We start from the raw sequence: 55,914 nt of genomic DNA, 5'->3' as shown, positions 1-55,914 counted from the left end.
CGATGTATGGGTGAGGTGTCCGGCGCGGTCGAGGTGATCAGGTCGCAGCTTGCGGTCCTCCAGGATGCCGCCGGGGGTTTGTCTCATCGTGAGCTGGTCGGGCTGCTCTCGGAGCTGACCGCCCTGGCCTGGGCTTTGCCGGTGGTGGAGTATCGGCTGCTGAACCGGCTGGTCAACGAAACCGAGCCGCACCGGCTGGGCGAATCCTCGTGGACGAAAGTGCTGAGCACCGCATTGCGGGTCTCGGGCAAAGACGCCCGACGCCGGCTGCGCGAAGCCAAACACCTGGGCCCGCGGCGCGGGCTGACCGGTGAGGTGCTGGCTCCGGTGTGGGAGGCCACCGCCGCCGCAGAACTGTTGATGATGATCGACCAGGACGGCCCCGAACCCAGCGAGTCCGAACAAGCCCACCACCGCGGGATCACCCTGGGCAAACAGCAACGCGACGGGACCAGGTCGATCCGCGGGCGCCTCGACGCCGAGACCGGCGCCTACTGGGAAGCGATCCTGGCCACCCAAGCCGCCCCCGGCATGTGCCACCCCGACCACGAGGGCGGTGATCAGCGTGGGTGCAGCGATACCCGCACCCAGGCCCAGCGCAACCACGACGCGTTCAAAGCCGTCGGCCGCGCCGCCCTGACCTCAGGCCAGCTCGGCACCCGTCACGGCCTACCGGTCACAGTGATCGCGACCACCACACTGGCCGAACTCCACACCGGGGCCGGGCTGGCAGTCATCGCCGGCGGCACCTAACTACCCATCCCGGACCTGATCCGGATGGCCGCCCGCGGCGCACACCACTATTTGGCGGTGTTCGATGACCACACCAACGAAGTCCTGCACCTCGGCCGGGCCAAACGCTGCGCCACACCGCCACAATGGATCGCACTACTGGCCCGTGACCGCGGCTGCACCCGACCCGGCTGCACCGCCGCCCCCCGGCTACCACAGCCACGTCCACCACGCCGCCGCAGACTGGAAGAACAACGGCCAAACCAACATCAACGACCTCACCCTGGCCTGCGGACCCGACAACCGCCTCATCGAAAACACCGGCTGGACCACCACCAGAAAACCCCCAAGGCCACACCGAATGGCACCCACCACCACACCGGACAAAGCAGAATCAACAACTACCACCACCCCCACCGATACCTACTGCCCGAACACGACCAAGGACCATGACGACACCTCTACGCTTCTGGGTATGAACAGGATGGTCTCGGCACTGGCCGCTGCGGGCGCGTTGGCGTCAGCATGCATCCTGGCCGCACCGGCCGGGGCGGCACCGGTGAGCTACGGAAGCAACGGCGTGTTCGGCGTCAGCACCCAACCGCGCGAGGGCTGGGCGACGACCTTCATCCCGCCCGGACGCTACCGCGTCGACCAATCGCCGAGCATGCATCCCTATCAGAGCGCACCGGGTTACTGGCTGCGATGCAGCAACTTCCCCTGTGCAGCAACATTTCCGGGAAACATCGTCGCCACCGGCGGCGCACTGCGCGAGGGCCCGACGTTCGTCGACATCCTGCCCGACGACGTGGCGATCAACTTGTACAACGTCACGCTGACCGCCACCCCCTGACGGTTACTGTGCCAGCGCAGGATCAAAGGTGGCCCGCACAGTCACCGATGCCGCGGCGGCCGCCACCATGACCTGCGCAGCGCTCTCGTGCCCCTTGGGGAAGACGATCTCGGCGCTGTCGGGGTTTTCGCGGTGCGCCATGAGCCAGTCGTAGAGCAGCCAGTCGAGCGCGCACGCGACGTCGAACTGATCGGCATCGGGGTGCTGCGCTGCGGCGATCACTGTCTGCATGGCCTGGCGGTGCTCCTCACGGGCAGCGTCCTTGTTCACCCCCGAACTGTCGAACAACAGCATCTCCAAGGTCAGCGGCAGCCGACTGCCTGCGTCGGTACGCACCACCCAGCGACCCCCTTTCCATGGCCTGGCGGGATCAACCGGCACCATCTCGCCGAAGCCGCCGACGACCCCCAGGGTGGGCTGGTCCAGTTCGCCGTCCAGCGGCGCCGGTCCGAGCAGACCCAAAGGCTGGCGGGCCAGTATCGACATCAACGCGGCAGTGCCGATGATCTTGCCGGACCGCGCGTCCGGTGTCAGGCCGATCTCCTCGATGGCGTTCGCATAGTCCAGGCACAGCCGATCCAGGCTGCGGTAGAGCGCCGCAAGATCCTCGCGGTCCCGGGCGTTCGGTCGCCGACCACCACCCAGCAGCTCACCGAACCGTCCGGCCGCATCGATGAGGGCGTCGTCGAGCGCGGACAGGTGTGTCACGGCCAATCGGTGGGGCTCGTCATCACCGTCCACAAGCGCCCGCAGCGTGGTGGGCACGCCGGCCGGGGTCACCCAGAAGAACCCGATCTGGTCATCGGTCTGCACGATGCGCGGTCTCACGAACGCCGCCACAGTATGACCCGGTTGTTGCCCGAGTCCGCCACCGCCAACACGTCACCGTGCAGGCTCAACCCGTACGGCCAGCAGAGGGTGTCGCGTCCCACCGAAGCCCATCGGTTCTCGCCGTTGGATCCGAAATCGGGCTGGGCCAGCACGTGATCGGCGGGCCGCCCGCCGATCTGCTCGGCCGGAAGTCCGTCCCACATCAGGATGCGATTGTTGGCGGTGTCGGCAATGGCCAGCCGACCGCAGTCGAGTGCCACACCGTAGGGGAAGCGGAACCGGTCGCCGGTGTGGGGCCCGTACGGCCACTCGTCGGCCGAGGTGAAGTCGTGCTGTCCCAGAACGATGTTGGCAGGGCAATCGGTGTCGGGCGACGGTGACCAGCCGAGAATCCGGTGATCCCCCGCGTCGGCCACCAACAGCAACTCAGAGGTCCCGGCGATCGCGTGCGGCCAACGGAAGCTCGCCGGACCCGCAGCGCCGCCGCGATTCTCCTCCCGGGCGCTCCCGTCGGGTTGACCGAGCACAATGTCCGCCGGCTGTCCAGGTCGGGGAATACCGTTGGTCCAGCCGAGAACTCGCCGGTTGCCGGTATCAGCAACCCAGAACCTGCCACCGAGGAGCGCGAATCCGAACGGCCAGTAGAAGGTCGACGCCGAGCACGGTCCACCCGCGTTCGGTTCGACCGACCCGGGATCGGGTTGGCCGAGGACCACATCGGGTGCGACATCGGAACGTTGCGGCACCTCGTTCCAGATCAGGATCCGGTGATGCCAGGCGTCGGCCACGACCAGCCGGCCGTCGATCACCCCGACGCCGGTGGGCAGGTTCATGCCGCGCTCAGGACCGCGGCCACCGGCAGCGCGACCCTCCGTGCAGGCGTCGGGTTGTCCGAGCACGACATCGGCGGGCTGCTCGTCGCAGCCCGCCACCCCGTGCCAGATCAGCACTCGATGATTGCCCGAGTCGGCGACAACAACGTGGCGGTCATCGACGAACACGCCGCGCGGGGAGTACATCCACGCCATGCTGGGATTGGCGGGCGGAAGGGCGAGTCCTCCCGGCGCCGGCGCGCCCAGCCAGACATGTGGCGCCCACCCGCCGCTGTGAGAGTCCCCCAACACAGCAACCGCGGCGGCTCCGGCCGGCCTGCCGTCGACGGTGTGCCGCACCGTGTAGCGGCTCATTCGCTGACTCGGACCCAGATGTCCCCGTCGTCGACACGCAACGGCAGTTGTTCGAGCTGCGCACCGGGTGCCGACAAGCACTCCCCCGACACTGCGTCGTAACAGAATCCGTGCCAAGGGCAGGTCAAGGTACCGGCGGCGGCGTCGATGACAGCGTTGTCCAACGGGAGGGCCTCGTGTGCGCACTCGTTGCGATAGGCGGCGAATCTCTGATCGAGGTTGACCACGATCACGTCGGCCTGCGTCCCGGTGACCCCGACCAAGTGGTGGCCGGTCAATTCGCCGGGTGACACCGCCTCCGCCGGGCCGACGCGCACCCAGCCCTCGGCCTCGACGTCCACACCGCCTCGCCCCGTGAGCACCGCCTCCACGGAGATCACCGTCGGGCTCGGTTCGCCGGGAAGCACCTCGACAGCAGAGATCGAGGGAACACCTTGCAGTAGCGCCTTTTCGACCAACTCGCGCAGGGTGACCGAGGACATCGAGCAACCGTTGCAGGCGCCCTCGAGGCGAACCAGGGCGACACCATCCTCGATGCGTACCAGGTTCACGTCACCACCGTGACTGTGAAGCTGTGGACGGACGGCTTCCAACGCGCGCCCCGCCAGGGTCATCGAGTCGGGCCGGATAATGCCGTGCAGCGTGAGCAGCATCCGCACCACCGGATCGTCGACGAGGTCGAACAACAGTGGACGCGCCCCGTCATCGGCGCGCATCCGTTGCACGATGGTCACCAGACCGGCCCTGTGGATGTCCTCGAGCGCCGCCTTGAGCTCTTCGGCCGCTGCTTTCGCGGTCGGCTCAAGATCGCCCAGCGCGGCGACGGCGGCGTCGACACGGGTGGCCAGCGCCTCCAATTCCGATGCCGCTGCGTCGCGTAGATCGGTCACGGCTCCTCCTCGCGTGCCAACGTCGTTTCCCGCGCCACTTCGTCGAGGACGCCGCGCACAGTGCGGACCGAGTCGGCGTCGCCGAGTTCCTCGAACAGAAACCGCGCCTCGTACAGCTTGGCCTTGGCCTGGTCGAACATCCCCAGATGTGCGAGGACGTTGCCCTGGTTGGCGAGCACCCGCGCGCGGCCGAGCGGATCACCGTCCCGGTCGCGGGCGCCCAGCACTGCTTCGTAGATCTCCGCCGCCTCGAGCATGTTCTCCTGGTGGTGCTTGGACGGGCTGTACACCAACGAGTTCGCCAGGTTCAGCTGCACGCTGGCCCAGCGCCGCGGGTGGTCCTCGCGGGTGTACACCGTGAGGGCCTGGCGCAGTGACTGCGCGGCGATGCCTAGCCGTAGTTGACTGGACGCCTCCACCATCGGCATCGTCAGATAGGCGGTGGCGAGGTCGGCATGACCGGACGCCCAGAGCAGCGGCGCGTCCTCACGGCGGATCAGTTGTAGTGCCGAGTGGTAGTGCGGGATCGAAGCGGCCAGCAGCTCGGGATGTCCGGCGGCCCGTTCGTGCAGGACGCCTGCCGCACACAGGTGCAGTTCTGCGCGGGGCACCCGCAACGCGTCGGCGTCCTCGAGGAGTTTGAGGGCACGTTCAAGGCGGGCCAGCGCGGACGGATCACCGATGTCCACGCAGACACCGGCCGCAGCTCCGACAAGCACACCGGCCAACACGCGGGACAGCGGTGCCGCCGCGTCGACGGCCATGTCGAGGAGTTGCAGTGCACGCGGGGCATCGTCACCGGCGAGGGCCGCCGACGCTGCAACCGCGAGCACGGCGGCCGCTAGTTCGCCGTCGCTGTCACCGGCAGCCGGGGCGTCGTCGGTGCGTCCCAGTGCATAGCGCACGACGTCGACGAGCACGCCCCATTCACCAAGGGCTGCACGAAGCCCCGGCAGGTCCTCGACGGCATCCGGGTCGAGCACAAATCGATTGAAACGACTGATGGGATCCTGGCCGGCAAGGCGATCGAGCGCAGCCAGCGCACCGTCACGATCACCGGCCTGGGCACACTGCAGAGCAGCCAGCCGCGGCGGCCAGTGCGCGGGCAGGGTTCCGGCCAGCAACGCCTGGCGTACCGGTTCGGTGTCGGGTCCGGCGGGAATGAGCAGATATCCCAGGGGAAGGCCGAAGACGCCCAGCGGCTGCGGCCGCACGACGAGGCCGTCGGCGACAGTGCTGTTGTTCGCGTCGACCACGGTGTCGGTCACGGCCCTCCCATAAGTCTCATCCCGGTAGCGGTCCTCTCAAGTCGCGCTCGGCGGCGCGTTTGATCAGGCCGGCCGCCAACTCCGCACGCCTGCGCGTGCGATGGGTGTTGATCCGTTTGCGTACGACACCGTCATCGAAGACCACGATGATGTCGACGGCCCAGTGCCCGCGCTCGTGTACGACGACGGTCTCGACCGCGCGGCCGTCGGCGGCGGAACTGCGGGCGCGAACCGTGGTAGGTGGCCGCCCCTCCGGAAACGATGACTGGCATTCACACACGAGGATCACCTGGGCTCCCCGCCGTCCGGCGCCCGGGTTCGTGGGAGGGGGATGCGCAGTGCTGCTTGTTCATCGTCCCAGAATGCCCGAAAGACACCCGGAAGTAAGGGCTCCCTAAGTAGCTCGTGGATCAATACAGATCGGTCGCCGGCCGGGTTCCGCTGTTTGAGCAGCAGGCCACCGCTGCGTGGGCCGCGAAGTGGGATCAGCCAGAACACGTCGTCCCGCACCACCGCCGCCACCGCGTCTGAGGGGAACCGGGCGCCCGCGACCTCGGCGCTGAGCCGCAGATAGCCGTCGGCGGTGAACTCCACCGTGACCTCGCTACGGCTCGCGGGACGCAGCGGCCGCAGGTAGTCCCGCTCGATGATGCTGATGACCTGCTCCATCGCCGCGGTCGCGGGCGCGGACAGGTCAGCGCCCAGCTCGACGCCGGATGCTTCGATCAGGAACACCGTGATGTCGGTCGGACAATCCTCGGCCAGTGCCCATCGTGCGAACGCGATTGCGTGGTCCCAACGGAACGAATGGGTGTGCAGCCCCTGCAGTGGTGGCAGCTGGGCGAGTTCCTCACCGGGCACTCGGAACACCGTGCCGGGGGCTGACCCGGTGGCGGCGGCGTCGACGATGACCACGCGGCCCGCGCCGCGCATCTGGAATGCCACGTCCATGCCGGCGGTGCCACCGTCGACGAGCTTGGCGCCGTCGGGCACACCACGCTCCCAGAGATGACGGACCAGCACCGGCCCCACCCCGTCGTCACCCCGGAGCAGGTTGCCGCAACCGATCACCAGCAGGCTGCAACCCGGCGGCTCGAGGGGTGCCGCCGGGTTGCATGCTGCGGGGTCAGCGCCAGTCGACGGCAGCTCACACCATCCCGTTGATGACGAACTTGCTCAGTTCCCGGCCGGTTTTTCCGTCGTAGGCGTGCACCGTGCACACCAGACACGAATCAAAACTGCGGGCAACATGGCCGAGCTCGACAGGATCGTCGGCGTCGACAATCGGCGACCCGACCAGTGCCTGCTCGATCGGGCCCAGCACCTCCGAGCCGTCCCGGGGACCGATGTTCCACGCCGTGGGCGTGACCACCTGATAGTTCTTGATCTTGGAGTCCTCGATCACGATCCAGTCCGACAGCGAACCCCGCGCGGCCTCGGTGGAGCCGAACCCCTTGCCCTCCGCGTACTCGGTGGGCTTGGTGTAGAAGCTCTCTTTCAGCTCCAGGTCATCCAGCCACTGGCGGGCCCACTTGTAGTACTTGGGCGCCTCGTGCATCCGGGCGAGCTGACGCACCATCACCGACGGACCGATGGTGTTGTGGATGTCGCCGAACAGCGGATCGTTGTCCTGGTGCGCAGCGGGATTGGGGCCTGCGGCGGCCATTCGCCGAGCCAGCGGTCCCGCCTCCAGCGGAATGTTGCCGAGATCACCGACCGCGTAACGCGGTGACTTCGCCCAGCTGTACTTGCCCTGCTTTCGCCCCAGCTCCGGGTCGATCGGAATCGTCTCACCGTCGAAGGGGTGCAGAGGGCGGTCACCCTCATAGAACGAGTGGGTGACGTCCTCGCGGACATTGGCCTGGTCGAACTCGAAGTACCGACCGTCGGCGTATACCCCGGAGCGCCCGATCAACGCCGCGTTGCGGCCGTCGATCGTCGGGTTCTCATACCGCGACGGGTCGAAGTAGGTGCCGGTGGCCAGATAGTTGCCCACCCCCTGCCCGTACTTGTCCAGGCCGACATCGAGGCAGTAGCGGATGAAAAAGCCGCAGTCGCTGTTGTACTGGGCCTCGTTCTCGTCGACCCAGGCAAGCACATCGTTCCAGGTCTTGTTCTCCAGCCAGCGGTCCACCGAACAGCCAAGCCACTTGCCCTCGAGCCAGTTGTCGTTCCAATGCTCCAGTATCGAGATGGCCCGGGTGACGTCCGACAGCGTCGGTGCGCACATCACCCCACCGGGCACCATGAAACTAGAGTGCGGCCACTGCCCGCCGAAGATGGCGTACACCTCGACGGGTTTCCCCGAAAGCACCACACCGGGTTGGTAACTCGTGCCCACATAGGGCGCGAAGCGCCGCACGGCCTCGTCGTAGAGAGTCGATTTGGCGTAGTTCTTGTTGGTCAGGTCGATCGCGAACAGCGCATAGAAGTAGCGCGGAATCGACTGCAGCGTCTCGCAGGCCTGGCAGATGTTGCGGATCAGGGTCGCGTTGTGCGGCATGTGGGTGCGCCAGGCGGTGTCCAAGGCGTATGCCGACTTGTAGAGGTGGCTGCCGCCACAGATGCCGCAGATGCGCGGGCACACCACCAGTCCCGCCTGAGGGTCCTTTCCGCGCAGGATGATCTCGAAGCCGCGGAACATCGCCGCCTCGGTCCATGCAGAGGTGACCACTCCGTCGTCGATGGTGACCCGGACATCGAGGTCACCCTCGACCCGACCGAGGGGGCTGACGAACAAGTCCAGCTGTGAGGTCATACGAAACGCCTTCCTGTTGGCCTGGTGGCCCTAGACCACGAACATGTCTTCTTTTGACCATTGCGGCGCCGCGATGCGAGCGGCTGCCGCCAGTCCCATGTAGGTGAGATGGTCGGTCCCCTCGGGTACTTCCTTGGGGATCATGCCGCTGACCTTCTGGGTTTTGAACAACGTCCCGGGAGCCAGGTCAAAATGCGGGAACTCCGGCTCGGTGCAACCCAGACACGGCATGCCGGCACGGGTTTTGCTGCTCTGTCGGTTCCACAGGATGCGGTTGCACGGCGAGTGGGTCATCGGCCCCCGGCAGCCGAATTCATAGAAGAGGCAACCTGTTCGGGTTCCCTCTCCGAACGACATCGTGGACTGCTTGTATTCGAAGAACTGCACCCGAGTGCAGCCGGTCTGGGTGAAGGTCTTGAAGAAGGTCTCCGGGCGGTGCAGGTCGTCGAGGGTGATGTCCCCGGCCCGGCCGGTCGCCAGCGCCACGATGATCTGGGTGATCCAATCGGGATGAGCCGGACATCCGGGGATGTTGATCACCGGCAGTCCCATCTTGGACCGGAAGTCGGGACCGAGGAAGCCGCCCTTCTCGCGCTTGTGGAACTGCAGTCCCGTCGATCCCGACGGGTTGGGCTCCATCGCGGGGATGCCGCCCCAGCATGCGCAGTCGCCGATCGCGACGACGATCTGAGCGGCGGCGGCCATGTCGGTGACCCAGTCCTTCATCGGCCGGTCGGCGAACATGTCGGCACGACCGTCGTAAGCCTCCATCACGGTGCCCTCGAACACGAAGATGTCCAGCGGACGTTCACCCTTGGCGCAGTCCCAGAACACCTTCTGGGCGTTGTTGCCCAGTTCGAGCCCCAGCGACGGATGCCAGATGAGATCGAGCCCGAAGTCGACGATCAAATCGACGACGTTGGGCTCGTCGGCGTTGAGGAAGGACATCGTGTTGCCACTGCACGCGCCACCCTGGAACCAGAGCACCGATGCCATGTGAACTCCTCTCGATGACCGGACGGGCCGCGTCCGCTCAGGTTGGTCGTGAATAAAGTTGTGTCAGAGGATATTTCACACCCTGCGGCCGAAACTCCGCGCGACTTCGACCAGGTACACCACACCGCGGCCGACGTCGGGATCCTTTGCCGCACTGCGCAGGGTCTTCCACATTCCCCGAAGTCCGTGGGGTGGGGCGGGCACCGAGGAACGAGCGGACACCAGGGCCTCACCGAGCGCCGCCAACACATCGGCCCCGCGCTCGTCGGCCAGCGACGAGTTCATCAGGGTGGTGATCGCCGGAGTGGCCTTGACCAGGCCGCCGGTGAGCAGAGCCAGGCTGCTTGCCAGTTCATTGAGGTCGACGCCCTTGAGCGCAGCCACTCCGGGGAACTGGGTCTCGGCGCCCTTGAGCTCACCGATCGCCGAGGTCAGGTTGTCGGCGATGTCGTCTCCCCGACGCAGCAATCCGTCAAGTCCGCCGACCAGCACCGCCAGTAGATCAGCGTGATCGAGCAGCGTGTTCAGCGCCTCGGCGACACGCGGATCGTCAAGACGGTCGCGAACCGTATCTGCCGGGGACATCGCTTCGGCAACCTGACCGTTGGCGATCATGCGGACCTCCTGCCGGGCTAGCCCGAAGTGCCAGAAACCTGGCTGATGGTCCCAACGTACCCAGCGGCGCCGACCCTGCCTATCAGATTCGCGCAACCGCTATCAGGATTGCGCACAGGTGGCTACGCTGAAGCGAAACCGTCGACCAGGAGGCTTGTCTTGCTTCCGCCAATTCCGTTACCCGACACCCAAGTTAGCCTTTCCTATCCTGCCCACCCTGCCCGGACGTTGCCGGCGGTCCGATGTCCCGGCTGACCCGTCTCGGCTTCATCGACATCCGCCGCACCAGCGACCCGGTTCGGCGCAAGGTGCGCTCCCGTGGCGTTCCCCCGGCGCTGGCCGACCACGAGATCTTCTACACCGAGGACGTCACCAAGGCGGCCAGGCTGATAGGCCGCACGCTGTCACCACTGCATCTGAGCATCGATTCACCCGAAACCGACCGCTTCGCGGCGACCATGCACGGGGTGCGCCTGCGTAACGTCAGCATGCTGTACCTGGATCTGCACGTCGCCGCCACCATCGACATCCCCGAAACGGGCCACTACTACGCCGTACACATGCCGATGAACGGCGTTGCCACGGTGCGACATCCAGCGCAGACATTCCAGGCCAACACAATGCGGTCACTTGTCTCCAGCCCCGGTGTGCCGCTGCGCATCGAATTCGGGGTGGACGCTCCGCAGCTGTTGATCCGGATCGAGCAGCAGGCCATGACCGCGCATGTGACCAGGCTGATCGGTCACAACCTGTTGCGACCGCTGACATTCGATCCGGAGTTCGACCTTGCCACCGAGGCGGCGATGCGCTGGCATGCCGCGGTGCAACTGATGCACACGGAGGTCTACCACGCGGGCTCCCTGATTCAGGACGGCCGTGCCATCGGCCCGGTCGAGGAGCTGGTCATGAGCAGCCTGCTGTACCTGCAGCCGTCCAACTACCACGCCGACATCACCCGGCCGGTGACCCAGGATCCACGGCGTACGGTCATCCAGCACGCGATGGATTACATCGACGCCCATCTGGCGGAACGGATCACGATGAACTCACTCGCACAAGCCGTCCACATGAGTGTGCGCTCGATCCAGCAGGGATTCCGGTCCGAACTCGGGATGTCGCCGATGGCCTTCGTCCGGGAACGGCGGCTCGAACGAGTCCACGAAGAACTCTCCGACGCCATTCCGTCAGACGGTGTCACCGTGACCGCCGTCGCGGAGCGATGGGGCTTTCACCACCTCGGCAGCTTTGCGGTCGAGTACCGCAAACGTTGGGGCGAGGCGCCCTCAGAGACGTTGAGACACTGAGACGACGTTCAGACAACCGAGACCGGCGGTCAGCAGATTCGTGGGAGCTGCTCGCCCAGTTCGCGTTCCACCACCCGGGTGGTCCCGAACGGGGTGCGTGCCACCGCCATACCGGGATGGGCGGCCACCGCCCGGCCGATCACCGCGGCGTCCGCCCCTTCGGGAAGCGATCTCATCGCCGCGAGCACCGCCTCGGAGTGATCGGGATCAACGAAGGCCACCATCTTGCCTTCGTTGGCGACCTGCAGCGGATCGAGCCCGAGGAACGAGCACGCCGAGGCGACCGTCTCCGGGACCGGGATGGCGGCCTCGTCGAGTTCGATGCCGACCGCTGCTGCGCGCGCGATCTCAACGACCGCAGCCAGCAGCCCGCCGCGGGTCGGGTCACGGAGCGTATGCACGGCGCCAGGGTCGCCGTCGGCGGCCGAAGCGGCGAGCATCGCCGCGACCAGGCGGTGTAACGGCGCGCTGTCGGTGGTCACCACGGTGCCGAAGTCGATGCCTTCGCGCACGCTCATGATGGCTACGCCGTGCTCGCCGATGGGACCCGACACGATGATGACGTCCCCGGGCCGAGCGCGGTCCGGTCCGATCGTGACACCCGCCGGCACCACGCCTACGCCGGCGGTATTGATGAAAAGCTGATCCGCGCCGCCCTTTCCGACCACCTTGGTGTCACCGGTGACGATCGATGTCCCTGCATCGACAGCCGCCCTGCCCATGGTCGCGGCGATGATCCCGAGCACGTCGAGCTCCAGACCCTCTTCCAGGATGAACCCTGCCGTCAGCGCAAGTGGCTGCGCACCACTGCACGCCAGGTCGTTGATCGTGCCGTTGACGGCGAGATGGCCGATGTTGCCACCGGGGAAGAACAGCGGCTGCACCACGTAGGAGTCGGTGGTCAGCGCGATGCGTGAGGCGCCGACGTCCAGCAGCGCCGAATCGCGCGAGGTTTCGGATGCGGTACCGAACGCGGGCAGGAACAGGTTGTTGATCAGTTCCTCGGAGAGCACGCCGCCGCCACCGTGTCCAAGCACGATGCGCCGGGTCGAGCGCAGCGGCAGCGGGCACACCCAGTCGGCAGGGTCGACTGTCACGGGTGGTTCAGGCATGTGCACCTGTTTCGAGACGGCGGAAGTGATAGTAGGCCGCACAGGCACCCTCGCTGGACACCATTGTGGCGCCCAGCGGATTTCGTGGTGTGCAGGTCAGTCCGAAAGCCGGGCACTCGGTGGGTTTGAGCAGGCCCTGCAGCACCTCGCCGCTGTGGCATTCCGGCGATTCAGCGACCTGCAGGTGACCGACGCCGAACCGCAGCTCGGCGTCGAACTCCGCATACCGCGGCGAGAGCGTCCAACCCGATTCGGGGATCATCCCGATACCCCGCCACTGCCTGTCGGTGACGGCGAAGACGTCGGCGAGGGTCTGCTGAGCGACGACGTTGCCTGCCTCGCTGACCGCGCGCGGGTAGGCGTTGCGCAGCTCCGGTGTCCCCGACTCCAGGAGATCGACGACCTGCCGGACACCTTCGAGCAGATCCAGCGGTTCGAAGCCGGTGACGACGATCGGCACGCCGAACTGCTCGACCAATGGCCCGTACTCGGCGGTTCCCATCACCGAGCACACATGGCCGGCAGCAAGAAATCCCTGGACACGGTTGGTCGGCGACGCCAGGATCGCAGTCATCGCCGGGGGTACCAGCACATGCGACACCAGCATCGAGAAGTTGGTCAGACCCAGTCGTTGCGCGTGCAGCACCGCCATCGCGTTCGCGGGCGCGGTGGTCTCGAACCCCACGCCGAAGAACACCACCTGCTTATCCGGGTTGTCCGCGGCCACCCGGGTGGCATCGAGCGGTGAGTAGACAACGCGGACGTCGCCGCCCCGGGCACGCACGCCGAAGAGATCCTGCTGACTACCCGGGACGCGCAGCATATCGCCGAACGAGCAGAAGATGACGTCCTCGCGCGCGGCGATCTCGAGCCCACGATCGATCATCTCCAGCGGCGTCACGCACACCGGACACCCGGGGCCGTGGATGAACTCCACCGCCCCCTCGAGCAGCTGATCGAGGCCGTTGCGGATGATCGAATGAGTCTGGCCCCCGCAGACTTCCATGATGGTCCAGGTGCGGGTTGCGCGGCGCCTGATCGAGTCGACCAGGGTTCTGGCCGCGACCGGGTCGCGGAACTCATCGAGATACCTCATGCCGGCTCCCTCCTGTCCGGTGCCAGACTCTGACCTTCGGCCCCGGCCAGTTCCTCGTCGAGGATGCCCAGGTCGGCGAACATCTGGAGGGTGGCATTGGCCGACTCCTCGTCGAGCCTGGCGATCGCGAAGCCCGCGTGCACGATCGTGAACTCACCGATCTGCATGTCGGGCAAATACGCCAGGCACACCGTCTTGGTCGTCCCGCCGAACTCGACCGTGGACATCCGCGTTCCGGACTCATCCCAGATCTTGATCACCTTGCCGGGGATTCCGAGGCACACAGGCCGCTCCTTTCCTGAGCAGAAGATGCTGACCGCTGGGCAGCGACGACGGCCGCCTGTCCCAGCGCCAGGCCTCCGTCGTTGCATGGGACCACCCGGTGGGTGAGCACCACCATGCCGCGGTCCCGAAGCCCCCTGGCGATCCCGTCCGAGAGCCTCTTGTTGGCGAAGACGCCGCCGGTGAGGCCGACCGTGCAGATGCCGGCGGCATCGGCGGTTTCGGCGGCGGCGCGCACCGTCGCGCGCACTACCGCGTCCTGGAAGCCGGCGGCCAGATCAGCGCCGGGGATCCCGGAACGCAGCCCCGCGACCAACGAACCGATCACCGGGGCTGGGTCCATCACTCCGTCAGAGATCTCGAAATCGACGGTCGAACAGCTCGTCCCGCCACGGGCCAGATGCTCCAGCTCGATGGCGGCCTGTCCCTCGTAGGTGACCTGCTCGCAGACACCGAGCAGACTGGACACCCCGTCGAACAATCGGCCCATGCTGGTGGTGGGTACGCAGCGCAGCCCACGCTCCAACTGCTGGGACAGGATGTGCAGGCCCGCGGCTCCGATCGCCATGACCGGCGGTAGGTCCTCGTCGAACGCGATCCCGGCGCGACGCAACAGATCCAACGCGATGCGTGCCGGTTGGCGAACCGCGCCTTCGCCGCCCGGCAGCGCGAACGGCGCGAGGTGACCGACCCGGGTGAACCGGGCAGGGTCGGAGATCATCAGCAGCTCGCCCCCCCAGATGGTTCCGTCCGTGCCGTAGCCGGTGCCGTCGTATGTCACCACGATGACCGGTTCGCCGAGCCGGCGGTGTTCAGCGAGCAGCGACACCGCATGGGCGTGGTGGTGCTGGACGGTGACGATCTCCTCGATGCCGTCGGTGTCGGAAGCGAATCGCTGAGCCCACCGCGTGGTGGCATACCCCGGATGAAGATCACACGCCACTACCGCGGGGGCCATCCCGGTCATGAACGAGAAGTGTTCCTGCGCCGAGGTGTAACAGTCCTGTGTTCGGGGGTCGGCCATGTCGCCGAGGTGTGACGACAGGTGAGCCCGGCCATCGCTGCCCCGAAGCGCGAAGGTGGACTTGATGTCACCGCCGGTCGCGAGGATCACAGGCCCGGATCCCCCGCCTGCGGTCGCGACGGGTAGCGGCGCGTACCCGCGGGATCGTCTGTGCGGCAGTTCATTCCCGCCACCGTCAAGACCGATCACGGAGTCTTCGCAGGGGACGTGGATGGGGCGGTCGTGGGTCAGCACCGCGTCGGCCAGGCCGTCGATCCAGTTCAGGTCGTCGTCGCGGAACACGATGGGGGAACCGCCCTCGTTCGCCGAGGTCATCACCAGCGGCATGGTGCCGAGTTCGGCGAAGAGCAGGTGGTGCATCGGCGAGTAGGCGATCATGACGCCGACCTCGCGAAGTCCGGGCGCGACAAGGTCGCTGACCCCGCCGCGGCGCGCCGGCAGCAACACGATCGGCGCCGCTGGCGAGGCCAGCAGCCGTGCCTCTGCAGCACCGACATCCGCGATCCGGCGTGCCGCCGCGACGTCTGCCACCATGATCGCGAACGGCTTGGCGGGCCGGTTCTTGCGCTGCCGCAACCGGGCGATCACCTCGTCGGTGTCGGCTCGGCAGGCCAGATGGAAGCCGCCGATGCCCTTGATCGCCACCACCAGACCGTTGCGCAGCGCCGCGGCTGCCGAGGCCAGCGGCGAGGACCCGGCGCCCGGACCGCGCCACGACACAATCGGCCCGCAGTCCCGGCAGGCGATCGTCTGCGCATGATATCTGCGGTCGATCGGGTCGCCGTACTCCACGGTGCAGGTCGCGCACATCGCGAAGCCGGCCATTGTGGTGGCGGGACGGTCGTAGGGCAGATCGGTGATCACCGTGTAGCGCGGTCCACAGTTGGTGCAGGTGATGAAGGGGTGCAGGTGACGGCGATCGGCGGGGTCGAACAGTTCTCGGAGACAGTCGGCACATGTCGCGATATCCGGCGGCACCAAGGTGCGGTCGCCCGATTGTGGACCCCCATCGCTGGTCAGGATCTGAAAGCCGGAGCCGCCGGTGGGGCGAATCGATTCGACGTGCATCGATTCGACGCGGGCCAGCGGCGGCGGTGCGTCACGGATCGCGGCCACCGCGGCCTCGACCCCCGACCGCGATCCCTCCAGTTCGCACCGAACCGCGCGAGAATCATTGAGCACGAATCCGCTCAGCCGATTCTCGGCGGCGACCCGGGCGACCGCGGGACGGAATCCGACCCCCTGGACCAGCCCGGCGACGCGCAACTCGATACGCACGGTGTCACCCGTGCGGGCACCACCGCTGAATTCCGGACGTGCGCTCATCGGCGCGGTCTCCCTCAACAGCTGACACCGATTGCACCAGTGGGCTGTCGGCACAGATCGATGACCCCGAGGTTAACCCGCTGCCACGCCGCCAACAATCACAATCTCGCACAGACTTGTGCGCTTTTCCGCTGCCGGTTGGCCGCACCGCCCGCACCGACGCGACTAGCGTGGGGTTGTGCACGAACTGTCGTTGTGTCAGGCGATCGCCGGGGTGGTGAAAACACACGCTGCCGGGCGGTCCGTCGACGTCGTGCGGGTCCGGGTCGGGGCGCTGCGCCAGGTGGTGCCCGACTCGCTGACGTTCTGCTGGAGCATCATCGCCGAGCACGAGGATCTCGGCCACGCAGAACTGGTACTCGAACTGGTGGCTGCCGCGGTGGAGTGCCACGACTGCCACGCCCACTCCGACATCGTCTCGCGGTGGTCGATCTGCTGTCCTGCCTGCGGCAGCGCAAAGGTGTCGGTGCTGCGCGGGGAAGAGTTCATGGTGACCTCGATCGACGTGGCCGAAGGCGCCCGGCATGGGTAGGTTCCATCGTCACGACGACGGCACGGTACACCACCACGATGATGATGATGATCACGGCGAGCACGGCGAGCACGGCGAGCACGGCGACCACAGCGGGTACCGCACCGCCTCACACCGCGTCGACGTGCTGGAAGCGATCTTCTCGGAAAACGACTCACGTGCGGCGGTCAATCGAGGAGCCTTCGAGTCCAACGGGGTTCGTGCGCTCAACCTGATGAGCTCGCCCGGGTCGGGTAAGACCGCGATCCTGGCGGCAACACTCGACGAACTCGCGGACGAGATCGCAGTCGGGGTGATCGAGGGTGACATCGCCACCGACCTCGACGCAGCCAGGCTCAGCGGTCGCGGCGCGCAGGTCTCACTGTTGAACACCGACAACGGCTTCGGCGGTGAGTGCCATCTCGACGCACCGATGGTCAACCGCGCGCTCGGTGGCCTTGACCTCGGGGCGCTCGAACTGGTCATCGTCGAGAACGTCGGGAACCTGGTGTGCCCGGCGGAGTTCGACGTCGGCGAGCACGCCAAGGCGATGGTGTACTCACTGACCGAGGGTGAGGACAAACCCCTGAAGTACCCGGTGATGTTCCGTGCGGTCGAGGTGGTGCTGCTCAACAAGATCGACCTGGCGCCGTACCTGGAAGCCGATGTCACCACCTACACCGAACGAATTCGTCAGGTGAACCCGACGGCCACGGTGTTCCCGGTGAGCGCAAAAACCGGAGAAGGAATGGCCGAATGGTTCACCTGGCTACGCGCCTTCGCCAAAGGCCGATGACGCCTCACAACGGCGACGCGCCCCGGAGATGTTCGAAGATCAGCGATGTCTGGGTGCCTGCGACATCCGCGTCGGCGTTGAGGTTCTCCACGACGAACGACCGCAGATCGTCGGTGTCGCGCGCGGCCACGTGCAGGATGAAATCGTCGGCTCCTGCCAGGAAATACACGTCCATGACCTGAGGCATCCGGCGGACGTGCTGGATGAAGTTGCGGATCTTGCTGCGCGCGTTGAACTGCAGACTGACCGAGATCATGGCCTGCAGGGTCAGGCCGATGGCAGCCGGGTCGATGTCGGCGTAGAAGCCGCGGATCACGCCGGCCTCCTGCAGCCGGCGCACCCGGCCGTGGCAGGTCGACGGGGCGATACCGACGAGCTCGGCGAGCGCGCTGTTCGACATGCGGGCGTCGGCGTGCAGCGCAGTCAGGATCCGCCGGTCGACGTCATCGATCGCGGCCGGCCGAACATCCTTCGGCGATCGCGGCTGCCGGTCGGTAGGTTGTGATGATTCTTCGGCCACACCCTTAGGGTAGCGAAAGATAATCATGATTATTGCGGATACCCGGGCAGTTATTCACAATTAGCACCAATAGCCCCCACTTTCTAGGAGCGATCATGCGCGTCGGCATCCCGACCGAGATCAAGAACAACGAGTACCGCGTCGCGATCACCCCGTCGGGCGTCGCCGAACTCGTCCGCCGCGGTCACGAGGTCCTCATCGAGTCCGGCGCCGGTGACGGATCGGCGATTTCGGACGCGGATTTCAAGCGCGCGGGCGCGCAGCTTGTCGCAGGTGCCGACGAGGTGTGGGCCGAAGCGGAGCTGCTGCTCAAAGTCAAGGAGCCGATCGAGGCCGAGTACTCGCGGATGCGCAAGGGGCAGACCCTGTTCACCTACCTGCACCTCGCTGCTTCACGGCCCTGCACCGACGCATTGCTGGCATCCGGCATCACCTCCATCGCCTACGAGACCGTGCAGACCACCGGATCGGACGGGTCGGTGGCGCTCCCACTTCTCGCACCGATGTCCGAGGTGGCCGGTCGGTTGTCCGCGCAGGTCGGCGCCTACCGCCTGATGCGCACCAAGGGCGGTCGCGGTGTGCTGATGGGCGGCGTGCCCGGGGTCGCCCCGGCCAAGGTGGTCGTCATTGGCGGCGGGATGGCGGGCGACAACGCCGCTGCGGTGGCCTGGGGCATGGGGGCGCACGTCACGGTGTTCGACCTCAACGTCAACACGCTGCGCAAGATCGACGCCGAGTACGGCGGCGCCATCGAAACCCGCTACTCCTCGACGCTCGACCTCGACGATGCCGTCAAGGCGGCTGATCTCGTCATCGGCGCCGTCCTGGTGCCAGGCGCCAAGGCGCCCAAACTCGTCACCAATTCGACTGTTGCCCAGATGAAGACGGGTGCGGTTCTGGTCGACATCGCCATCGACCAAGGTGGTTGCTTCGAGGACTCACGGCCGACCACCCACGACGACCCGACCTTCGCGGTGCACGACACCGTCTTCTACTGCGTGGCCAACATGCCGGGCGCGGTGCCGCGGACGTCGACCTTCGCGCTGACCAACGCCACCATGCCGTACGTTCTCAAGCTCGCCGACAAGGGGTGGCGGAGCGCCTGCCGAGCCGATGCCGCGCTGGCCAAGGGGCTCTCGTCCCATGAGGGCGCGCTGCTGTCCGAGCAGGTGGCCGCCGACCTCGAGCTCCCGTTCACCGATCCGGCGAGCCTGCTGGCCTGACCCGCCTAGATCGCCATCTGCTGGTTGTCGGCTCCGCCCCAGGCATCCACGGCCTCCTGCATCGGTAGACCGAGGGCCCCGCACAGCCCGACCACTGTCCCGAAACTCGGGCTGGGCATCCGGCCGACCTCGATCTTGCGCAGCGTCTCGGGCGAGATCCCGGCGTCCCGCGCGATCCCCTCGGGGTCGCGGCCGGCTCGGGCGGTCCTGATCAGCGCGCCGAGGCGTTGCCCGGCTTTCACCTGTTCCGGACTCAGGGGTACACGTACCATGACGCCAGCATAGTCGGTATTCAAATACCGGCGCTGGTACCGTGGCAACGGTATAAGAATACCGATGCTGAAACGGAGATCACGTGTGATCGAGCTCAAGACCGCCGACGAGATCAACAGGATGGCGGTGACCGGCCAGTTCGTCGCGGAGACACTGGCGGCGCTGTCGGCCCAGGCGCAGCCGGGTGTGAACCTGATGCAACTCGAGCACCGCGCCCGCGATCTGGTGAACGACCGCGGTGCGACGTCGTGCTACTGGGACTACGCCCCGTCGTTCGGTCGCGGCCCGTTCCGCAATGTCATCTGCTTGTCGGTCAATGACGCTGTGCTGCACGGCATGCCACACGACTACGTGCTGCGCGACGGCGACGTGTTGAGCCTGGACTTTGCGGTGTCGATCGACGGCTGGGTGGCCGACTCCGCGGTCACCGTCGTCGTCGGTGACGATCCCGAGCCCGCCGACACCGCACTGATCGAGTCGACGCGGCGAGCACTCGACGCCGGCATCGCCGCCGCGGTGCCGGGCGGTCACCTCGGTGACATCTCCGCCGCCATCAACGACGTCGCCACCGAGTCGGGATATCGAGTCAACGCCGAGTTCGGCGGCCACGGGTTGGGCCGCACGATGCACGAGGATCCCCATGTCTCCAATCGCGGTCGGCGGGGACGTGGCCTGCTGCTGCGGCCCGGTCTGACGCTCGCGTTGGAACCGTGGTGGGCGCGCGGCAGTGATCGTCTGGTGATCGATGCCGACGGTTGGACCCTGCGATCGGCGGACGGGTCGAACACGGCGCACTCCGAGCACACCATCGCGATCACCGAGAGCGGCCCTCGGGTACTCACGGCGGCCCGCTAGAGCGCGTCGAGCAACTGGGTGCGGTCGAGGCGGCGTAGCAGTAGGGCGATCTGGCTGAGGTAGAGGAAGCCTTCGTGTGCGTTGAGGGTGACTTCGTAGTGGCGGTCGAGTCGTCGGCAGTGGTTGATCCAGCCGTTGGTGCGTTCGACCACCCAGCGTCGCGGTTGGACGATGAACCCGCGGCCGGGTTTCGGCCCGGACACTACGTCCACTGTGACAGCGGCCCTGGCCGCGGCGCTCGTCACGGTCTGACCGGTGTAGCCCTTATCCACCCACACGTGGCTGATGGTCGGGGCGATGCGTTTTGCCTTGTGTAGCAGCGTGGGGAATGCCGCGCGGTCGGCGACGTTGGCAGCGGTGACGACGNCGGCGACCAGAACGCCGCCGGAATCGACGAGCACATGACGTTTGACGCCATCGACCTTCTTTGCCCCGTCGAACCCGCGCGGCCCGGCCACCGGGGACGCCTTGACGCTGGAGGAATCAACCACGGCCGCGGTGGGCCGTCTGCGGCGGCCGGAGCGGGTACGGACCTCGCCGCGGACCGTGGTCAGGATTCGCTCCCATGTACCGTTGCGGCACCAGCGCAGGAAGTGTTTGTGCGCCGCTGACCACGACACGGTGAAGTCGTGCGGCAGATGCCGCCACGCGCACCCGGTACGCAGCACATACAAGATGGCGTCGAGGTACTCGCGCCACCGCTGCGGTGGGCAGGGCCGCCCACCTCTGGGATGTTTCGAGACGAGGAAGCGGGCGATGCGCGCCCACGCGGTATCGGACAGATCAGAGCGGTATCGGCGGCGCCGACCAGGTTTCGGGTCACATAACCACAAATCGTCATCACGGGTACCGACACGATTGCGATGGCCAGCGTGCTTGTCAGTCCGTCATGAGACGCTGAATGGTGATGGCGCGGCATACCACATTCCGGTTCTGTCTCGACCCGACGGTCGAGCAGTGTGACATGCTGGCCCGCCATGCTGGCGCGTCGCGGTTCGCGTTCAACCAGTGCCTACGGATCGTCAAAACCAGCCTGTCTGCCCGGCGAACCGACCCGGGCACCACGGTGCCGTGGACGGGTTTCGACCTGATCAACACCTTCAATGGGTGGAAGAAGACCGAGGATGCCGGCCGGGTGTTCGCTGTCGATGCCGACGGTGGCGTCGAAGTGGTGGCGACAGGCCTGTCCTGGCGGGGCGATGTGTGTCAGCAGGTCTTCGAGGAAGCCGCCGTTGACCTGGGTAAAGGGTTGGCGGCATGGTCGGATTCGCGCTCGGGCAAGCGCAAAGGCCGCCGCGTCGGGTTCCCACGGTTCAAGAAGAAAACCGGCGGCATCCCGTCGTTTCGGCTGCGCAACAAGCACCCCAAGGGTAAACCCGCCGCGATCCGTATCGGCGACAACGACCGGCCCCGTTCGCTCACGCTGCCCGGCATCGGCCAGATCGCCGTCCATGACGACACTCGCCGACTGCGACGCATGCTCGCCAAGGACCGGGCCAAGATTCTGTTCGCCACCCTCAGTCATCACGGGGACCGTTGGTGGATCGCACTCAATGTCGAGGCCGCCGATCTGCACCCAGCTCATCAGCACCCAACCCGCCGCGACGACGGTGGCGGCTGGGTGGGGGTGGATCGCGGCCTGACGGCGTTCCTGGTCGCCGCGACTGTAGACGGCACCGAGGTCGCCCGCATCGATGACGCCCCCAAGGCGCTGGCCGCCGGCATCGCTCATCAGCGGCGGTTGTCGAAGTCGTTGTCTCGCAAGAAGAAGGGATCACGAAACCGCAAGGATGCCGCGGCCCGGTTGGGGCGGCATCATCATCGTGTCGCCAACGTGCGCCGCCATTTCCTGCACCAGGTGTCGGGCGAGCTGGTCAAGACCCACGACCGGATTGTCATCGAAAACCTTAATGTGACCGGAATGCTGCGCAACCATCGGCTGGCCCGCGCCATCTCCGACGCCGGCTGGTCGGAGTTCGCGCGGCTGCTGCGCTACAAGCAGGCGTGGCGGGCCGGGCAGCTCGTCGAAGCCGACCGGTGGTATCCATCGACCCGTCTGTGCTCTGAGTGCGGGGACATCGACAGTTCGATGACCTTGGCGGATCGGGTGTTCACCTGCGGATGCGGGCATACCGCCGACAGAGACGCCAACGCCGCGCGGAATCTTGCCCGCTGGGGCCAGGGCTACCGGCACGACACCTCAACCGATCCCCGGACCCCCAAGCAACGGGGCGGGGCCACCAAAGCCCGCCGACGGGACGGCGCTGGCCAACACCCTCGTGTTGGTGAAACCAGCCCGAATGACGCGGGAACCGACGTTCACACCGCACCCGCGGCCTGAACCGACGACGCCCGAGAAGGGCGGTGCCGAACATTCAATAGAATTGATCGACACGCTTTAGTCAGTCACGTCCCCGTCGACGTAGAACCACCGGCCGGCGCGCCGGGCGAACCGCGACCGTTCGTGCATGACGCCGTGGCGGTGGTGGGCGCGGAACTCCACCTCTCCCGATTCGTCTCCGGCGCCGCCACCGGTGACGTCGACGACCTCGAGCCGAGACCACGTCACCGTGCCGCCGACTACGTCGTGCGGACGGGTGCGCGGATGCCATGTCCGCCACACGTACTCGGTGTCCCCGACGACGTAGGCGCTGTAGCGCGACCGCATCAGCTGTTCGGCGGTCTGTACCGGCCGTTCGCCGACGTGCAGGGGCAGGCAGCACCGGCCGAAGGGGTCGCCGGTTCCGCAGGGACAGGGGCCGTCGGGTCGCACCGGTACAGTCTGCCTGGCTTGACAGCTGTCAAGTAACGTATGGGTATGTTTTCGCTCACTGACGTCCTTCCGAACGCCCCGACCACCACGGCCGATGCGCTGGCCCTGTTCGACTCCTGTCCCACCGTCGCACCGGAGTTCATGACCGGCCAATGGCACGGCGCGGAGCTGCCCACCGGCCATCCGCTCGATGGCATGCTCGCCGCCAGCGGCTGGTGGGGCAAGGCGTTCCTGGACTCCGAAACCGTTCACCCGCTGCTGTTCCCCACCGGCGACGGCACCGCGCTGTGGGCGCTGAACCCTGCGCTGGCGTTCGGCGGCCTGGGCCTGGCCACCAAGATCCCGGCGCTGAAGCGGCAGAACTTCGCGGGTGCCATCACCACGCTCAAGCCCGCCCTGCAGGCGCGCGGACCCAAGGCCCGGCTGCGCACGACGCGCTACCGCGACGTGGACACCGCGACCATGATCTACGACCAGTTGCCGATCAACGACGTGTTCCGGCTGCTCGACGACTCCACCGGCTCCGAGACCGTCCTCGGCGCGATGGATCTGCGGGGAATTCCGGTGCCGTACTTCTTCGTGTTGCGGCGCGACGACTCACTGCCGCTGGTATAGGTCGGTCACTGCGAGCGCTGCCCGCTCACCGATCAGCGGGCGATCGTCTGCAGGGGCTTGGGCAGTGATCTCTTGCCGCGAACCGGCCCGAGGACTGCGGCGCCGAACGGGCGCGTGAGCAGAAGTCGCGCAACGGCATTGACGTCCTCGAGGGTGACCGCGTCGATCTGCTCCAGGGTGTGAGCGATGCTGCGGTGATGGCCGTAGTTGAGCTCACTGCGCCCGATCCGGTTCATCCGCGAGCCGGAGTCCTCCAGCCCGAGTACCAGGCCGCCGCGCATCGAACCCTTGGCGATTCGGCATTCGTCAGCCGTGATCCCGTCGCGGGCGACCTCGGCGAGCACGTCGGTCGTCACCCGCACGACCTCGTCGAACCGGTCGGGCAGACATCCGGCGTAGATCGACAACGCACCGCTGTCGGCGAAGGTGTCGACCGTCGAGTACACCGAGTACGCCAGTCCCCGCGTCTCCCGAATCTGTTGGAACAGACGGGAACTCAATCCGCCGCCGAGCGCCGTGTTGAGCACTGACAGAGCCCAGCGATGATCCCAGTGCCGTCCCGGGGTGCGCACACCCAGTGACAGGTGGGTCTGTTCGGCTTCACGGCCCACCAGTTGCAACGACGGGCGGCCCGGCACCCGTCCGGCCCCCTTGCGCGGCGCCAGCGGGGACCGGCCGCGCACCAACCGCGCACCGAAGTGCTCCCGGACCAACGCGACGACTTCGTCGTGTTCGACGTTGCCGGCCACCGCGACGACCATCCGGTCGGGCGTGTAGCGCCGGACATGGAACGAGTGCAACTGCGCGCGCGTCATCGTCGAGATCGACTCCACGCTGCCGATCACCGGACGGCCCACCGGGTGCTCACCGAACATCGCCGTCAGGAACAGGTCGCCGAGTGTGTCCTCCGGATCGTCGTCACGCATGGCGATCTCTTCGAGCACGACGTCCCGCTCGACGTCGACGTCTTCGGTGAAGCACCGGCCCCGCAGCACCACGTCGGCTACCAGGTCGACGGCCAGCTCCAGATCCGAGTCGAGCACGTGCGCGTAGTAGCAGGTGTGCTCCTTGGAGGTGAACGCGTTGAGCTCACCACCGACGGCGTCGATCGCCTGGGCGATCTGCACCGCGGTCCGGGTCGGAGTCGCCTTGAACAACAGGTGCTCCAGGAAGTGCGCCGCACCGGCGACAGTGCGGCCCTCGTCACGAGAGCCGACGCCGACCCATACCCCGACCGACGCCGAGTGCACGTGCGGAATCTGCTCGGTGACCACACGCAGGCCACCGGGCAGATTCGTGCGGCGCACGGTCAGGGATGAGTCGTCGTTGCGGCGCCCCCTGCGCAGCGCCCCCGAGCTAGCTGCTGGCGGTCGCTGCATCAACCGGGACATCGGCGGCGGGTGCGTCGGACGCTTCACCTTCGGCCACGAGGACCAGCGAGATCTTGCCGCGGTTGTCGATATCGGCGATCTCCACCCGCATCTTGTCGCCCACCTTGGCAACGTCCTCGACCTTGTTGATCCGCTTGCCGCGGCCGAGTTTGGAGATGTGCACCAAGCCGTCGCGTCCCGGCAGCAGCGACACGAACGCCCCGAAATCGGTGGTCTTGACCACGGTTCCGAGGAACCGCTCCCCGACCTTGGGCAGCTGCGGGTTGGCGATCGCGTTGATCTTGTCGATCGCGGCCTGCGCTGCCTCACCGTTGGACGCACCCACGAACACCGTGCCGTCGTCCTCGATGGAGATCGACGCGCCGGTCTCCTCGGTGATCGAGTTGATCATCTTGCCCTTGGGCCCGATGACCTCGCCGATCTTGTCGATCGGCACCTTGATCGTGGTGATACGCGGTGCGTATGGGCTCATCTCGTCGGGCTCGTCGATGGCCTCGGCCATCACCTCGAGGATGGTGATCCGGGCGTCCTTGGCCTGGGCCAGGGCGCCGGCCAGAACCTGGGAGGGAATCCCGTCGAGCTTGGTGTCGAGCTGCAGGGCGGTGACGAACTCCTTGGTGCCTGCGCACTTGAAGTCCATGTCGCCGAAAGCGTCCTCGGCGCCGAGGATGTCGGTGAGGGTGACGAAGCGCCGCTCGACACCACCACCCTCGACCTCGACGTCGTCGGAGACCAGGCCCATCGCGATACCGGCGACCGGGGCCTTGAGTGGCACACCGGCGTTGAGCAGCGACATGGTCGACGCGCACACCGAGCCCATCGACGTCGAGCCATTCGAGCTCAGCGCCTCCGACACCTGACGGATCGCGTACGGGAACTCCTCGACGCTGGGCAGCACGGGCACCAACGCCCGCTCGGCCAGGGCGCCGTGACCGATCTCGCGGCGCTTGGGCGAACCGACGCGGCCGGTCTCACCGGTCGAGTACGGCGGGAAGTTGTAGTGGTGCATGTAGCGCTTGGACGTCTCCGGCCCCAGCGAGTCGATCTGCTGCGCCAGCTTGACCATGTCCAGCGTGGTCACGCCCAGGATCTGGGTCTCGCCCCGCTCGAAGAGCGCGCTGCCGTGTGCCCGCGGCACCACGGCGACCTCGGCTGCGAGCGCCCGGATGTCGGTGACACCGCGTCCGTCGATGCGGAAGTGATCGGTCAGGATGCGCTGCCGCACCAACTTCTTGGTCAGCGAGCGATACGCCGCACCGATCTCCTTCTCGCGACCGGCGTAGGTCTCGGCCAGCCGCTCGAGGACCTCGACCTTGATCTCGTCGGTGCGGTTGTTGCGCTCTTCCTTGCCGGCGATGGTCAGCGCCTTGGACAGCTCGTCGGTCGCCACCGAGGACACCGCGTAGAACACGTCGTCCTGGTATTCGGGGAACACCGGGTACTCGCCGGTCTCCTTTCCGGCGGCGGCGGCCAGCTCCTGCTGGGCGGTGCACAGCGCGGCGATGAACGGCTTGGCGGCCTCGAGGCCCTCGGCCACGACGGTCTCGGTGGGCGCCACCGCGCCGTTGCCGATGAGCTCGATGACCCTGTCGGTCGCCTCGGCTTCGACCATCATGATCGCGGTGTCATTCGGGTCGTCACCCACCTTGCGGCCGGCGACGACCATGTCGAAGACGGCGTTCTCGAGCTGCTCGACGGTCGGGAACGCCACCCAGGTGCCGTCGATCAGCGCGACGCGCACCCCACCGACCGGGCCCGCGAACGGCAGACCGGAGATCTGGGTGGACGCGGATGCGGCGTTGATCGCCAGCACGTCGTACAGATCCTTGGGGTCGAGGCTCATGATGGTCACGACGACCTGGATCTCGTTGCGCAGCCCCGAGACGAAGGTGGGGCGCAGCGGCCGGTCGATGAGACGGCAGGTCAGGATCGCGTCTGTGGACGGGCGGCCCTCCCGCCGGAAGAACGAGCCCGGGATGCGGCCCGCGGCGTACATCCGCTCCTCGACGTCGATCGTGAGGGGGAAGAAGTCGAAGTGGTCCTTCGGGTTCTTGCTGGCGGTGGTGGCCGACAGCAGCATGGTCTCGTCATCGAGGTAGGCGACCACGGAGCCGGCGGCCTGCCTGGCCAACCGGCCGGTCTCGAAGCGGATGGTGCGGGTGCCGAAGCTCCCGTTGTCGATCACGGCGGTGGATTCGAACACGCCGTCTTCAATCTCAACTACAGACATAGACGTCCGTATGGCCTCTCTGGTCATCATTCAGCTGTTTCGCGTGAGCACTGCGCGTTGAATGCGGTCATTTGCAGACAACCTCAGGTGACCCCGAGACCAGCTCGGATGCGTCGACGGCCGTCGATCGAAGCGGCCGGAGTACATCCGGCAGCCACTACCGAAGACCGCGCGATCGGGCGGTACCTGTCGTGTCACGCGGGGGCGGTACACGCGGATCTGCGAAGACCACACCCACTTGTTCGCGCTTGCCTTCTGTGCCGCTCGCGGACACGCCGACTGGCGAACGCACCCATCGTACATCCCGGTATGGGAGTAATCCCTAATCCGGGGCAGCCGCCGGACGTGCGGCGACGGTCACCGCACTCCGGGTGGGAGGCTGCGTCAGCGACGCAGGCCGAGGCGCTCGATCAACGAGCGGTAGCGCTCGACATCGACCTGCGCGACGTACTTGAGCAGCCTGCGGCGGCGGCCGACCAGCAGCAGCAGTCCGCGGCGCGAGTGGTGATCGTGCTTGTGCATCTTGAGGTGCTCGGTCAGGTCGATGATCCGCTTGGTCAGCAGCGCGACCTGCGCCTCGGGGGAACCGGTGTCGGTGTCGTGCAGGCCGTACTGGCCCAGGATGTCTTTTTTCTGTTCGGCAGTGAGCGCCACGAATACAACTCCATCAAATCGGTCCGCGATCAAGATGCCGGCGGATCCAGGCGGATCCCCCGACAGGCGCAGCCACCGCGAACTGCAGCACACGCCAGGTCGGCAGGGAGCTTAGCAGCGCCGACAGTCGCGCCGCCAATCGCTAACGGGCGGACAGGATGGTGCGTGCCCGTTCGGTGTCGGCGCCCATCGCCGCCACCAGATCGGACACCGAGTCGAACCTCTCCTGCCCGCGCAGCCGCGCGACGAAGTCGACGGCGACGTGCTGACCGTACAGATCGGCGGCGGTGTCCAACACGAAGGCCTCGACGGTCCGGGTGCGGCCGGAGAAGGTTGGGTTGGTGCCGACCGACACCGCGGCCTGATACCGCTCCCCTGGGGTGACGCTGCCGACGACGGGACCGTGCCCGAGGACGGTGAACCAGGCCGCGTACACCCCGTCGGCCGGGATCGCCGAGTACATCGGCGGGGCCACGTTGGCGGTGGGGAAACCGAGCACCTTGCCGCGGCCGTCCCCGCGGACAACCACGCCCTCGACCCGGTGCGGCCGCCCCAGTCCGTCGGCTGCCGCGACCATGTCACCGGCGTCGACGCACGACCGGATGTAGGTCGAGGAGAAGGTGACGGTCTCATGGCGGTGGTGTTCGGCGACGAGGGACACCGAGTCCACGGCGAATCCGAACCGCTCCCCGGCCTTGCCGAGCAGCTCGACGTTGCCTGCCGCCTTCTTGCCGAACGTGAAGTTCTCACCGACCACGACCTCGACCACGTGCAGCCGCTCCACCAGCAGTTCGTGGATGTAGCGCTCCGGGGTGAGCTTCATGAAGTCGGCGGTGAACGGCACGACGAGGAAGACGTCGATGCCCATCTCCTCGACCAGTTCGGCGCGCCGGGTCAACGTGGTCAGCTGTGCCGGGTGACTGCCCGGGAACACGACCTCCATCGGGTGCGGGTCGAACGTCATCAGGACCGTCGGGATTCCCCGCGACCGACCCGCCTTCACCGCGCGGCTGATCAACTCCTGGTGACCGCGGTGGACACCGTCGAACACGCCGATGGTGACCACACATCGACCCCAGTCGGTGGGGATTTCGTCCTGCCCCCGCCAGCGCTGCACGCCGTTAGCCTACGACCCGACCGCAACCCCAGACCATCAGCACCACCAGATCAGGTGATGATTGCCTAAACTTTGTGTTTGTGAGTCCTGAAAGCGCGGCCAGCGATCCCCGTGACCTGACGACGGTGGCGCAGGACTATCTGAAAGTCATCTGGACCGCCCAGGAGTGGTCGCACGAAAAAGTCAGCACGAAGTTGCTGGCCGAGCGAATTGGGGTGTCGGCCAGCACCGCTTCGGAGTCGGTCCGCAAGCTCGCCGACCAGGGTCTGGTGGATCACGAGAAGTACGGCGCGGTCACCCTCACCGACACGGGACGGCGCGCCGCGCTGGCGATGGTGCGCCGCCACCGGCTGATGGAGACGTTCCTGGTGCGCGAGCTCGGCTACAGCTGGGATGAGGTGCACGACGAGGCCGAGGTGCTCGAGCACGCGGTCTCCGACCGGATGCTCGACCGGATCGACGCCAAGCTCGGTTACCCGACCCGGGATCCGCACGGTGACCCGATCCCGGCGGCCGACGGCCAGGTCCCGACCCCGCCCGCCCGTCAGCTTTCGGTGTGTGAGGACGGCGACGCCGGCACGGTCGCTCGGATCTCCGACGCCGACCCGGAGATGCTGCGCTACTTCGACACCGTGGGGATCAGCCTGGACTCCCGGTTGCGGGTGGTGGCCCGCCGCGACTTCGCCGGGATGATCTCGGTGACGGTGCAGAATCCTGGCGATCCCGCGGTCGATGACGACAGCCAGACCACCGTGGATCTGGGAAGCCCGGCAGCGCAAGCGATCTGGGTCGTAGCTTAAAAGGAGTCGGTATGGCGAAACTCGAGATGTCCCGCAGCCTGGCGCTGCCCCCCGAGGAGGCCTGGGCGCACGCCTCCAACCTGGACACCCTCGGCGACTGGATGAGCATGCACCAGGGCTGGCGGTCGGACCTGCCGGATGAGCTCAACGTGGGCACCACCGTGGTCGGCGTGGCGGGAGCCAAGGGGATGCGCAATCGGGTCACGTGGACGGTACGCCGGTTCGATCCGCCGTCGGCCCTGGAGATCAGCGGCGAAGGTGTGGGTGGCACCCGGTACAAGCTGTCGATGAAGGTCGCCTCCAGCGGCGACGGCTGCACGTTCACCGTGAGGATGGACCTCGGCGGGGCGCCGCTGTTCGGCCCGATCGGCTCTGCAGCGGCCCGTGCCGTCAAGGGCGACATCGAGAAATCGATCGAGAAGTTCGAGGAGCTCTACGCCTAGGCGGTCCTGCGCGAGTCCCCAAGCTATCGAAAGCCCCGGTATCCACGCTTCCGCACGCACACGGATGCACTTTCCGAGGGCGGGCGAGCACCCAAGCACTGACACCTAAGCCCATCGGAGGTCTGTAACGGCATTCGCAGGGTGTAAGACAGGTTCCGTTCGGTGTTCCGTGACGCTCCGGATAACGTCTTACACACTGGTATCCGTAGTTGCTACCGACGCCTCTCAAACTGGCGAATCGTGTTCGGGTGTTTCACGAAGGTATGTCATGGCGTGTCGGTCATGCCGCGATGTCCAGGTGTCCATGAAATCGTGTTGCCGTTCGTTGTCGACCACTTCGATGTTCGCGCCAATCGTCGGGGCGAAAAAGTACGCGAACGATCGCCCGGCCGGCCGTCCGTCATAGCGCGGCTGCGCACCCTTCGTGGCCCACCGACATGTCGTGGAGCCCAACGACTCGGACCACCATCCTAGATGGTCGAACCGCGGCCCTGATGTTGCGTCCCATGGACTTTCGGGTGGGCCGCTGATGAGTTCGATGAACGGAAATTGCCGTGAGAATACGATGGTGTACGCCCACTGTTCGAGGACTGCGTCCTCCGGTTCATTCCATTCGACCTGGGCGAGTTCGGCGAGTTCTGTCATGGCCGCGGCGATGTCGGGAACTACGAAACAAACGTGGTAAAAGGTTGGCGGTTGCTTTGCACTCACGGATTCTCCGGGGTTGTGGGTAGGGACACCACCCGCGTCAGAGCCATGGCCACGAGGATCACTGCAAAGATGCCGGAACTGATCCACGGCAGAGCGTGCGCGGATCGAGTCGACGACAGAATGATTCCACCGAGAAGCGACCCCGCCGCCATGCCTGCGTTGAACAGCGTCACCAAGATCGCCTGTGCGACGTCGATCGACGGGCCGGCGGCGCGAGCGCAGGCTGTTTGATACAGGGTGGGAGCGCAGCCGAGAGCGAATCCCCACGCAATCACGGCGGCGACGACGACGGGCGAGACGCCGGCAAAGCGCCCCAGCGTTCCCATCGCGAGACAGAACAGACTCAGAACAGTCAGTCCCAGCGCAGTCAGATGACGGTCGATGGTTGCGCCGGTTACCCACAATCCGACGATGGCCGCAACGCCGAGGGCCAGAAGTACGGCACCGATGTGGTTGCCGAGATCGGACAGTCGAAGGTAGGGCTCGATGTAGGTGTACAGGTTCATGTGCGCGGCTTGGAACGCGAAAGCGCACAACACAATGACGGCGATTCCTGGCCTCACGACAACCGCATTGAACGATAGCTTGGACGTCCCGGCCTCTCCGTCGAAGCGTGGTAGCCACCACGCCCCTAGCGCGCCGGCAAGTGTTCCCGTGACGGCGAGTATCACGAACACACCGCGCCACCCAACAGCTGATCCCATCATCGTGCCGAGTGGCATCCCGAACGCCAGCGCTATGGGAATACCGGCCATAGCAACCGAGAGCGCTCGTCCTTTGAGTGTCGAATCGACCATCCGCATCGCGTAACCAGCCATCATCGCCCACTGAATGCCGGCGCAGGCGCCGCCGAGGACTCGGGCGCCAGCGCTTACATAGAACTCACTCGAGGCTGCAGTGATCGCGTTTGCTGCTGCAATTCCGACGACGGTGGCAATGAGGAGCGGTTTGCGGGGCCACGAGCGTGTGAAGGTAGTCAGAGGTATCGCTGCGAGCATCGACGCCGTGGCGTACAGGGTCAAGAGTTGACCAGTGACCGAGTCGGATGTGTCGAGTGCCGCGCCGATATCGCCGAGGAGGCCGGCCGGGATCGTCTCGGTCAGCATGGTGGTGAACCCAACGACGGACAGGACCACCAACGCAGGGAGGGGGAATGTGCTCTTCTCCTCCGTGGCGCCTGTGATGGCGGTCATTGTGGTGGTCCTTCCGGGTGTGCGTTGCCGGTCCTCCGGTGGGTGCGGCCGTGACCGGCTTGATCCGTCGGACGTATGACGATCCGATCGAGAGTCACGTGCGGTGGCTGCGAGATCGCGAAATCGATCGCGCGAGCGACGTCCATCGGTTCCAGGGGTGCCAGGCCGTCGTACATCGCATCAGCGCGTTCCGGGGAGTCCGGGTAGCGCTGGTGGAAGAACTCGGTTCGCACGATGCCGGGGCACACCTCGATGATCCGGATCGGTGACCCGAGCATCTCGCTGCGCAGTGTCTGGGTCAGGGCAGATTGGGCGTGCTTGGAGGTGCTGTAGCCCGAACTGTTCGGCAGCGGTTCGAATGCGGCAACGGAAGTGACGGTTACTACAGTGCCCCGACCCGCTTGTTTCATCTTCGGGACGAACGCGCGATCGAACAGCAGTGTGCCGAGAACATTTGTCTGCCACATCCATTCCCACGCTGAGGGATCGGCATCGACCACAGGATCACCGCCGCGGGCTCCGCCGGCGCAGTTCACAAGCACCGCTGGCGCGTCGAGTGCCGAAGCGAGGGCGTCGACAGCCGCGGAGTCGGCGACGTCCATCGCATGGCCGGTCACTCCGAGTTGATCCTCAAGTTCGGCCAACCTATCGGCGCGACGTGCTACCACGTGCACGGCGTATCCGCTCTTGCAGAGCAGTTCGGTTGTAGCTCTACCGATTCCAGAGCTTGCTCCGGTGACCACTGCAAGCGGCCGGGGTGTCGATGTCATCGCTGTTCCTGACTTAATCACGTGCGGGCGGGCACGGCTGTGTTGACGAATCTCGGTCCGTAGAACACGGGTGCGGTGAGATCGGTGAGGTTGGATAGCTCCTGGTGTTCGGCTGGATAGATCGATGCGAGATCAGCGACTGCTGCGGTGGGTAGGCGATGACGAAGAATGTTGAAGCACGAAATGACTCGCAGTTCGTTCATCTCGAACACGGCATGGCCCAGCGACGGCCACGATTGGTCGGCGGGGCCGTTCCAGGCGTCGTCGAGGGCAGAGAGCATCCGGGTGTATGCGGCATCGAAGGCACGTAGTTCAGTCGAGACGGCAAGACGGTCGGGGTCGAGCCGAAGAACCGCGGCGTAGCCGTCGCGCGGGACGGCCAGCGTGTTGATCACAACGGGCCACTCGATTGGCGGGCCTTGGAAGTAGCGGCGTTGGCCTTCTCTGCTTGGGACGTCGGATTCGTCTGGTCCGCCGGAGTAGGAGTGACCGAATCTTAGCTCGGCGAAACGGGCGTAATGAGACAGCTCCCCTTGCGATTGTGCGCCCGACGACAAGGTGCTGCCCCCGAACCCCTCTCCTTGTCCGATGATGAGTTCGAGGCTGTTCAGCAACTGCTCGACAGGATCGGTCCGACTGGTGCTGTCGATGACGGCGTATCCGAGGTTCCCGCCGACCTGGTTAGCGCGTGCGGGTGCGCGTACCGCTGCTGCGACAGATGCGGCGTTGGCTTCGATGGCGGCGGAGATCGTGCGGTAAAAGCTTCCAATGGTCGGATAGCGGGCTGTGTCGCGTTCGTCCGGGGCGATCATGCTGTCGGGAGACTCGATGCGCATGAACGTGTCGAGTTGACGTTTGCTGAGTTTGGCAAATCGTCCCCGAAGTGTGGGCGCTATGGATCCCGGCAGCCCGTCGAGGATCGCTGCTGGATCGAGAGTTTCCAGACGCGGCGATCCACCGAGGGCCGCGAGGGCATTGCATGCTGCGGCCATGTGCAGCATTTCCTCCATCAGCACGGAGCGCAGTGTGTTGTACGCCGGGTAGTTCTGGACCTCGAGGGAATACATCGCGGCGGAGTAGAGCGGCATCGTTGCGTGTTCGATGGCAATTGCCGTCTGGAAGGCTCCGCGTATCCACTGCAGGTCGTAGACCGGCTCGAAGGGCCGCTTGGTCAGTGGTGCACTCATTGAAAGGAGGGTCCTCCCCGGGCGCTATGGGTGGCCGGGTGGCCGACCCCGGTGGTTCGGGCGATGTCATTCGGGTGGCAGGAGCATGTCCTCGAAGAGGTCCTGGAACGCTGACTCCAATGCGGGGTGCTCGAAGAACTCAGGACCGATGGGTTCGAAAATGACATCACCGAGTCCGCTGAAGGTGTCGAACATCATCGAGACGATGGTGCCGATCTCGCGTCCGAAGTAGTGAGCGACTAGGGCCACTGCGCTACCGTTGACCCCGTAGGACCCCGTAGCGGTCCAGATTCTGGCCTGCGGGTTTCCTACCCACATTCTCCGCGAGGTGGGGATGTTGAAGCCTTCGTTGCGGAGCCCGCGGGCGACCGCGGCGACGCTCGTTGCCGGTAGCCCGCTCAGGACTCCTGCACGGGCCAGGACCCCGACGCCGGAGCAGTTGGCTGCGACGACCCGCCCCTGTTCGTGGTGACGGCGTACGAGTTCAAGTACTTGAGGGTCAGTGGCGATTACTCCCGACCCGACTCCGCCGGGGACGTAGAGGATGTCGTAGAGCTTGTCGGGGTCCAGGCTGGTGTCAGGCACCACCTGGGTGCCCATCTGCATAGTGACGACTCCCGGTTTCAAGGCAACCAGTTCCACGGTGAGCGTTTCGGGGGATGTTTCTCTCTCCCAAGGGGAGATGTCGCCGCGTAGGACCATCGATGCGCCCTTGAAGATTTCCAGCGGCGTCAGGCAGTCCTGTTCGCTGACTTTGTCGTAGGCCAGGACTCCGATGGATTGGACCACGAGCAGTTCGTCGACGGTGCTGGGGCCATCGCCGTTGGTGCGTTCTCGAATGGGGTTGCGGCGCAGTGGCATGACCATGACGGGGACCGCACTACTCGGCGAGGGCGTCGATGGCTTGGCGGGCCACCTCGACGGCCGACGCCGGGTTCTGTCCGGTCACAAGTCGAGTGTCAGTGACAGCGAACACCGAGAAGTTCTCGGCCTTCTGGTGTTTAGCACCCAGTTCGGTGAGCGAATCTTCGAGCAGGAAGGGGACGACGCCGTCCAGACCGACGGCGATCTCTTCTTCGTTGGTGAACGAGGAGACGGTTTTGCCCTGGACGAGCGGGGAGCCGTCAGGGAGGGTGATGCCTAGCAAGCCTGAGGGGCCGTGGCACACCGCGGCCACCACCCCCCCATGGTTGTAGATCTCGGCTGCGAGGTTCGCCAGGGCCGAGGCTGCGGGGAAGTCCCACATGGTTCCGTGTCCGCCGGCGAAGTAGATGACGTCATAGTCAGCGGGGTCGAGTGCTTCGGCGACCGGGGTATTGGACAGTTTCTCGGCGATGACCGGGTCGTTGAGGAAGGCTTGGGTGATGGCATCGTCGGGTTTGATGCCGTCGAGTGGGGCTCGTCCACCTCTGACGGAGACGAACTCGATGTCGTATCCGTTTTCAGTGAAGACGACTGCGGGGTGCGCGAACTCGGGTGCGTAGGCACCTGTCTTGCGGCCGGTGTCACCGAGTTCCGCGTGGCTGGTGAGTGCGAACAGAACTGACTTGGACATGTGATTGCTTTCTTCCGGTGGGGACAACGGGTGAAGATGCTCAGGTGAGGGATTCGTACGTGGCGTGGGCGACGTCGTTGATGCCGTTGAGGGTGACCGACGTCGTACCTGCGGATGCGGCGACGGCCTCGTCTTCGATTGTGCGGTAACCCCATTCGGCCCACATCGCGGTCAGTGGCAGCGTTTCGGCGGCCATTACGTTGGCTAGGTTGTCGTCGATGAAGAGCACGGGTGACGATTTCACGAGATGTCTCAACACTTGGTTCTTGTCGGTGCAGCTACCGTGGATGCGCGAGACCGCTCCGGCCAAGCCGTGATGGGTGAGTATCGCCGAGATCGATGCTGGGTCCTTGGCGGACACGATGGCAATCTCATGCGGTGTGCGAGCGATGAATTCGTGGATGCCGGGGTAGAGAGTGTGTTGCGTCATCCAGCTCGTGAAGTCGCCGGTTCGCCACCGGGTTCTGATCTGCTCGCCGATCGCGGCTTCGGCGTCCAGCATCTGGGCCGGTGTCGCATTGCGCACGCGGTCGAATTCTTGTCGGTCACGCACCGGCGATGTGGTGTGGTTCGCGACCATGAAATCGGTGAGAGTTCTGCTGTAGTTGCGCACCGATCGAAAGCGGTCGATGTACTCCTGCGGCAACGATTCCACTGCTTCAGCGAGGGGGGGAATGCAGTGGTCGAGGTGACCGGCATACCAGGTTACTGCGGCGCATTCGAGCAACCCGTCACATATGACGCCGTCGAAATCAAGTGCGATGATCATGATCGTTCGCGTCCGCTTACGCGGCTACGGCTGCCTGACGCACTGTGTCGAACACTGCCTGCATGAACTTGCCGCAGTATCCGTAGTACGAACACGTGATGATGTTGCCGTCAACGATGACGTCGGAGTCAACGACATCGGCGCCGGCGTTGATGACGTCGTCCCGGAGTCCGATGTATGCGCACGCTTTGCGGCCGCGTAGGACGCCGGCACTGATCATGATCCAGGGCCCGTGGCAGAGACCGGCGACGACTTTTCCTGCGTCATCCATCGAACGGACGAATTCCAGGACGTTCTTGTCCTGACGTACTCGGTCCGGCGCTTCGTGACCGCCAGTCAGGATTACAGCGTCGTAGTCGTCCGCGTCGAGCCCGTCGAAGGAGATGAGCGGACGGGCGGTCTTATCCATGGGGAGCGGCACTCCGTACTTGCCGATCACGTCGGCACCGTTCTTGGTGGCTACGTCAATTTCCCATTCCTGTTCAAGGAATCGGTAGTAGCTGTAGACCACATCGTGGTCTTGGAATCCTGGTCCGGTGATGATAACGGCACTGGGCATTTCTTCACTTCCTCTGGTTCTCGGGGATGATCCGGCTGATACTGAGGTAATACGTGTCGAGTTTGGGCGGTCGGGTATCGGATGCATTGGATGTCAAGATCTCGACTTGTCCGCGGACTACTCCGCTGATGCACAACGGAATAAGAAAGTCGCCAGCCAAATACCGGCGATAATGGATATCCATTCCAGAACAAATCTGAAAACCGAATCTACCGCACGGAGAAAGGGTGCACATGGATGCATTCGGCATGTATTTCAGTTTTTTGGGTTTCAAGGTCATTGCTTCAGATATTTGTTCGTACCCGGTGCCTGCTCTTTTGTACCCGTCTTTGAGTCTTACGAGGTCGTACTTGTTCCGAGGAGTTTCGACTTCCACTAGAACTAGGGGGCCTGGCCCGAGGCTCTCTGTCGAGTGAAACACGCCTTTTCCGATCTGCAGGATGCTGCCGGGCTGCACGGCGGTGGTGCCGCTCAATGTGTGCGTAATTCCTTCTCCGTCAAGGCAAATAAGGTACGTCACCTTGCGTGGATGTGCATGCATCGATGTGGCATGGCCCGCATTGATCGTCAGCTGCCAGACGTCGATGAAGTCGTCGACATAAGCGCGGTATTCGCAACCCCAGGGCTTGACGATCATCTCCGAGAGGTGAAGATCTCGGTCTTCTTGCTCGTTCCCAACACGCACACCGGTTCGCAGAAGCCCGGTCAGTGCGGAAATGTCGGAATCGGTGATGGCCAGGATAGCTAATCCTGGTGTAGCGGCTGATAGTTCCGTTGTGGTCATGTTGTCCTCCCCCGGTTCTTGGTGCGAATTCCCCGTCGATCGAGCAAACTGCTTTGTCTATTCTGTAGAGTTTTCCGGCGATAGAAGTGTTTCGCAACCAGAAACTAGCAAATTTACCGAATGTTCATGATCTAATTGTTTTAGGCCGCAGTCGAATTGCCGATCCTAAAATTGCGGATTCGGCCGCATGGCATTAGCGGCGTTGCCTACGCCTTCCTTAAAGGAATCGTTTAGTTCAGGGCCCGACGACATTGGGCCTCAGTCGCCATGCCGATCGTTTGCTATCTGTGCATCCTCCCGAGTCGGGCCGACTTGGTGAGCTACTCGCTTCATCGCGGTGTCTATATAGAAACGGTCGGTACCGTTTTTGTCAACTGGTAATGTGACTGGTGTGACAGAACCTCACAAGGCTGGCCGACCCAGGAGCGACGCAACCCGACGTGCGATCCTCTCTGCGGCCTACGACGAACTCCGAGCCGTCGGGTTTCGCGGCGTCTCGATGGAGCGGATTGCCAAAAGAGCCGGGTCGAGCAAGACGACTCTCTACAGGTGGTGGCCCTCGAAAGCTGCGATCCTGCTGGAGGCCGTCAATGAACGGCCTGACCGTTATCCCGTGTTCAATGACACCGGTGATGTATTCGTCGATCTCGTAGAAGAGATCCGAGGAGTCATCAAGTTTTATTTCACAGACTCCGGCGCAGCGATGCTGGACCTCGTCGCGGACAGTCGTTTTGACCCGAGTCTCGCAGCGGCGATACGCGACGACTTCATTGCGCGTCGGAGGTCCACAACCCGCCTGACTTGGCAGCGCGGTGTCACGCGCGGACAGATTCGATCCGACGTCGATGTCGAAGTTGTGATGGATGCGCTCTGGGGATCGCTTTACTACAAACTTTTGGTCTCGCAGGATCCTCCCGATGTAGGGTTCGCCGACCAGCTGATGAACACCTTCTGGCCCGCAATTGCAGTCGGGGCGTAGACGCACAGCCCGCCGCATCGTGTGTGACAGCTGATCGACGAACGGGGCGGGCAGCCGGGGCCGTGCACTCAGCGCGTCCACGTCGAGGACGAGGGTGCTGTGCAACCCCGACTCACACGCGACCTGAATTGGCCCCTCGGTAACAGGTGCGCTCCGGGTGCTTGACCAGCACGTCAGGGCGATAGCCGAGCGTGCGGGCTGTGCGGCAGCAGGAGTCGAATTCTCACCCGTTTCGCGTACGCAGAGTTGCAGTATGCAGGGTACGGAGATTCAGGCCCACCTTCATTCTCGGCGAATCGGGCCGCCTCGTGTGGAGTCTTCGGGTTCACCCCTACAAGACGCCGAGGCATGGATGCTTTTCCTGTGCGCTCCGGTAAACCGCGTTGGCGGCGATCAGGTGGTCGACGGAAGTGGTGGACTGTATCCGATGGTGTTTCGCCACAGCGAAAGTCAGTGATTGGAGCATGGCTAGTTGTTTCGGGTCATGACGTTGTAAACGCCCCTCAGAAGTCCAGAAGTCCAGAGGTGAAGACACCCAGCGGACGTACGAAATCCAACTCTCGCGCAGGCGTGGAATAACTATGGGTCAAGCAGGGACACGCGTCGCTGCTGTGTAGCGGGCGGCGAGTGTCTCTGCGGCGGCGGCGAGTTCGGGTGCGCGTCTGTGTCGACATGGAAGTCAAGGTCCATGGCGCCGAGGTAGGCCGCGAGAAGCTCCGGGCTTTGTGGCCCGGCGTCCAGAGTGCTGGTCTCCGGATCTATTGGTTCCACTGCCCAGATTCCGCTGGGTATGCGGGTCGCGACGGTTTGTGCGGGGGCGTCGACGATCACCCGGGCGGTGTAGTTCCACAGTGCTGCCATCCGCCCGCGGCGGAAGCAATCGTCCCAGCTTCGCGGCCGCCCTGGAGGAGTGCTCGTCGATACCGACTAACCGTTCTGGTCTCAGAACGTCCAGCTGCCGGCTTCCTGCACGACGAACCCGTGCTCGCCGTAGCGGCGATCAGGCGGGTCGGGGGTGTCCGCGGCCCACGAGTCGGGTTTCCTGGCCAGACAGGCCAGAGAATCGTCGCTCATCACGGCACACTCGACCCCGTTGCCCGCGGCGAATTTCGACCCCGTCGGCAGCAGCGGATACGCCTCGGCGGCGGTGCCGGCGCCCTCGGAGGTCATCAGCGTGCCCTCGCGGGTCAGCGAGACTCCCACCGAATCGACACCGTCCTGGGTTCCCGGGACCGGTCCGAAGCAGACGACGCCGAGGTCCGGGATCAGGCTGTTGCGGCACTGCAACCCAGACGGCGTGCTGAACGCCCAGCCCGAGGTGCTCGGGTGCGCACCGAACACCTGGTAGGGACCCGGGTCGACCGCCGGGTAGGCGTCCAGTTCCGGAAACGCCTCCGGGACCGCGGTGGCGGTGGGCGCGCCGCTCAGCGCGGCGAGCACCGCACTCGCCGCAACGGCAACGCCTGTTCGGGTCCTGCGTGACATCCACACAAGTGTTTCATCGTCGGCGCCGACGAGGTGTTACCTCTACAGCGTCGCCGGCCGGATCACCACCACGCTCTTGGTCCGAGTACCGGCATCCTCCAGCAGGGCCATCACCCGGCCGTCGGGAGCCGTGGCCGCGTACACCCCGCCGAGTCCCGCCGGGATGAGCGGCCGGCCGTGGCCGACGTCCGTCACCTCAGCGTCGGTGAGGTCACGGCGCGGAAACGCCTGCAGGCAGGCCGCATCCAGGGTGTAGGACAGCGTGGGCGCGTCCGCCAGCTGCTCGAGTGTGCGGGCCTGGTCGAGACCGAAAGCACCGACACGGGTCCGGCGCAGCGCGGTGAGGTGCCCGCCGACGCCGAGGGCGGCACCGACATCGCGGGCCAGCGCGCGGATGTAGGTGCCGCTGGAGCAGTCCACGTCCACATCGACGTCCACGACGCCGGCCCCCTCGGCGCCGCGCCGGATGTCACGCACCTCGAAGCGGCCGATCCGGACCCGGCGCGGTTTCAACTCGACGGTGTGACCGTCGCGCACCAATTGGTAGGCGCGCTTACCGTCGACCTTGATCGCGCTGACCGCCGACGGGATCTGGTCGATCTGGCCCCGAAGGGGGGCGAGGGCGGCCTCGAGCTGCGCATCTGTCACATCGGCCGCCGACACCGATTGCAGGACTTCACCTTCGGCGTCCTCGGTGGACGTCGTCTGCCCCAGACGCAGCGTCGCGGAATACGACTTGTCGGTCGCCGTCAGCATCCCGAGGATCTTGGTCGCGCGCTCCACCCCCACCACCAGGACACCGGTGGCCATCGGGTCGAGCGTGCCCGCGTGTCCCACCCTGCGGGTGCTGAAGAGGCGCCGACACCGACCCACTACGTCGTGACTGGTGAGCCCGCCGGGCTTGTCCACCACGACGAGGCCGCCGAGATTCACAGCACGATCGCCGTCAACGCGATGCCGTTGCGGACCGACCAGCGACCGGCCAGCGAGGTCAGAGGGGGACCCGACTCCGCGGCCGGGTCGATCAGGATCTGCGAGGTGAACGTTCCGGCCTGCCCCGACCCGTCGACGTCGAACGCGATGTGGGCATCCTCGAAACCCAGCCACCGGTGGGTCAGCGGGAACCACGCCTTGTACGTCGCCTCCTTGGCGCAGAACAACACCCGGTCCCAGTGCACGCCTGTGGGCATGTCCTGCAGTTCCCGCCGTTCGACCGGCAGGCTGATCGCGTCGAGGACGCCGTGGGGCAGTACGTCATGCGGCTCGGCGTCGATACCGACCGAACGAACGACCTCGCGCCTCCCGACCGCGGCCCCGCGGAAGCCCTCGCAGTGGGTCAGGCTGCCGACGATGCCGTCGGGCCAGCGCGGTTCGCCCTTGTCGCCCTTGAGGATCGGCACCGGCTCCACCCCGAGGTCGACGAGCGCCTGGCGCGCGCAGTACCGCACGGTGATGAACTCGTTGCGCCGCTTGGCCACCGATCGGGCGATCAGCGGTTCCTCTTCGGGCAGCGGCGCCAGCTCCTTGGGATCGGTGTACAACTCCGCGGCCGCCAACGCGTCCAGTGCGCCGGGCAAAACCCCGGCGAGCAGGGTCGCCGAGATCATTCCCGGCCGCTCCTGATCCGCTGCTGCATCTTCTCGGCGTGCTCGCGCATCTCCTGGGTGATCTGGAAGTGCCCGCCGAACTCGTTGAGGTAACCCGGCGTGTACTTCGGGTCGGGCAGGATCTGGCGAAGCCAGCGAAACGGCCTGCGGCGCCGCCACTCCCGCGGGTAGCCGACCGAGACCTCCTCGAACCGGACCCCGTCGTACCAGGTGGTCCGCGGGATGTGCAGGTGCCCGTAGACCGAGCACACGGCGTTGTAGCGGGTGTGCCAGTCAGCGGTCGCGGTGGTTCCGCACCACAGCGAGAACTCGGGGTAGAACATCGCCTCGCAGGGTTCGCGCACCATCGGGAAGTGGTTGACCTGGACGGTCGGCATCATCCAGTCCAGTTCCTCGAGCCGCTTGCGGGTGTAGGCGACACGGTCCCGGCACCACGCGTCGCGGGTCGAGTACGGCTCCGCCGACAACAGGTACTCGTCGGTCCCGACGATGTTGCGCTCCTTGGCGATCGCCAGGCCCTCGGCCTTGGTGCCGGCGCCCTGCGGCAGGAACGAGTAGTCGTACAGCAGGAACATCGGGACGATGGTCGCCGGGCCACCCTCCTCGGTCCACACCGGGTACGGGTGTTCCGGGGTCACGATCCCCATCTCGTCGCACATGTCGACCAGATAGTCGTAGCGGGCCTTGCCGTGGATCTGCATCGGGTCGCGCTGGGTGGTCCACAGCTCGTGATTGCCCGGTATCCAGATCACTTTCGCGAACCGTTTGCGCAGCAGGTCCAGAGCCCAGCGGATCTCGTCGGTGCGCTCGGCCACGTCGCCGGCCACGATCAACCAGTCGTCGGGCGAGGCCGGGTGCAGTGACTCGGTCACCGGTTTGTTGCCGGTATGTCCGGTATGCAGGTCACTGACGGCCCACAAAGTCGGCCGTCGGTCGTCACTGGTCACAACCCGTCAGCCTACTGGTGCCCCGTCGTGGCGGACTTCCCGGCAACTAGAACCTGTTCTAGGTTTCCGTTCCGGCGGGCCACCGCGCCCGCTACACTCCCGGCAGGGTCGGACCTAGCCGGCGGAGTCCACCGCCACGAGATCAGGGGGTGCGATGGTCGCCAAGCTGCGACTGCTCTCAGCGCTGTGTGCGCTGGTCGCGGCTGTGGTGGTGGTCTGGCAGACAAACCCGGCCGGCCCGTTGACAGCCGAGCGGGTGGAACTCAGAGGCACCGGCACGCCACTGACCAACATGTCCACCACCATCAAGTGGCCCGTCGTCGAAGTGGTCGATCCCGACCCGTTCGACCCGTGCCGGGACATCCCGCTGGACGTCATCCAGCGCGTCGGTCTGGCATTCACCCCGCCCACCCCGGAAGACAGCCTGCGCTGCCGCTACGACGCCGGCAACTACCAGATGGCGGTCGAGGCGTTCGTGTGGCGCACCTACGAGCAGACCCTGCCTGCCGACGCCGTCGAGCTCGACATCAACGGCCACCGCGCGGCCCAGTACTGGATCATGAAGCCGACGGACTGGAACAACCGCAACTGGATCACCTGCATGGTCGCGTTCCAGACCAGCTACGGCGTCATCCAGCAGTCGCTGTTCTACGCGCCCGTCTACTCCGAGCCCGACCCGGACTGCATGCAGACGAACCTGCAGAAGGCCCACGAGCTCAGCCCGTTCTACATCTATTGACCACCCACTGACCGCCGGTCAATCGCGGATGATCCGGTCCATCGGGCTGGACCGCTCGAGCATTCCGATGGCCTCTTCGCCGTCCCAGCAGTAGCGCACGCCCGCCTGCTGCAGGGCCGGGAACGTCCAGTTCGCCATCTTGGCCAGCACCTCGGGCGGCACGTCGGCCGGGTCGGTGATGTCGTGCGTCGAGAGGACCGTCTCGCCCGCGATCCGCACGGTGCCGCGTGCGGTCTCCAGCACCAGCGAGACGTCCTCGCCGGTGGGCCGTAGCCGGGTCAACCACGGCGCCTGCACGACCCGCGCGGCGATCAGGTCACCGTGGCCGTCGAACAGGTAGCCCTCGTTGAACGTCGGCGCGGAGTGCCGCAGACCGACACGCGCGCCGTCGGGACGGGGCGGATACGCGATGTAGCCGAACGCTCGGCCGCTGCCGAACAGCGCCGACTGCCAGCAGTGACCCCAGAAACCCTCGAGGCGGCGGACTCCCTGACGGCGGATCCGCAGTCCGCTGCCGGAGAAGCTGTGCCGGTGGCCGGCCACCTCCACGGATCCGGTGGCCCGGAACAGTTGCTCGTAGCGGGGGCCGCCCATCATGTCGCCGACGCTCGTCGTTCTCAGCTGCGAACCCGCGTCGGCCTGCAGGGTGCCCTGCACCCAGGGCGGCACCGCCATCGTGGCTGTCACCTCGAAGCCGAGGTCGACCGAGGGTCCGGTCTTGCGTCCGGCGGCCAGATCCGCCGACGACGTCTGCACCGCCCGGCCGTCGAACGTCACCGTCCACGCGTCGAACGGGGCGACGCAGCTGAAAAGCAGTGGACCGGCGCCCAACTCGGTGGGTGCGCCACCGGGGCCGAACGGTGATCTGCTGGCTGCGTCTTCTCGGAGCCGGTACACCCGGCCATCGGCGAATGCGACGTTGACCTGGATCTGGTGCACGTCCCAGTTCGACGCGACCGCCTCGATGCCGATCCGCGGCAGACCCACCTCGCCGCGGTCGTCGAGGACCCAGAAACTGACCGAGTCCCGCATCTCCGGGTTGTCCGGCCTGCGGGCGAACATGTACTCGCGGGCCGGATCGAGCCCGCCGGTGAGGTCAGTCGGCATCGGGGCTCCCCAGGTAGGCGTCCACGTAGCGGGCGAATCGGGGCCGGATCGTGGGCAGGTCAAGGCCGAACACCTGCGGGTCGGCCTTGGGGTGGGGTTCGCGGTTCTGGGCGTTGTCGTCCCACCAGTCCCGCATCCCGTTCTCGAACGCCTCGGACACCGGCTCACCGAGCCAGCCGTACAGCCCGCGCACCTGACCGATCGGATCATGTTGCATCGCACGGAAGTCGATGTCGTAGAAGCGGTCGTCGCGGCCTGCTGTTCGGAAGTCGAGCGTCCGGTTGACGCCCACGGACCACTGGGTCACGTTGAGATCGCCGAGGTACCGATGGTCGACGTTGTCGCTGAACCCGCCGACGATGTCGGCGTACACGTCGGCCACCGACAACAGCACGTCGGTCGGGTCGCGGTGGGTCATCACGAAGCGGGCGTCGGGGAAGACATGGTCGAGGTACTGCAGGGAGAGCATGTGGGCCGGCGACTTCAGCCGCCAGGGGCGGGTCGGCTGGCCCCACTGCAGCAGCCGCAGTACCCGCCGCTGGTAGAGGTATGTCGAGGTGAAGTCGGCACGTTCGAGCAGCCACGCCGAATAGCTGGGCACCTGCGCGAAGGCTTGGAAGATCTGCGATGTGAAGTCCAGCGCCATCAGGTCCAGACACTCCATCGGGCCCTGGAGGTCGTTGGGCACGTGATGCCTGCTGCCGGCCGCCACCGGGCGGAGATCGGGTGGTATCCGCGGGTCGTCCCCGGACACGCTGGACGGCGGGGGGCAAGGTTGGGCGGCCTCCCAGCTACGCAGATAGCGGACGTTGGGGTCCCGCGCCAGCAGAAATGCCAGCGCCGTCGACCCGGTGCGGGGCAGGCCGAGGCCGAACAGCGGCGCGACGATCGGTTCGTCGCCGATCTCGGGATGGCGCCGGTACCAGTCCTCGACCTGCAACCGTTGGCACAGGTGTAGGCCGATGCGACCGTAGACGAACGCTTCGCCGCGTGCGTTGAGGCGGGCCTCGGCGGACAGCGCACCGGTCAGGATCTCCAGACCTTCACGGAAGGCGTCGTCGCCGAAGTCGTCGAGCCCGGTGCGTCGGACCGCGGCCGCAACCAACTCGTCCGGTGATGGCACGGCGGCACCTCCGATCGAATTGATGACAGTACACTGTCACCAATATGAGTGAGTCGTCAATGGCCGCCCGCCGCCGGTATGACAACCGCGCCCGCGAGCAGAAGGCCGCACGGACCCGCGAGCACATCGTGTCCGCGGCCGAAGACCTGGTGCACGAGTTCGAGAGCTGGGATTGGCGGGAACTGACGTTTCGCGCCGTGGCTGAGCGTGCAGGCGTCAGTGAACGCACCGTCTACCGCCACTTTCCCACCGAGCGTCATCTGCACGACGCGGTGATGCACCGACTCGAGCAGGACGCCGGCGTGTCCTACGACGACGTCGACCTCGGCGATCTCGCGGAGATCACCGGGCGGGTCTTCGCGTCGCTGCAACGCTTCTCGGTTCGGCAGTCGGTTCAGGCCACCGGTGATCCGGCGTTCGTCACCGTCGACGAGCGGCGCCGCGACGCGTTGCGTAGGGCAGTGTCCGCGTCGGCGCCTCAGTTGACCGACACCGAACGGCGCACGCTCGCCGGACTGCTCGACGTGTTGTGGAACGTTCCCACCTACGAGCGACTGGTGGGTCCCTGGAGCGTCGACGCCGCCGACGCCACCCGGGCGATCGGCTGGCTGATGGCCAAGGTCGTGCACGCGATCGAACACGGCGAGTCCCCGCTTGCGTAGCGTGTCGGACGTGAGCCGAACAGCTGAAGCCGCGACCCCGCAGCCGCGGAGTCGTCCGAAGTTGCCCCGGACGGTGCTGAGCAAGCTGCTGGGGCTTCCCGCGCCCACCAACGATGTCCTCGTGGACCGCGGGCTGCAGGTTCGGATGCGCGACGGCGTCGACCTGATCGCCGACCATTACGTACCGCAGACCGACACGCCTGCGGGCACGCTGCTGGTCCGCGGTCCCTACGGCCGTGGCCGGCCCTTCGCCGCACTGTTCGGGTCGGTGTATGCCGCGCGCGGCTATCACGTGCTGGTCCAGAGCGTGCGCGGAACGTTCGGCTCCGGCGGTGACTTCAGCCCGATGGTGCACGAGATCGACGACGGCGCCGACACGGTCGCCTGGCTGCGCACCCAGCCCTGGTTCACCGGCACGTTCGCCACCTTGGGGCTGTCCTACCTCGGGTTCACCCAGTGGGCGCTGCTCACCGATCCCCCTCCTGAGATGATGGCGGCGGTGATCACCGTCGGACCGCACGATGTCAGCGGACCCCGTTGGGGCGAAGGATCTTTCGGTCTCAACGACTTCCTCGGCTGGAGTGATCTGGTGGCCCGCCAGGAAGACCCGCAGCGGTTGCGCGTGTTGCTGCACCAGGCGCGGGCGCAGCGCAGGGTGAGCAAGGCCTCGCTGGGCCTGCCGCTCGCAGAGTCCAGCCGCGCGCTCCTCGGCGACGGTGCACCCTGGTTCGAGTCGTGGCTGGAACATCCCCAGGCCGACGATCCGTTCTGGACCAGATTGCACCTGCGCGACGCGCTGGATCGTGCCGAGATCCCGGTGCTGCTGCTGTCCGGCTGGCAGGACCTGTTCCTCGAACAGACCCTCGAGCAGTACCGGCGGCTCCGCACCCGCGGCATCACCACCGCTCTGACGATCGGTCCGTGGACGCACGGCCACATGATGACCAAGGCCGCCCCGTCCGCGATCCGAGAATCGTTGGACTGGCTCAACACCCACCTCGCCGGCGCGCCACCACAGCGCCAGGCGCCGGTGCGCGTGCACCTCGACGGCCAGGGTTGGATCGAACTTGCAGACTGGCCGCCGCCGATGCCCGAATACGAGCTGTATCTTCAGCCCGGCGGGGCCCTGGCCGATGCCGTCCCCGCCCCGGACACCGCGACGTTCGTCTACAACCCCGCGGACCCGACACCCACCGTCGGAGGCCGGCTGCTGTCCCCGGTGGGCGGTTACCGCGACGACACGTCGCTGGCGCGCCGTGCGGACGTCCTGACGTTCACCGGCGACCCGCTGCCCAGCGATCTGTACGTGGTCGGGACGCCGGTGCTCGAGCTCGAACACTCCTGCGCCAACCCGCACAATGACCTGTTCGTGCGGATCAGTGAGGTCGACGAGCACGGCGGCTCACGCAACGTCAGCGACGGATACCTCGCGGCGGCCCCCGATTCCGGCACCGTGCGCATCGAACTCGACGCGGTTGCACGTACATTCCGGGCGGGTTCCCGCATCCGGGTCCTGATCGCCGGCGGCTCGCATCCGCGCTTTGTGCGCAACCTCGGCACCGGTGAATCCGCGGCCACCGGGACCAGGCTGGCCACCGCCCGGCACACCGTGCATCTCGGCGCCTCCTCGCGGCTGATCCTGCCCGCCGGGCAACGCCCACCCTCAACCGACTGAGCGCCGCACCCGGGTAGCGATCTCGTCGAGTGCCGCGTCGTCGTGTACCGGTGCCGCCCACGCCGGATCGACCGGCAGCTGCACCCAACTCGAGCAGCCCCGGTGGTCAGGGGTGCGCACCAGCCGCACCGGCTCGGCCAGCGGCGCCGCCGAGACGACCAGCACCGTCAGCCGGTGCCGCGGCCTGAAGTCGAGACGGTCGGCACGCACCGAGTCGGCCGTCCAGATGTGCAGCGGTGCAACCTCATCCAGCCTGTCCGGTTGACGGACCTCGACCGCGGCCACTACCCGGGCACCTGCTCGTAGCACGACCTCGTCCTCGGTGCTGTCTGCTGCAGCGGTTTCGAGGAGGTCGAGGTGTTCGGGGCGCACCCGTTCGGCGTGGCTGTGCGCGACCGTCGGGAACAGCAGGAACCGCGAGGCCGCCACCTCGAACCGCTTCTCACCGATACCGCCCTTGCGCAGCAGCACCGTCTGCCTGCCCGCGAGCAGCGCGTGCACGACCGCGCTCCACTCCTTGAGGGCCGGGGCGGTCAGGGTGGTGGTCATCCGAGCCCGAGGCGTGCGCGCACCTCGGGACGACGAAGCGGCGGAACGGTTTTCGGCGGCTGCCGGCGCGGCTGCAGGTCGGCGAGCAGCCGCTGGGTGGTGGCCGTGACGTCGGCGACGGCGGACTCGAACGCCTCGACGTTGGCGCCGGAGGGCCGGGTGATGCCGCTGACCTTGCGGATGTACTGGCGCGCCGCGGCCTCGATCTCCTCGGCTGTCGCGGCCGGTTCCAGGCCCCGCAACTCGGTGATGTTTCGACACATGACCTCTACGATAGGCGCGGAATCCGCGGCCGATACGGTGAGCGGATGAGCTCCCCCGCAGGCCCTGGTGCCGACATCCTGCTGATCGACACCCGCGACCGGATCCGGACGCTGACCCTGAATCGACCCGGTGCCCGCAACGCGCTGTCGTCGGCGTTGCGCACCCGGTTCTTCGGGGCGCTGCGCGACGCGCAGGCCGACGACGCCGTCGACGTCGTCATCGTCACCGGGGCGGACCCGGTCTTCTGCGCCGGCCTGGACCTCAAGGAGCTCGGCGACACCACCGACCTGCCCGACATCTCGCCCAAATGGCCGGCGATGACCAAGCCCGTCATCGGGGCGATCAACGGGGCGGCGGTCACCGGCGGTCTGGAGATCGCGCTGTACTGCGACATCCTGATCGCTTCGGAGGCAGCCCGCTTCGCCGACACGCACGCCCGGGTTGGGCTGCTGCCCACCTGGGGTCTGTCGGTGCGGCTGCCCCAGAAGGTCGGCGTCGGGATGGCCCGGCGGATGAGCATGACCGGCGACTACCTGTCGGCCGAGGACGCGCTGCGCGCCGGTCTGGTCACCCAGGTGGTGCCGCACGACGAGCTGCTCGACACCGCCCGCCAGATCGCCACCTCGATCGTCGGCAACAACCAGCGGGCGGTGCGGGCGCTGCTGGCCTCCTACCACCACATCGACGATGCCCAGAACGGCGCCGCGCTGTGGCTGGAGGCCGACGCCGCCCGGGCATGGATGAGCAATGCGTCCGGCGACGACATCGCTGCCAGCCGCAACACGGTCATCGAACGCGGCCGCTCACAGGTGCGCTGATTCCTCACTCATTCGGGTGGGGCGTGCTCGGCGGCGAGAGATCACGTCCATCACGCCATTTGACTTCGACCCGGGTTGAACGGGCAAGGTCTAGTGCATGAGCGATGAATCCGCCCCGCCGGCGGTCAACCACCACGGCGATCACCCTGGATTCGCCGGTATCACCGGGACGCTGTTCGGGGTGATGTTTCTGCTCACCGGTCGCGGCAACGCCCGGCTGGCCGCCGACCTTGCGCAGGTCACTGCCGCCGACCACGTCGTCGACGTCGGCTGCGGTCCGGGTACGGCGGCCAGGACGGCCGCTCGTCGCGGCGCGCGGGTCACCGGCGTCGACCCGGCGTCGTCGTTGCTGCGGCTGGCACGGGCGGTCACCCGCGCGGATGCCACCATCACGTGGGCCGAGGGCACCGCGGAGTCGCTGCCGGTACCGGACGCCTCGGCCACGGTCCTGTGGGCGCTGGCCACGGTGCATCACTGGCAGGACGTCACCAAAGCCCTCGCCGAGGCGCACCGCGTGCTCGCCCCTGGCGGTCGGTTGCTCGCCGTCGAGCGCCAGTCGCCGCCGAATGCCACCGGGTTCGCCAGCCACGGCTGGACCGCCGAGCAGGCGGAATCCTTTGCGGCGCTGTGCCGTAGCTCGGGCCTGGTCGACGTGCAGGTGCGCAGTGACCGTGTCGGCCGCCGCGACGTGTGGGTGGTGCGCGGCACCCGACCGTGACGCTCGCGTGTCTCAGCCGGTACCGGCAACCAGCCAGCGTCCGGACAACACCCGCCAGCCGACGAACGCCAGCCGCAACACCATGAACGTGCTCAGGCCCGACCAGATGCCCAGCAGGCCCCAGCCGAAGGCCAGCGACAACCAGATCAACGGCAGGAAGCCCACCAGGGCACTGATAAGCGTCGCGTTGCGCATGAACTTGGCGTCCCCCGCCCCCAGCAATACCCCGTCGATGGCGAAGACGATTCCGGCGACCGGCAACTGGGCCACCAGGAACCACCACGGCACCCCGATCGCATCGAGCACCGACTGGTCGTCGGTGAAGATCCCGGGCACCGCCGAGGAGCCCAGCGCGAACAGCGCCGCCAGCGCAACACCGGAGACGGTGGAGAAGATCGTCACCCGCCAGGCCACCGACTTCGCGTGCGTCAGCTGACCTGCGCCGAGCGCCGCGCCAACCAGTGATTGTGCTGCGATGGCCAGCGAATCGAGAACCAGCGCAAGGAAACTCCACAACTGCAGCACGACTTGATGGGCCGCGACGGCGGCTGCGCCGAACCGGGCGGCGACCGCCCCCGCGGAGACGAAGCACGCCTGGAACGCCAGGGTCCGCAGCACCAGGTCGCGGCCCATCACCAGCTGGGCGCGCAGGACCGGCGGTTGGGGTCGCAGCGGGGCCTTCTCGACGAACAGCGCCCGGAAGAACAGCCCTGCGGCAAGCCACTGGCCGATCAGGTTGGCCACCGCCGATCCGGCCAGCCCGAGTTCGGGGGCGCCCAGCCAGCCGTACACCAGCAGCGGGCACAGCACCGCCGAGACCGCGAAGCCGAAGACGACGAAGCGCAGCGGGCGCACGGTGTCCTGAACTCCGCGCATCCAGCCATTGCCCGCGGCGGCGACCAGGATCGCGGGCACCGCCAGGCTGGCGATGCGCACCCACGGCAGCGCTGCGTCGGCGATCCGGCCCCCGTCGGACCCGCCGGCCAACAACGCCACCAACGGTTGGGCGCCCAACTGGACGGCGACCACGATGGTGGCGCCGATGCCGAGGGCCAGCCAGGTGGCCTGCACGCCCTCGCCCACAGCGGCGGCCCGGTCGCCGACACCGTAGAACCGCGCGGCGCGCGCCGTGGTGCCGTAGGACAGGAACGTCAGCTGAGAGCTCAGCACACCCATGACCAGCGCACCGATCGCCAGACCGGCCAGATCGAGCGCCCCGAGGCGCCCGACGACGGCCAAGTCGAACAGCAGGTAGAGGGGTTCTGCGGCGAGCACACCCAACGCCGGGAACGCCAGGGCGGCGATGCGACGGCCGGTCGCCGGCTGGACCGGTTCTCCGTGCGTACCGGTCACGGCGCCGCCGGCAGAGTCAGCCAAGGGAACGGACGAGCGCCTGGACCACGTCGTCGGTGGATCCGGCGGCCGAGTAGCCGGCGGCGAGGCGATGTCCGCCGCCGCCGAACGCGCTGGCCACCGAGGCGAGGTCCACCGACTTCGAGCGCATCGACACCGACCAGTTGCCCGGCGCGATCTCTTTGAACACCGCCGCCACCTCGGCCTGCTGGGTGGTGCGCACGATGTCGACGATGCTCTCCACTTCTTCGGGGCGGGCCTCGACCCATTCCCCGTGAGGAACCACGGCGTACACGAGTCCGCGACCGCCGGCGGCGTCGCCCAACAACCGCGCCGATCCCAGCACGCGGGACAGCATCGGCAGCCACGCGAACGGATGGGTGTCGAGCAGGGTGCGGCTGATCGCGGCGTTGTCGACGCCCAACTCGACCAGACGTGCCGCCAGCCGGTGCGCACGGGCACTGGCCCACCGGAACGAACCGGTGTCGGTGGTCAGTCCCGCATACAGGCAGTGCGCGACGCCCGGGTCGATCGGCTTGCCCCACGCGTCCAGCAGTTCGGCCACCAGCATCGTCGTCGAGTCGGCCGACGGGTCGACGTAGTTCGCGGTGCCGAACAGGTGGTTGGAGGCGTGGTGATCGATGACCAGCACCTGACGCCCGGGAGCAGCATGGTCACCCAACGCGCCAAGGCGGTTCACGCTGGGGATGTCCACGGTCACCACCAGCTCGGCGTCGGGACGCAGCTGCTCGGGCGCCACCAGTAGATGGCCACCGGGCAGCGACTGCAGCGACTCGGGCAGTTGTGCGGGCTCGGCGAAGCTGACGGCGACATCCTTGCCCGCGTGTTCGAGCACCAGCGCCAACCCCAGCCCCGCCCCGATGGTGTCGGCGTCGGGGAACACGTGGCAGACCACGCTGACGGAAGCGACCGCCGCCAGGAGTTCAGCTGCGCCGTGCGCGTCGACGCGGGCACCTGTCACCAGTGCGTCAGTCGCCGTCTCAGCTGCGGTCACTGTCTCTGTTGCGGTCACCCGTGTCCTCAGAGTCCGGCCCCAGGTCTGCCGTGTCCTCCACCCCGCTTACACGGTACGGGTCCGCGTCTCCGGCGTGCTTGGCTCCTTGCCGAACTCTCGCCAAATCCTCATCCGCCGCCCGCGCACGCGCGAGCAGTTCCTCCATGTGCGCCGAGGTCTCCGGAACCTTGTCGAGCACGAACGACAGCGTCGGGGTGAAGCGCACGCCGGTGGCGGCGCCGACCTTGCTGCGCAGCGTGCCCTTGGCGCGCTCCAGCGCCGCCGCCGCGGCGGCGTAGTCGGGTTCGTCCTGCAGTGTCTCGCCGCGCACCGTGTAGTACACGGTGGCGTCGTGCAGGTCTCCCGTGACCTTCGTGTCCGTGACGGTCACGAAGGCCAGCGGGGGATCCTTGATCTCGAACTCGATGGCCGTGGCGACAACCGTGCCGATGCGCTTGGACAGCCGGCGCGCCCGCCCGACGTCAACCATGTTTCTCGACGCTCCTACTACACACGTTCTTTTTCGACCAGCTCGTAGGTCTCGATGACATCGCCTTCTTTGATGTCGTTGTACGTCAGCGTCAGACCGCACTCGTAACCCTCGCGGACCTCGGTGGCGTCGTCCTTCTCACGCTTGAGCGACGACACCGTGAGGTTCTGGGCCACGACGACGTTGTCACGCAACAACCGCGCCTTGGCGTTACGCCGCATGATGCCCGACTGGACGAGGCAGCCGGCGATGTTGCCGACCTTCGACGACCGGAAGATCGCCCGGATCTCGGCGCGGCCGAGTTCCTTCTCCTCGTAGACCGGCTTGAGCATGCCCTTGAGCGCGTTCTGGATCTCGTCGATCGCCTGGTAGATCACCGAGTAGTACCGGATGTCGACGCCTTCGCGGTTGGCCAGCTCGGTGGCCTTGCCCTCGGCGCGCACGTTGAACCCGATGATGATCGCGTCCGAGGCCGACGCCAGGTTGACGTTGGTCTCGGTGACACCACCGACACCGCGGTCGATGACGCGCAGCTCCACCTCGTCGTCGATCTCGATCCCGAGCAGGGCCTCCTCGAGCGCCTCCACGGTGCCCGAGTTGTCGCCCTTGAGGATCAGGTTCAGCTGGCTGGTCTCCTTCAGCGCCGCATCCAGATCGTCGAGGCTGATCCGCTTACGGCTGCGGGCGGCCAGCGCGTTGCGCTTGCGCGCGCTGCGCCGGTCGGCGATCTGCCGGGCGATCCGATCCTCGTCGACGACCAGCAGGTTGTCGCCCGCGCCGGGCACCGACGTGAAGCCGACGACCTGCACCGGCCGCGACGGCAACGCCTCGGCGACATCCTCGCCGTGCTCGTCGACCATCCGGCGAACCCGGCCGTACGCGTCGCCGGCGACGATCGAGTCGCCGACCCGCAGGGTGCCGCGCTGGATCAGCACGGTCGCGACGGGTCCGCGGCCGCGGTCCAGGTGCGCCTCGATGGCCACACCCTGGGCTTCCATGTCCGGGTTGGCGCGCAGGTCCAGGGCCGCGTCGGCGGTCAGGATCACTGCTTCCAGCAGGGCGTCGATGTTGGTGCCCTGCTTGGCCGAGATGTCGACGAACATGGTGTCGCCGCCGAAGTCCTCGGCAACCAGGCCGTATTCGGTGAGCTGGCCGCGGATCTTGGCCGGGTCGGCACCTTCCACGTCGATCTTGTTGACGGCGACCACGATCGGCACGTCAGCAGCCTGCGCGTGGTTGATCGCCTCCACCGTCTGGGGCATGACGCCGTCGTCGGCGGCGACCACCAGGATCGCGATGTCGGTGGCCTTCGCACCGCGGGCACGCATCGCGGTGAACGCTTCGTGACCCGGGGTGTCGATGAAGGTGATCAGCCGCTCGTTGCCGTCCAGTTCGGTGAGGACCTGGTAGGCGCCGATGTGCTGGGTGATACCGCCGGCCTCGCCCTCGCGGACGGTGGCGTTGCGGATGGTGTCCAGCAGTCGCGTCTTGCCGTGGTCGACGTGACCCATGACGGTGACCACCGGCGGGCGGAACTCGAGGTCCTCCTCGCCGCCCTCGTCCTCGCCGTAGGTGAGGTCGAAGGACTGCAGCAGTTCGCGGTCCTCGTCCTCGGGCGAGACGACCTGCACCTTGTAGTTCATCTCGTTGCCGAGCAACTCCAAGGTGTCGTCGCCCACCGACTGGGTGGCGGTGACCATCTCACCGAGGTTGAACAGCGCCTGCACCAGTGAGGCCGGGTTGGCGTCGATCTTCTCGGCGAAGTCGGACAGCGATGCGCCCCGTGCCAGCCGGATGGTCTCGCCGTTGCCGTGCGGCAACCGCACGCCACCGACGACCGGTGCCTGCATGTTCTCGTACTCGGCGCGTTTCGCCCGCTTCGACTTGCGACCGCGCTTGGGGGCGCCGCCGGGGCGACCGAACGCACCTGCCGCTCCGCCGCGCTGGCCGGGACGACCGCCACCGCCGGGACGGCCCCGAAAACCGCCGCCTCCTGCGGGTGCGCCGCCGCCTCCGCCGGGGCCGCCACCGCGGTAGTTACCGCCGCCGCCACCGCCACCGGGACGACCGCCGGGGCCGCCGGCTCCGGGTCCGCGGGCGCCGGGCCCGGGTCGTGGACCGCTGCCGGGACGTGGGCCGCCACCGGGTGTCGGGCGGGCACCAGCGGGCCGGGGCGGCATGTTGCCGGGGGTTGCGCCCGGACGCGGGCCGCCGCCGGGGCGCGGTCCACCGGGACCGGCTCCTGGCCGCGGCGCCTGGGGTCGCGGTGCCGGCCGTTCGACCGGCTGCTGGGACGAGAACGGATTGTTTCCGACACGCGGGGTGCGCGGGGCGGGCTTGGGGGCACCACCCGGCACCGGGCCGGGACGCGGGCCCGGGG

The 55,914-nt window shown here is 66.7% G+C and carries 59 protein-coding genes and 1 pseudogene; 17 read left to right on the top strand and 43 right to left on the bottom strand.

What is annotated here, in order from left to right; all coding sequences use genetic code 11:
- Positions 1-6: 6 nt before the first annotated feature.
- Together BEMPMBAN_RS33215 and BEMPMBAN_RS23735 are read left to right on the top strand one after the other, a co-directional pair.
- Positions 7-1,185: pseudogene (locus tag BEMPMBAN_RS33215) on the top strand (DUF222 domain-containing protein).
- 22 nt (positions 1,186-1,207) lie between these two features.
- Positions 1,208-1,585: a hypothetical protein gene (locus BEMPMBAN_RS23735; protein WP_200846097.1), complete on the top strand. Its 378-nt coding sequence runs from the start codon at positions 1,208-1,210 to the stop codon at positions 1,583-1,585.
- 3 nt (positions 1,586-1,588) lie between these two features.
- On the opposite strand, the gene BEMPMBAN_RS23730 is transcribed toward BEMPMBAN_RS23735, so the two are convergent.
- The 9 genes from BEMPMBAN_RS23730 to BEMPMBAN_RS23690 all read right to left on the bottom strand — a co-directional run bounded on the left by BEMPMBAN_RS23730 (position 1,589) and on the right by BEMPMBAN_RS23690 (position 10,130).
- Complete coding sequence (locus BEMPMBAN_RS23730) at positions 1,589-2,413, bottom strand: hypothetical protein (RefSeq protein WP_159233713.1); 825 nt, start codon at positions 2,411-2,413, stop codon at positions 1,589-1,591.
- Positions 2,410-3,603: an NHL repeat-containing protein gene (locus BEMPMBAN_RS23725; RefSeq protein WP_200846096.1), complete on the bottom strand. Its 1,194-nt coding sequence runs from the start codon at positions 3,601-3,603 to the stop codon at positions 2,410-2,412. Before BEMPMBAN_RS23725 ends, BEMPMBAN_RS23730 begins: the two co-directional genes overlap by 4 nt.
- Complete coding sequence (locus tag BEMPMBAN_RS23720) at positions 3,600-4,493, bottom strand: NifU family protein (protein ID WP_159233712.1); 894 nt, start codon at positions 4,491-4,493, stop codon at positions 3,600-3,602. The genes BEMPMBAN_RS23725 and BEMPMBAN_RS23720 overlap by 4 nt, the downstream gene beginning before the upstream one ends.
- Positions 4,490-5,761 carry a tetratricopeptide repeat protein gene (locus BEMPMBAN_RS23715; RefSeq protein WP_234897666.1) on the bottom strand — a complete coding sequence of 424 codons (1,272 nt, stop codon included), beginning with the start codon at positions 5,759-5,761 and terminating at the stop codon, positions 4,490-4,492. The genes BEMPMBAN_RS23720 and BEMPMBAN_RS23715 overlap by 4 nt, the downstream gene beginning before the upstream one ends.
- Positions 5,762-5,777: 16 nt before the next feature.
- Complete coding sequence (locus tag BEMPMBAN_RS23710) at positions 5,778-6,050, bottom strand: hypothetical protein (RefSeq protein ID WP_425295010.1); 273 nt, start codon at positions 6,048-6,050, stop codon at positions 5,778-5,780.
- Complete coding sequence (locus BEMPMBAN_RS23705) at positions 6,047-6,832, bottom strand: hydrogenase maturation protease (RefSeq protein ID WP_159233711.1); 786 nt, start codon at positions 6,830-6,832, stop codon at positions 6,047-6,049. The genes BEMPMBAN_RS23710 and BEMPMBAN_RS23705 overlap by 4 nt, the downstream gene beginning before the upstream one ends.
- Positions 6,833-6,908: 76 nt before the next feature.
- Positions 6,909-8,519 carry a nickel-dependent hydrogenase large subunit gene (locus BEMPMBAN_RS23700; RefSeq protein WP_159233710.1) on the bottom strand — a complete coding sequence of 537 codons (1,611 nt, stop codon included), beginning with the start codon at positions 8,517-8,519 and terminating at the stop codon, positions 6,909-6,911.
- Between the two features lie 30 nt (positions 8,520-8,549).
- A complete protein-coding gene (locus BEMPMBAN_RS23695; protein WP_159233709.1) occupies positions 8,550-9,515 on the bottom strand; it encodes an NADH-quinone oxidoreductase subunit B family protein in 966 nt (321 codons plus the stop codon).
- A gap of 75 nt (positions 9,516-9,590) precedes the next feature.
- The gene (locus tag BEMPMBAN_RS23690) at positions 9,591-10,130 is read right to left on the bottom strand and encodes a DUF1641 domain-containing protein (RefSeq protein ID WP_159233708.1); all 540 of its coding nucleotides are present in this window, start codon (positions 10,128-10,130) and stop codon (positions 9,591-9,593) included.
- A gap of 242 nt (positions 10,131-10,372) precedes the next feature.
- Between BEMPMBAN_RS23690 and BEMPMBAN_RS23685 the strand changes: the two genes are divergently transcribed.
- Entirely contained in the window at positions 10,373-11,434 is a 1,062-nt protein-coding gene (locus BEMPMBAN_RS23685) for an AraC family transcriptional regulator (RefSeq protein ID WP_159233707.1), read from the top strand.
- Positions 11,435-11,463: 29 nt separating this feature from the next.
- Here BEMPMBAN_RS23685 and hypE read toward each other — a convergent pair whose 3' ends face one another.
- Genes hypE through hypF form a run of 4 tightly spaced genes read right to left on the bottom strand, consistent with a single transcriptional unit; the run spans position 11,464 to position 16,274 of the window.
- Positions 11,464-12,546 carry a hydrogenase expression/formation protein HypE gene (hypE, locus tag BEMPMBAN_RS23680; protein ID WP_159233706.1) on the bottom strand — a complete coding sequence of 361 codons (1,083 nt, stop codon included), beginning with the start codon at positions 12,544-12,546 and terminating at the stop codon, positions 11,464-11,466.
- Positions 12,539-13,642 carry a hydrogenase formation protein HypD gene (gene hypD / locus BEMPMBAN_RS23675; RefSeq protein WP_159233705.1) on the bottom strand — a complete coding sequence of 368 codons (1,104 nt, stop codon included), beginning with the start codon at positions 13,640-13,642 and terminating at the stop codon, positions 12,539-12,541. Before hypD ends, hypE begins: the two co-directional genes overlap by 8 nt.
- Positions 13,639-13,926, bottom strand: a complete 288-nt coding sequence (locus BEMPMBAN_RS23670) for a HypC/HybG/HupF family hydrogenase formation chaperone (protein ID WP_159233704.1) — start codon at positions 13,924-13,926, stop codon at positions 13,639-13,641. The genes hypD and BEMPMBAN_RS23670 overlap by 4 nt, the downstream gene beginning before the upstream one ends.
- Positions 13,899-16,274, bottom strand: coding sequence for a carbamoyltransferase HypF (gene hypF, locus BEMPMBAN_RS23665; protein WP_159233703.1), 2,376 nt, complete (start codon positions 16,272-16,274; stop codon positions 13,899-13,901). The genes BEMPMBAN_RS23670 and hypF overlap by 28 nt, the downstream gene beginning before the upstream one ends.
- A gap of 178 nt (positions 16,275-16,452) precedes the next feature.
- On the opposite strand from hypF, the gene BEMPMBAN_RS23660 reads away from it, so the two are divergent.
- On the top strand, positions 16,453-16,806 hold the full coding sequence (locus BEMPMBAN_RS23660) for a hydrogenase maturation nickel metallochaperone HypA (protein ID WP_159233702.1): 354 nt from the start codon (positions 16,453-16,455) through the stop codon (positions 16,804-16,806).
- Complete coding sequence (gene hypB / locus BEMPMBAN_RS23655; RefSeq protein ID WP_159233701.1) at positions 16,799-17,581, top strand: hydrogenase nickel incorporation protein HypB; 783 nt, start codon at positions 16,799-16,801, stop codon at positions 17,579-17,581. Before BEMPMBAN_RS23660 ends, hypB begins: the two co-directional genes overlap by 8 nt.
- A gap of 4 nt (positions 17,582-17,585) precedes the next feature.
- On the opposite strand, the gene aldR is transcribed toward hypB, so the two are convergent.
- On the bottom strand, positions 17,586-18,128 hold the full coding sequence (gene aldR / locus BEMPMBAN_RS23650; protein WP_425295009.1) for an HTH-type transcriptional regulator AldR: 543 nt from the start codon (positions 18,126-18,128) through the stop codon (positions 17,586-17,588).
- Positions 18,129-18,196: 68 nt separating this feature from the next.
- On the opposite strand from aldR, the gene ald reads away from it, so the two are divergent.
- Complete coding sequence (gene ald, locus BEMPMBAN_RS23645) at positions 18,197-19,324, top strand: alanine dehydrogenase (RefSeq protein WP_159233699.1); 1,128 nt, start codon at positions 18,197-18,199, stop codon at positions 19,322-19,324.
- 5 nt (positions 19,325-19,329) lie between these two features.
- Here the strand turns inward: ald and BEMPMBAN_RS23640 are convergent, their stop codons facing one another.
- Positions 19,330-19,596 (bottom strand): helix-turn-helix domain-containing protein, encoded by a 267-nt coding sequence (locus BEMPMBAN_RS23640; protein ID WP_159233698.1) that lies wholly within the window; start codon positions 19,594-19,596, stop codon positions 19,330-19,332.
- An 85-nt stretch (positions 19,597-19,681) separates the two neighbouring features.
- On the opposite strand from BEMPMBAN_RS23640, the gene map reads away from it, so the two are divergent.
- Positions 19,682-20,452 (top strand): type I methionyl aminopeptidase, encoded by a 771-nt coding sequence (gene map, locus BEMPMBAN_RS23635; RefSeq protein ID WP_159233697.1) that lies wholly within the window; start codon positions 19,682-19,684, stop codon positions 20,450-20,452.
- Here the strand turns inward: map and BEMPMBAN_RS23630 are convergent.
- Positions 20,449-21,285, bottom strand: a complete 837-nt coding sequence (locus BEMPMBAN_RS23630; protein WP_159233696.1) for an IS5 family transposase — start codon at positions 21,283-21,285, stop codon at positions 20,449-20,451. The genes map and BEMPMBAN_RS23630 overlap by 4 nt on opposite strands.
- A 74-nt stretch (positions 21,286-21,359) precedes the next feature.
- Here BEMPMBAN_RS23630 and BEMPMBAN_RS23625 point away from each other — a divergent pair, with 74 nt between their 5' ends.
- Positions 21,360-22,793, top strand: coding sequence for an RNA-guided endonuclease InsQ/TnpB family protein (locus BEMPMBAN_RS23625; protein ID WP_159233717.1), 1,434 nt, complete (start codon positions 21,360-21,362; stop codon positions 22,791-22,793).
- A 57-nt stretch (positions 22,794-22,850) separates the two neighbouring features.
- Here the strand turns inward: BEMPMBAN_RS23625 and BEMPMBAN_RS23620 are convergent, their stop codons facing one another.
- A complete protein-coding gene (locus BEMPMBAN_RS23620) occupies positions 22,851-23,225 on the bottom strand; it encodes a YchJ family protein (RefSeq protein ID WP_159233695.1) in 375 nt (124 codons plus the stop codon).
- 45 nt (positions 23,226-23,270) lie between these two features.
- On the opposite strand from BEMPMBAN_RS23620, the gene BEMPMBAN_RS23615 reads away from it, so the two are divergent.
- Positions 23,271-23,840 carry a DUF4334 domain-containing protein gene (locus BEMPMBAN_RS23615; RefSeq protein ID WP_159233694.1) on the top strand — a complete coding sequence of 190 codons (570 nt, stop codon included), beginning with the start codon at positions 23,271-23,273 and terminating at the stop codon, positions 23,838-23,840.
- A 32-nt stretch (positions 23,841-23,872) separates the two neighbouring features.
- On the opposite strand, the gene BEMPMBAN_RS23610 is transcribed toward BEMPMBAN_RS23615, so the two are convergent.
- From BEMPMBAN_RS23610 to BEMPMBAN_RS23595, 4 genes are all read right to left on the bottom strand, one after another.
- On the bottom strand, positions 23,873-25,219 hold the full coding sequence (locus BEMPMBAN_RS23610; protein WP_159233693.1) for a M16 family metallopeptidase: 1,347 nt from the start codon (positions 25,217-25,219) through the stop codon (positions 23,873-23,875).
- Positions 25,197-27,461 (bottom strand): polyribonucleotide nucleotidyltransferase, encoded by a 2,265-nt coding sequence (locus tag BEMPMBAN_RS23605; protein WP_159233692.1) that lies wholly within the window; start codon positions 27,459-27,461, stop codon positions 25,197-25,199. The genes BEMPMBAN_RS23610 and BEMPMBAN_RS23605 overlap by 23 nt, the downstream gene beginning before the upstream one ends.
- 384 nt (positions 27,462-27,845) lie before the next feature.
- The gene (gene rpsO / locus BEMPMBAN_RS23600; protein ID WP_159233691.1) at positions 27,846-28,115 is read right to left on the bottom strand and encodes a 30S ribosomal protein S15; all 270 of its coding nucleotides are present in this window, start codon (positions 28,113-28,115) and stop codon (positions 27,846-27,848) included.
- 142 nt (positions 28,116-28,257) lie between these two features.
- A complete protein-coding gene (locus BEMPMBAN_RS23595; protein WP_159233690.1) occupies positions 28,258-29,232 on the bottom strand; it encodes a bifunctional riboflavin kinase/FAD synthetase in 975 nt (324 codons plus the stop codon).
- Positions 29,233-29,306: 74 nt separating this feature from the next.
- Between BEMPMBAN_RS23595 and mntR the strand changes: the two genes are divergently transcribed.
- Positions 29,307-30,032, top strand: a complete 726-nt coding sequence (gene mntR / locus BEMPMBAN_RS23590; protein ID WP_425295008.1) for a manganese-binding transcriptional regulator MntR — start codon at positions 29,307-29,309, stop codon at positions 30,030-30,032.
- Between the two features lie 11 nt (positions 30,033-30,043).
- The gene (locus tag BEMPMBAN_RS23585; protein WP_159233688.1) at positions 30,044-30,475 is read left to right on the top strand and encodes a type II toxin-antitoxin system Rv0910 family toxin; all 432 of its coding nucleotides are present in this window, start codon (positions 30,044-30,046) and stop codon (positions 30,473-30,475) included.
- A gap of 225 nt (positions 30,476-30,700) precedes the next feature.
- Here BEMPMBAN_RS23585 and BEMPMBAN_RS23580 read toward each other — a convergent pair whose 3' ends face one another.
- The 9 genes from BEMPMBAN_RS23580 to BEMPMBAN_RS23540 form a co-directional block, all read right to left on the bottom strand.
- Positions 30,701-31,186, bottom strand: coding sequence for a VOC family protein (locus BEMPMBAN_RS23580; protein ID WP_159233687.1), 486 nt, complete (start codon positions 31,184-31,186; stop codon positions 30,701-30,703).
- A complete protein-coding gene (locus BEMPMBAN_RS23575; protein ID WP_272952249.1) occupies positions 31,183-32,379 on the bottom strand; it encodes an MFS transporter in 1,197 nt (398 codons plus the stop codon). Before BEMPMBAN_RS23575 ends, BEMPMBAN_RS23580 begins: the two co-directional genes overlap by 4 nt.
- Positions 32,376-33,149 (bottom strand): SDR family oxidoreductase, encoded by a 774-nt coding sequence (locus tag BEMPMBAN_RS23570; RefSeq protein WP_159233685.1) that lies wholly within the window; start codon positions 33,147-33,149, stop codon positions 32,376-32,378. Before BEMPMBAN_RS23570 ends, BEMPMBAN_RS23575 begins: the two co-directional genes overlap by 4 nt.
- A gap of 17 nt (positions 33,150-33,166) precedes the next feature.
- The gene (locus BEMPMBAN_RS23565) at positions 33,167-34,336 is read right to left on the bottom strand and encodes a ferritin-like domain-containing protein (RefSeq protein ID WP_159233684.1); all 1,170 of its coding nucleotides are present in this window, start codon (positions 34,334-34,336) and stop codon (positions 33,167-33,169) included.
- Between the two features lie 66 nt (positions 34,337-34,402).
- Positions 34,403-35,203: a DJ-1/PfpI family protein gene (locus BEMPMBAN_RS23560; protein ID WP_159233683.1), complete on the bottom strand. Its 801-nt coding sequence runs from the start codon at positions 35,201-35,203 to the stop codon at positions 34,403-34,405.
- A gap of 13 nt (positions 35,204-35,216) precedes the next feature.
- Entirely contained in the window at positions 35,217-35,891 is a 675-nt protein-coding gene (locus BEMPMBAN_RS23555) for a type 1 glutamine amidotransferase domain-containing protein (RefSeq protein WP_159233682.1), read from the bottom strand.
- A 40-nt stretch (positions 35,892-35,931) separates the two neighbouring features.
- Positions 35,932-36,660, bottom strand: coding sequence for an HAD family hydrolase (locus BEMPMBAN_RS23550; RefSeq protein WP_159233681.1), 729 nt, complete (start codon positions 36,658-36,660; stop codon positions 35,932-35,934).
- 16 nt (positions 36,661-36,676) lie between these two features.
- Positions 36,677-37,219, bottom strand: coding sequence for a DJ-1/PfpI family protein (locus BEMPMBAN_RS23545; protein ID WP_159233680.1), 543 nt, complete (start codon positions 37,217-37,219; stop codon positions 36,677-36,679).
- Between the two features lie 4 nt (positions 37,220-37,223).
- Complete coding sequence (locus tag BEMPMBAN_RS23540; protein WP_159233679.1) at positions 37,224-38,003, bottom strand: cupin domain-containing protein; 780 nt, start codon at positions 38,001-38,003, stop codon at positions 37,224-37,226.
- Between the two features lie 391 nt (positions 38,004-38,394).
- Here BEMPMBAN_RS23540 and BEMPMBAN_RS23535 point away from each other — a divergent pair, with 391 nt between their 5' ends.
- Positions 38,395-38,982: a TetR/AcrR family transcriptional regulator gene (locus BEMPMBAN_RS23535; RefSeq protein WP_159233678.1), complete on the top strand. Its 588-nt coding sequence runs from the start codon at positions 38,395-38,397 to the stop codon at positions 38,980-38,982.
- Between the two features lie 579 nt (positions 38,983-39,561).
- Here the strand turns inward: BEMPMBAN_RS23535 and BEMPMBAN_RS23530 are convergent.
- The 5 genes from BEMPMBAN_RS23530 to BEMPMBAN_RS23510 form a co-directional block, all read right to left on the bottom strand.
- Complete coding sequence (locus BEMPMBAN_RS23530) at positions 39,562-39,843, bottom strand: hypothetical protein (RefSeq protein ID WP_159233677.1); 282 nt, start codon at positions 39,841-39,843, stop codon at positions 39,562-39,564.
- 81 nt (positions 39,844-39,924) lie between these two features.
- Positions 39,925-40,362: a hypothetical protein gene (locus tag BEMPMBAN_RS23525; RefSeq protein ID WP_200846098.1), complete on the bottom strand. Its 438-nt coding sequence runs from the start codon at positions 40,360-40,362 to the stop codon at positions 39,925-39,927.
- A 147-nt stretch (positions 40,363-40,509) separates the two neighbouring features.
- Entirely contained in the window at positions 40,510-41,400 is an 891-nt protein-coding gene (truB, locus tag BEMPMBAN_RS23520) for a tRNA pseudouridine(55) synthase TruB (protein ID WP_159233676.1), read from the bottom strand.
- Positions 41,397-42,074, bottom strand: a complete 678-nt coding sequence (gene pptT / locus BEMPMBAN_RS23515) for a 4'-phosphopantetheinyl transferase PptT (protein WP_159233675.1) — start codon at positions 42,072-42,074, stop codon at positions 41,397-41,399. The genes truB and pptT overlap by 4 nt, the downstream gene beginning before the upstream one ends.
- Positions 42,071-43,021, bottom strand: a complete 951-nt coding sequence (locus BEMPMBAN_RS23510) for an ACP phosphodiesterase PptH (RefSeq protein WP_159233674.1) — start codon at positions 43,019-43,021, stop codon at positions 42,071-42,073. Before BEMPMBAN_RS23510 ends, pptT begins: the two co-directional genes overlap by 4 nt.
- Positions 43,022-43,175: 154 nt before the next feature.
- Here BEMPMBAN_RS23510 and BEMPMBAN_RS23505 point away from each other — a divergent pair, with 154 nt between their 5' ends.
- A complete protein-coding gene (locus BEMPMBAN_RS23505) occupies positions 43,176-43,760 on the top strand; it encodes a DUF3558 domain-containing protein (protein WP_159233673.1) in 585 nt (194 codons plus the stop codon).
- Positions 43,761-43,778: 18 nt separating this feature from the next.
- On the opposite strand, the gene BEMPMBAN_RS23500 is transcribed toward BEMPMBAN_RS23505, so the two are convergent.
- Together BEMPMBAN_RS23500 and BEMPMBAN_RS23495 are read right to left on the bottom strand one after the other, a co-directional pair.
- Complete coding sequence (locus BEMPMBAN_RS23500) at positions 43,779-44,867, bottom strand: DUF7064 domain-containing protein (RefSeq protein ID WP_159233672.1); 1,089 nt, start codon at positions 44,865-44,867, stop codon at positions 43,779-43,781.
- Positions 44,857-45,990, bottom strand: coding sequence for a sulfotransferase family protein (locus tag BEMPMBAN_RS23495; RefSeq protein ID WP_159233671.1), 1,134 nt, complete (start codon positions 45,988-45,990; stop codon positions 44,857-44,859). Before BEMPMBAN_RS23495 ends, BEMPMBAN_RS23500 begins: the two co-directional genes overlap by 11 nt.
- A gap of 44 nt (positions 45,991-46,034) precedes the next feature.
- Here BEMPMBAN_RS23495 and BEMPMBAN_RS23490 point away from each other — a divergent pair, with 44 nt between their 5' ends.
- Both BEMPMBAN_RS23490 and BEMPMBAN_RS23485 read left to right on the top strand, forming a co-directional pair.
- Positions 46,035-46,652, top strand: a complete 618-nt coding sequence (locus BEMPMBAN_RS23490; RefSeq protein ID WP_159233670.1) for a TetR/AcrR family transcriptional regulator — start codon at positions 46,035-46,037, stop codon at positions 46,650-46,652.
- Between the two features lie 61 nt (positions 46,653-46,713).
- Complete coding sequence (locus BEMPMBAN_RS23485; RefSeq protein WP_234897667.1) at positions 46,714-48,327, top strand: CocE/NonD family hydrolase; 1,614 nt, start codon at positions 46,714-46,716, stop codon at positions 48,325-48,327.
- On the opposite strand, the gene BEMPMBAN_RS23480 is transcribed toward BEMPMBAN_RS23485, so the two are convergent.
- Positions 48,316-48,876, bottom strand: a complete 561-nt coding sequence (locus tag BEMPMBAN_RS23480; RefSeq protein ID WP_159233669.1) for a DUF1802 family protein — start codon at positions 48,874-48,876, stop codon at positions 48,316-48,318. The two genes, BEMPMBAN_RS23485 and BEMPMBAN_RS23480, sit on opposite strands and share 12 nt — an antisense overlap.
- Complete coding sequence (locus BEMPMBAN_RS23475) at positions 48,873-49,139, bottom strand: DUF2277 domain-containing protein (protein ID WP_159233668.1); 267 nt, start codon at positions 49,137-49,139, stop codon at positions 48,873-48,875. Before BEMPMBAN_RS23475 ends, BEMPMBAN_RS23480 begins: the two co-directional genes overlap by 4 nt.
- A 45-nt stretch (positions 49,140-49,184) precedes the next feature.
- On the opposite strand from BEMPMBAN_RS23475, the gene BEMPMBAN_RS23470 reads away from it, so the two are divergent.
- Together BEMPMBAN_RS23470 and BEMPMBAN_RS23465 are read left to right on the top strand one after the other, a co-directional pair.
- Entirely contained in the window at positions 49,185-49,958 is a 774-nt protein-coding gene (locus BEMPMBAN_RS23470; RefSeq protein ID WP_159233667.1) for an enoyl-CoA hydratase, read from the top strand.
- Between the two features lie 97 nt (positions 49,959-50,055).
- Positions 50,056-50,676 carry a class I SAM-dependent methyltransferase gene (locus tag BEMPMBAN_RS23465; protein WP_159233666.1) on the top strand — a complete coding sequence of 207 codons (621 nt, stop codon included), beginning with the start codon at positions 50,056-50,058 and terminating at the stop codon, positions 50,674-50,676.
- A 12-nt stretch (positions 50,677-50,688) separates the two neighbouring features.
- Here the strand turns inward: BEMPMBAN_RS23465 and BEMPMBAN_RS23460 are convergent, their stop codons facing one another.
- The 4 genes from BEMPMBAN_RS23460 to infB form a co-directional block, all read right to left on the bottom strand.
- Positions 50,689-52,029, bottom strand: coding sequence for an MATE family efflux transporter (locus BEMPMBAN_RS23460; RefSeq protein ID WP_272952248.1), 1,341 nt, complete (start codon positions 52,027-52,029; stop codon positions 50,689-50,691).
- Between the two features lie 16 nt (positions 52,030-52,045).
- Positions 52,046-53,062 carry a DHH family phosphoesterase gene (locus BEMPMBAN_RS23455; RefSeq protein ID WP_425295007.1) on the bottom strand — a complete coding sequence of 339 codons (1,017 nt, stop codon included), beginning with the start codon at positions 53,060-53,062 and terminating at the stop codon, positions 52,046-52,048.
- Positions 53,031-53,534 carry a 30S ribosome-binding factor RbfA gene (rbfA, locus tag BEMPMBAN_RS23450; RefSeq protein WP_159233664.1) on the bottom strand — a complete coding sequence of 168 codons (504 nt, stop codon included), beginning with the start codon at positions 53,532-53,534 and terminating at the stop codon, positions 53,031-53,033. Before rbfA ends, BEMPMBAN_RS23455 begins: the two co-directional genes overlap by 32 nt.
- 17 nt (positions 53,535-53,551) lie before the next feature.
- Positions 53,552-55,914, bottom strand: a 2,363-nt coding sequence (infB, locus tag BEMPMBAN_RS23445; protein ID WP_159233663.1) for a translation initiation factor IF-2, incomplete at its 5' end; no start/stop codon positions are given.

Origin of the sequence: Mycolicibacterium austroafricanum (assembly GCF_902705885.1) — a bacterium.
GTDB classification, from domain to species: Bacteria; Actinomycetota; Actinomycetes; order Mycobacteriales; family Mycobacteriaceae; genus Mycobacterium; species Mycobacterium vanbaalenii_A.
The sequence above is the reverse complement of the archived record's forward strand: the minus strand, read 5'-3'. Positions and strand labels throughout refer to the sequence as shown.

Coding starts and splice junctions, on each gene's coding strand:
- BEMPMBAN_RS23735 (WP_200846097.1), top strand. CDS start 1,208: ATGAACAGGATGGTCTCGGCACTGGCCGCTGCGGGCGCGTTGGCGTCA.
- BEMPMBAN_RS23725 (WP_200846096.1), bottom strand. CDS start 3,603: ATGAGCCGCTACACGGTGCGGCACACCGTCGACGGCAGGCCGGCCGGA.
- BEMPMBAN_RS23700 (WP_159233710.1), bottom strand. CDS start 8,519: ATGACCTCACAGCTGGACTTGTTCGTCAGCCCCCTCGGTCGGGTCGAG.
- BEMPMBAN_RS23695 (WP_159233709.1), bottom strand. CDS start 9,515: ATGGCATCGGTGCTCTGGTTCCAGGGTGGCGCGTGCAGTGGCAACACG.
- BEMPMBAN_RS23690 (WP_159233708.1), bottom strand. CDS start 10,130: ATGATCGCCAACGGTCAGGTTGCCGAAGCGATGTCCCCGGCAGATACG.
- BEMPMBAN_RS23685 (WP_159233707.1), top strand. CDS start 10,373: ATGTCCCGGCTGACCCGTCTCGGCTTCATCGACATCCGCCGCACCAGC.
- hypE (WP_159233706.1), bottom strand. CDS start 12,546: ATGCCTGAACCACCCGTGACAGTCGACCCTGCCGACTGGGTGTGCCCG.
- hypD (WP_159233705.1), bottom strand. CDS start 13,642: ATGAGGTATCTCGATGAGTTCCGCGACCCGGTCGCGGCCAGAACCCTG.
- hypF (WP_159233703.1), bottom strand. CDS start 16,274: ATGAGCGCACGTCCGGAATTCAGCGGTGGTGCCCGCACGGGTGACACC.
- hypB (WP_159233701.1), top strand. CDS start 16,799: ATGGGTAGGTTCCATCGTCACGACGACGGCACGGTACACCACCACGAT.
- aldR (WP_425295009.1), bottom strand. CDS start 18,128: ATGATTATCTTTCGCTACCCTAAGGGTGTGGCCGAAGAATCATCACAA.
- ald (WP_159233699.1), top strand. CDS start 18,197: ATGCGCGTCGGCATCCCGACCGAGATCAAGAACAACGAGTACCGCGTC.
- BEMPMBAN_RS23640 (WP_159233698.1), bottom strand. CDS start 19,596: ATGGTACGTGTACCCCTGAGTCCGGAACAGGTGAAAGCCGGGCAACGC.
- BEMPMBAN_RS23625 (WP_159233717.1), top strand. CDS start 21,360: ATGGCGCGGCATACCACATTCCGGTTCTGTCTCGACCCGACGGTCGAG.
- BEMPMBAN_RS23615 (WP_159233694.1), top strand. CDS start 23,271: ATGTTTTCGCTCACTGACGTCCTTCCGAACGCCCCGACCACCACGGCC.
- BEMPMBAN_RS23610 (WP_159233693.1), bottom strand. CDS start 25,219: ATGCAGCGACCGCCAGCAGCTAGCTCGGGGGCGCTGCGCAGGGGGCGC.
- BEMPMBAN_RS23605 (WP_159233692.1), bottom strand. CDS start 27,461: ATGTCTGTAGTTGAGATTGAAGACGGCGTGTTCGAATCCACCGCCGTG.
- BEMPMBAN_RS23585 (WP_159233688.1), top strand. CDS start 30,044: ATGGCGAAACTCGAGATGTCCCGCAGCCTGGCGCTGCCCCCCGAGGAG.
- BEMPMBAN_RS23575 (WP_272952249.1), bottom strand. CDS start 32,379: ATGACCGCCATCACAGGCGCCACGGAGGAGAAGAGCACATTCCCCCTC.
- BEMPMBAN_RS23570 (WP_159233685.1), bottom strand. CDS start 33,149: ATGACATCGACACCCCGGCCGCTTGCAGTGGTCACCGGAGCAAGCTCT.
- BEMPMBAN_RS23565 (WP_159233684.1), bottom strand. CDS start 34,336: ATGAGTGCACCACTGACCAAGCGGCCCTTCGAGCCGGTCTACGACCTG.
- BEMPMBAN_RS23560 (WP_159233683.1), bottom strand. CDS start 35,203: ATGGTCATGCCACTGCGCCGCAACCCCATTCGAGAACGCACCAACGGC.
- BEMPMBAN_RS23555 (WP_159233682.1), bottom strand. CDS start 35,891: ATGTCCAAGTCAGTTCTGTTCGCACTCACCAGCCACGCGGAACTCGGT.
- BEMPMBAN_RS23550 (WP_159233681.1), bottom strand. CDS start 36,660: ATGATCATCGCACTTGATTTCGACGGCGTCATATGTGACGGGTTGCTC.
- BEMPMBAN_RS23545 (WP_159233680.1), bottom strand. CDS start 37,219: ATGCCCAGTGCCGTTATCATCACCGGACCAGGATTCCAAGACCACGAT.
- BEMPMBAN_RS23540 (WP_159233679.1), bottom strand. CDS start 38,003: ATGACCACAACGGAACTATCAGCCGCTACACCAGGATTAGCTATCCTG.
- BEMPMBAN_RS23530 (WP_159233677.1), bottom strand. CDS start 39,843: ATGGCAGCACTGTGGAACTACACCGCCCGGGTGATCGTCGACGCCCCC.
- pptT (WP_159233675.1), bottom strand. CDS start 42,074: ATGATCTCGGCGACCCTGCTCGCCGGGGTTTTGCCCGGCGCACTGGAC.
- BEMPMBAN_RS23505 (WP_159233673.1), top strand. CDS start 43,176: ATGGTCGCCAAGCTGCGACTGCTCTCAGCGCTGTGTGCGCTGGTCGCG.
- BEMPMBAN_RS23500 (WP_159233672.1), bottom strand. CDS start 44,867: ATGCCGACTGACCTCACCGGCGGGCTCGATCCGGCCCGCGAGTACATG.
- BEMPMBAN_RS23490 (WP_159233670.1), top strand. CDS start 46,035: ATGAGTGAGTCGTCAATGGCCGCCCGCCGCCGGTATGACAACCGCGCC.
- BEMPMBAN_RS23480 (WP_159233669.1), bottom strand. CDS start 48,876: ATGACCACCACCCTGACCGCCCCGGCCCTCAAGGAGTGGAGCGCGGTC.
- BEMPMBAN_RS23475 (WP_159233668.1), bottom strand. CDS start 49,139: ATGTGTCGAAACATCACCGAGTTGCGGGGCCTGGAACCGGCCGCGACA.
- BEMPMBAN_RS23470 (WP_159233667.1), top strand. CDS start 49,185: ATGAGCTCCCCCGCAGGCCCTGGTGCCGACATCCTGCTGATCGACACC.
- BEMPMBAN_RS23465 (WP_159233666.1), top strand. CDS start 50,056: ATGAGCGATGAATCCGCCCCGCCGGCGGTCAACCACCACGGCGATCAC.
- rbfA (WP_159233664.1), bottom strand. CDS start 53,534: ATGGTTGACGTCGGGCGGGCGCGCCGGCTGTCCAAGCGCATCGGCACG.